General features: G+C 44.1%; 42 protein-coding genes (2 of these 42 running past the window's edge). 15 read left to right on the plus strand and 27 right to left on the minus strand.

The features are described 5' to 3' along the window. From ACUNWA_RS01700 to ACUNWA_RS01715, 4 genes are all read right to left on the minus strand, one after another. Positions 1-36: the start of a DMT family transporter gene (locus ACUNWA_RS01700; RefSeq protein ID WP_445590145.1), read on the minus strand. It extends 408 nt beyond the left edge of the window; only the first 36 of its 444 coding nucleotides appear in the window; its start codon is at positions 34-36; its stop codon lies off the left edge, out of view. An 86-nt stretch (positions 37-122) separates the two neighbouring features. Then, on the minus strand, positions 123-1,058 hold the full coding sequence (locus ACUNWA_RS01705) for a YeiH family protein (RefSeq protein WP_445590146.1): 936 nt from the start codon (positions 1,056-1,058) through the stop codon (positions 123-125). Between the two features lie 273 nt (positions 1,059-1,331). Beyond that, the gene (locus ACUNWA_RS01710; RefSeq protein ID WP_445590147.1) at positions 1,332-2,219 is read right to left on the minus strand and encodes a LysR substrate-binding domain-containing protein; all 888 of its coding nucleotides are present in this window, start codon (positions 2,217-2,219) and stop codon (positions 1,332-1,334) included. A gap of 125 nt (positions 2,220-2,344) precedes the next feature. Next, positions 2,345-4,837: a CoA-disulfide reductase gene (locus tag ACUNWA_RS01715; protein WP_445590148.1), complete on the minus strand. Its 2,493-nt coding sequence runs from the start codon at positions 4,835-4,837 to the stop codon at positions 2,345-2,347. Positions 4,838-5,070: 233 nt separating this feature from the next. Between ACUNWA_RS01715 and ACUNWA_RS01720 the strand changes: the two genes are divergently transcribed. Further along, positions 5,071-5,805, plus strand: coding sequence for a lysophospholipid acyltransferase family protein (locus tag ACUNWA_RS01720; protein ID WP_445590149.1), 735 nt, complete (start codon positions 5,071-5,073; stop codon positions 5,803-5,805). Positions 5,806-5,880: 75 nt separating this feature from the next. Here ACUNWA_RS01720 and ACUNWA_RS01725 read toward each other — a convergent pair whose 3' ends face one another. Together ACUNWA_RS01725 and ACUNWA_RS01730 are read right to left on the minus strand one after the other, a co-directional pair. After that, positions 5,881-7,368, minus strand: a complete 1,488-nt coding sequence (locus tag ACUNWA_RS01725; RefSeq protein WP_445590150.1) for a Gfo/Idh/MocA family protein — start codon at positions 7,366-7,368, stop codon at positions 5,881-5,883. Between the two features lie 195 nt (positions 7,369-7,563). Beyond that, a complete protein-coding gene (locus ACUNWA_RS01730; RefSeq protein ID WP_445590151.1) occupies positions 7,564-9,063 on the minus strand; it encodes a Gfo/Idh/MocA family oxidoreductase in 1,500 nt (499 codons plus the stop codon). A gap of 316 nt (positions 9,064-9,379) precedes the next feature. Here ACUNWA_RS01730 and ACUNWA_RS01735 point away from each other — a divergent pair, with 316 nt between their 5' ends. The 5 genes from ACUNWA_RS01735 to ACUNWA_RS01755 all read left to right on the plus strand — a co-directional run bounded on the left by ACUNWA_RS01735 (position 9,380) and on the right by ACUNWA_RS01755 (position 16,531). Next, positions 9,380-9,913, plus strand: coding sequence for a peroxiredoxin (locus ACUNWA_RS01735; protein ID WP_445590152.1), 534 nt, complete (start codon positions 9,380-9,382; stop codon positions 9,911-9,913). A 366-nt stretch (positions 9,914-10,279) separates the two neighbouring features. Then, entirely contained in the window at positions 10,280-10,729 is a 450-nt protein-coding gene (locus tag ACUNWA_RS01740) for a MarR family winged helix-turn-helix transcriptional regulator (RefSeq protein ID WP_445590153.1), read from the plus strand. Between the two features lie 36 nt (positions 10,730-10,765). Continuing rightward, complete coding sequence (locus ACUNWA_RS01745) at positions 10,766-11,953, plus strand: efflux RND transporter periplasmic adaptor subunit (protein WP_445590154.1); 1,188 nt, start codon at positions 10,766-10,768, stop codon at positions 11,951-11,953. Between the two features lie 14 nt (positions 11,954-11,967). Beyond that, positions 11,968-15,117 carry an efflux RND transporter permease subunit gene (locus ACUNWA_RS01750; protein WP_445590155.1) on the plus strand — a complete coding sequence of 1,050 codons (3,150 nt, stop codon included), beginning with the start codon at positions 11,968-11,970 and terminating at the stop codon, positions 15,115-15,117. A gap of 25 nt (positions 15,118-15,142) precedes the next feature. After that, on the plus strand, positions 15,143-16,531 hold the full coding sequence (locus ACUNWA_RS01755) for a TolC family protein (RefSeq protein ID WP_445590156.1): 1,389 nt from the start codon (positions 15,143-15,145) through the stop codon (positions 16,529-16,531). Between the two features lie 78 nt (positions 16,532-16,609). Here the strand turns inward: ACUNWA_RS01755 and ACUNWA_RS01760 are convergent, their stop codons facing one another. After that, positions 16,610-16,987, minus strand: a complete 378-nt coding sequence (locus ACUNWA_RS01760; RefSeq protein WP_445590157.1) for a DUF423 domain-containing protein — start codon at positions 16,985-16,987, stop codon at positions 16,610-16,612. Between the two features lie 262 nt (positions 16,988-17,249). Here ACUNWA_RS01760 and ACUNWA_RS01765 point away from each other — a divergent pair, with 262 nt between their 5' ends. Then, positions 17,250-17,807: a hypothetical protein gene (locus ACUNWA_RS01765; protein ID WP_445590158.1), complete on the plus strand. Its 558-nt coding sequence runs from the start codon at positions 17,250-17,252 to the stop codon at positions 17,805-17,807. A gap of 13 nt (positions 17,808-17,820) precedes the next feature. Here the strand turns inward: ACUNWA_RS01765 and ACUNWA_RS01770 are convergent, their stop codons facing one another. The 5 genes from ACUNWA_RS01770 to ACUNWA_RS01790 form a co-directional block, all read right to left on the minus strand. Further along, positions 17,821-18,834 carry a YeeE/YedE thiosulfate transporter family protein gene (locus ACUNWA_RS01770; RefSeq protein WP_445590159.1) on the minus strand — a complete coding sequence of 338 codons (1,014 nt, stop codon included), beginning with the start codon at positions 18,832-18,834 and terminating at the stop codon, positions 17,821-17,823. Between the two features lie 207 nt (positions 18,835-19,041). Beyond that, positions 19,042-21,324 carry an NADP-dependent malic enzyme gene (locus ACUNWA_RS01775; RefSeq protein WP_445590160.1) on the minus strand — a complete coding sequence of 761 codons (2,283 nt, stop codon included), beginning with the start codon at positions 21,322-21,324 and terminating at the stop codon, positions 19,042-19,044. Positions 21,325-21,536: 212 nt separating this feature from the next. Then, complete coding sequence (locus ACUNWA_RS01780) at positions 21,537-23,015, minus strand: alpha/beta fold hydrolase (protein ID WP_445590161.1); 1,479 nt, start codon at positions 23,013-23,015, stop codon at positions 21,537-21,539. A 446-nt stretch (positions 23,016-23,461) separates the two neighbouring features. After that, positions 23,462-25,345 (minus strand): mucoidy inhibitor MuiA family protein, encoded by a 1,884-nt coding sequence (locus ACUNWA_RS01785; RefSeq protein ID WP_445590162.1) that lies wholly within the window; start codon positions 25,343-25,345, stop codon positions 23,462-23,464. 1,291 nt (positions 25,346-26,636) lie between these two features. After that, complete coding sequence (locus tag ACUNWA_RS01790) at positions 26,637-27,104, minus strand: GNAT family N-acetyltransferase (protein ID WP_445590163.1); 468 nt, start codon at positions 27,102-27,104, stop codon at positions 26,637-26,639. 243 nt (positions 27,105-27,347) lie between these two features. Between ACUNWA_RS01790 and ACUNWA_RS01795 the strand changes: the two genes are divergently transcribed. From ACUNWA_RS01795 to ACUNWA_RS01805, 3 genes are all read left to right on the plus strand, one after another. Further along, positions 27,348-28,085 carry a polyprenol monophosphomannose synthase gene (locus ACUNWA_RS01795; protein WP_445590164.1) on the plus strand — a complete coding sequence of 246 codons (738 nt, stop codon included), beginning with the start codon at positions 27,348-27,350 and terminating at the stop codon, positions 28,083-28,085. Positions 28,086-28,183: 98 nt separating this feature from the next. Then, complete coding sequence (locus ACUNWA_RS01800; RefSeq protein ID WP_445590165.1) at positions 28,184-28,753, plus strand: class I SAM-dependent methyltransferase; 570 nt, start codon at positions 28,184-28,186, stop codon at positions 28,751-28,753. Positions 28,754-28,981: 228 nt separating this feature from the next. After that, positions 28,982-30,325 carry a dihydroorotase gene (locus ACUNWA_RS01805; RefSeq protein WP_445590166.1) on the plus strand — a complete coding sequence of 448 codons (1,344 nt, stop codon included), beginning with the start codon at positions 28,982-28,984 and terminating at the stop codon, positions 30,323-30,325. 63 nt (positions 30,326-30,388) lie between these two features. Here ACUNWA_RS01805 and ACUNWA_RS01810 read toward each other — a convergent pair whose 3' ends face one another. Together ACUNWA_RS01810 and ACUNWA_RS01815 are read right to left on the minus strand one after the other, a co-directional pair. Beyond that, a complete protein-coding gene (locus ACUNWA_RS01810) occupies positions 30,389-31,258 on the minus strand; it encodes a Cbp1 family collagen-binding glycoprotein adhesin (protein WP_445590167.1) in 870 nt (289 codons plus the stop codon). An 83-nt stretch (positions 31,259-31,341) separates the two neighbouring features. After that, positions 31,342-32,154 (minus strand): patatin-like phospholipase family protein, encoded by an 813-nt coding sequence (locus ACUNWA_RS01815; RefSeq protein ID WP_445590168.1) that lies wholly within the window; start codon positions 32,152-32,154, stop codon positions 31,342-31,344. A 180-nt stretch (positions 32,155-32,334) separates the two neighbouring features. Between ACUNWA_RS01815 and mfd the strand changes: the two genes are divergently transcribed. Continuing rightward, positions 32,335-35,658: a transcription-repair coupling factor gene (gene mfd / locus ACUNWA_RS01820; RefSeq protein ID WP_445590169.1), complete on the plus strand. Its 3,324-nt coding sequence runs from the start codon at positions 32,335-32,337 to the stop codon at positions 35,656-35,658. Positions 35,659-35,759: 101 nt separating this feature from the next. On the opposite strand, the gene ACUNWA_RS01825 is transcribed toward mfd, so the two are convergent. After that, on the minus strand, positions 35,760-36,602 hold the full coding sequence (locus tag ACUNWA_RS01825; protein WP_445590170.1) for an endonuclease/exonuclease/phosphatase family protein: 843 nt from the start codon (positions 36,600-36,602) through the stop codon (positions 35,760-35,762). A 571-nt stretch (positions 36,603-37,173) separates the two neighbouring features. Between ACUNWA_RS01825 and ACUNWA_RS01830 the strand changes: the two genes are divergently transcribed. Further along, positions 37,174-38,160, plus strand: coding sequence for a 3-keto-disaccharide hydrolase (locus tag ACUNWA_RS01830; protein WP_445590171.1), 987 nt, complete (start codon positions 37,174-37,176; stop codon positions 38,158-38,160). 178 nt (positions 38,161-38,338) lie between these two features. Here the strand turns inward: ACUNWA_RS01830 and ACUNWA_RS01835 are convergent, their stop codons facing one another. The 4 genes from ACUNWA_RS01835 to ACUNWA_RS01850 all read right to left on the minus strand — a co-directional run bounded on the left by ACUNWA_RS01835 (position 38,339) and on the right by ACUNWA_RS01850 (position 45,128). Continuing rightward, positions 38,339-39,349 (minus strand): hypothetical protein, encoded by a 1,011-nt coding sequence (locus ACUNWA_RS01835; protein WP_445590172.1) that lies wholly within the window; start codon positions 39,347-39,349, stop codon positions 38,339-38,341. A 79-nt stretch (positions 39,350-39,428) separates the two neighbouring features. Beyond that, on the minus strand, positions 39,429-41,663 hold the full coding sequence (locus ACUNWA_RS01840; protein WP_445590173.1) for a hybrid sensor histidine kinase/response regulator transcription factor: 2,235 nt from the start codon (positions 41,661-41,663) through the stop codon (positions 39,429-39,431). A gap of 201 nt (positions 41,664-41,864) precedes the next feature. Beyond that, a complete protein-coding gene (locus tag ACUNWA_RS01845) occupies positions 41,865-42,821 on the minus strand; it encodes an ester cyclase (protein WP_445590174.1) in 957 nt (318 codons plus the stop codon). Positions 42,822-42,956: 135 nt separating this feature from the next. Further along, positions 42,957-45,128 carry an ATP-binding protein gene (locus tag ACUNWA_RS01850; protein WP_445590175.1) on the minus strand — a complete coding sequence of 724 codons (2,172 nt, stop codon included), beginning with the start codon at positions 45,126-45,128 and terminating at the stop codon, positions 42,957-42,959. Positions 45,129-45,526: 398 nt separating this feature from the next. Between ACUNWA_RS01850 and ACUNWA_RS01855 the strand changes: the two genes are divergently transcribed. From ACUNWA_RS01855 to ACUNWA_RS01865, 3 genes are all read left to right on the plus strand, one after another. Beyond that, entirely contained in the window at positions 45,527-46,522 is a 996-nt protein-coding gene (locus ACUNWA_RS01855) for a hypothetical protein (protein ID WP_445590176.1), read from the plus strand. A 24-nt stretch (positions 46,523-46,546) separates the two neighbouring features. Continuing rightward, positions 46,547-47,800, plus strand: a complete 1,254-nt coding sequence (gene codB, locus ACUNWA_RS01860) for a cytosine permease (RefSeq protein WP_445590177.1) — start codon at positions 46,547-46,549, stop codon at positions 47,798-47,800. 89 nt (positions 47,801-47,889) lie between these two features. Continuing rightward, a complete protein-coding gene (locus ACUNWA_RS01865; protein WP_445590178.1) occupies positions 47,890-48,324 on the plus strand; it encodes a hypothetical protein in 435 nt (144 codons plus the stop codon). Positions 48,325-48,423: 99 nt separating this feature from the next. On the opposite strand, the gene ACUNWA_RS01870 is transcribed toward ACUNWA_RS01865, so the two are convergent. The 8 genes from ACUNWA_RS01870 to nrfD all read right to left on the minus strand — a co-directional run. Next, positions 48,424-49,875 carry a hypothetical protein gene (locus tag ACUNWA_RS01870; protein ID WP_445590179.1) on the minus strand — a complete coding sequence of 484 codons (1,452 nt, stop codon included), beginning with the start codon at positions 49,873-49,875 and terminating at the stop codon, positions 48,424-48,426. A 450-nt stretch (positions 49,876-50,325) separates the two neighbouring features. Further along, the gene (locus ACUNWA_RS01875; protein WP_445590180.1) at positions 50,326-50,517 is read right to left on the minus strand and encodes a cold-shock protein; all 192 of its coding nucleotides are present in this window, start codon (positions 50,515-50,517) and stop codon (positions 50,326-50,328) included. A 137-nt stretch (positions 50,518-50,654) separates the two neighbouring features. Beyond that, a complete protein-coding gene (locus tag ACUNWA_RS01880) occupies positions 50,655-52,208 on the minus strand; it encodes a pyruvate kinase (RefSeq protein ID WP_445590181.1) in 1,554 nt (517 codons plus the stop codon). Between the two features lie 265 nt (positions 52,209-52,473). Continuing rightward, on the minus strand, positions 52,474-53,004 hold the full coding sequence (locus ACUNWA_RS01885; protein ID WP_445590182.1) for an archaemetzincin family Zn-dependent metalloprotease: 531 nt from the start codon (positions 53,002-53,004) through the stop codon (positions 52,474-52,476). A gap of 83 nt (positions 53,005-53,087) precedes the next feature. Next, positions 53,088-54,428 carry a sigma-54-dependent transcriptional regulator gene (locus tag ACUNWA_RS01890; protein WP_445590183.1) on the minus strand — a complete coding sequence of 447 codons (1,341 nt, stop codon included), beginning with the start codon at positions 54,426-54,428 and terminating at the stop codon, positions 53,088-53,090. An 11-nt stretch (positions 54,429-54,439) separates the two neighbouring features. After that, positions 54,440-56,110, minus strand: coding sequence for an ATP-binding protein (locus tag ACUNWA_RS01895; protein WP_445590184.1), 1,671 nt, complete (start codon positions 56,108-56,110; stop codon positions 54,440-54,442). A 204-nt stretch (positions 56,111-56,314) separates the two neighbouring features. Then, entirely contained in the window at positions 56,315-57,025 is a 711-nt protein-coding gene (locus ACUNWA_RS01900; RefSeq protein ID WP_445590185.1) for a glycine cleavage system protein H, read from the minus strand. 41 nt (positions 57,026-57,066) lie between these two features. Continuing rightward, on the minus strand, positions 57,067-57,671 hold the end of the coding sequence (gene nrfD / locus ACUNWA_RS01905; protein WP_445590186.1) for an NrfD/PsrC family molybdoenzyme membrane anchor subunit. It continues 628 nt past the right edge of the window; 605 of the gene's 1,233 nt are visible here — the last part of the coding sequence; its start codon lies beyond the right edge, outside the window — the gene reads right to left on this strand; the stop codon is at positions 57,067-57,069.

Consider the following 57,671-nt stretch of genomic DNA (forward strand, 5'->3'; position numbering starts at 1 on the left):
AATGAGTAGAACAATAAGCGTGTAAACTATTTTCATCGATTTTTATTTTAGCACGCAAAACTAGGGAATGTTTTTATGATGATGAAAATTTAGCCCGTCATAAAAATCAAAGATAACATGGCTTAGATTGCACTGAAGTTATGAATTACGGCCAGGGATAAGCTGGCAATAAAGACCCAAAGCAAGATGCCGAGCACAAAACTGCGCGAGCCTGCCTTTTTCACTTCGCCCAGCGAGATGTTGGAGCCAATCAGAAACAGAGCCATGACCATGCCGCGTTTGCCCAGCCAGTTGAGGTGACTGAAGGTCGCTTGCCATTGAGGGAGCGCATGCGCCAGCACGACGGCCACAACAAAGAGCCCGATAAACCAGGGGATACTGATTTTACCGCGTTTTTCATCTTTGTTGAATAAAGCGATGACAATGGAAAGCGGGATAATCCAAAGGGCACGGGTAAGTTTGACGGCAGTAGCTATTTGCAGCGCCTGAGGACCGTAGGCCGCTCCGGCGCCCACCACCGAGCTGGTGTCGTGAATAGCAATAGCCGACCAAAAGCCAAAGGTTTCCTGACTTAGGTTGAAGTAGTGCCCCAGCAGGGGAAAAAGCAATAAGGCCAGCGCATTGAGCAGGAAGATAACTACCAGCGAAAATGAAATTTGATGGTTCTTGGCATGAATAACCGGGGCGATGGCGGCAATGGCACTGCCTCCGCAAATAGCCGTTCCAGATGCAATGAGCCAACTGATTTTGGAGTCGACACGCAACAGCTTCCCTAGCAGCAAGCCAAAACCAATGGTCAGGATGACCGAGCCGGCGGTGAGCAGTAAGCCCGATTTGCTGGCTTCAATAGCTTGGGTCAGGTTCATGCCGAAGCCCATCAGCACAATGGCCGCTTGTAAAACCCGTCCGGTTTGTTTGTGAATGCTTGCGTGACGCCAGCCCGTGAAGGCAAGCAAAATGCCGGCAACGAGAGCCATTGCAGGCGACACAAAAGGTAGAAGGCAGGCCGTAATGGCGAGGACGTAAATCAACTGGATATTCTTTGACGATTGTTTCATTGCTTCTGTATTTTAATTGAATCAGATTGCAAATGTCGATCTTTAAGATAATGGAATCAAATATCAAATATTTATAGATGATAACAATAGGTTATAGTAATAGGTGGAGGGTATGGGCAATTTTTAGCTCACTGCAATCTTAAGTGCGGCCTTCCGAACTTGTTTCGGAAGCTGCTTAAGAGGCGGAGCTATAGGTCTGGTTTTCTTATGTGTTTTTAGATGCTGAACGATTCCTGCGGTGAAGAGGGGGACTTGCGAATGTGCTTTCCCGCTTTAAAAGGGATATTGAAGCACAAAGTTTCGAAATAATTGTTGAAGGCTGTTCTCGGGGCCTTGCCGGGTGCTCAGACGGAATTTACGGTGAATGCTGAAATCCTTGACAGTCAACTTGACGATGGTTTTTAGCTGAAGTTCTTTGGCAATAGATTTTTCCGAGACCAAGGCGATGCCATCGAAATTGACCAAGAAGTTTTTGATGGCTTCGGTGCTTCCGAGATGAATCAGGATGTTGAGCGTGTCCAATTCAATCTTATGCTTTTTAAGGGCGTGCTGAATAACCTCAAGCGTGCCAGAACCCCGCTCACGAAGCACAAGGGGGAGGTGTTGCAAGTCGGGCAGGGTGAGGGTCTTGCGTTTGCCGTAAACGCTGTCTGCTCCGCTGATCACCACAATCTCGTCGTCCAGGAAGTCGTGGTAGCGGATGTTGGCCTGCGAAGAATCGTTTTCAACCAAGGCCAGATCGATGTCGTTTCGCAGTAGCTTGTGTTCCATGTCTACGGAATTGCCATTGAACAGATCAAGCTTGATTTCGGGAAACCGTTGATGAAAAGCGGCCAGCACGCCGGGAATCAGGTATTGTGCGATAGTGGAGCTGGCACCAATGCGCAGCGACCCCTGATAGGCATCATTCAGGCGACCCAGTTCAAATTGCAGCTCGTGGTATTGCTGCTGGATTTGTTTCAGATGACGATAGGCCAGCTTGCCTGCCTTGGTGAGGTATACCTTGTTGCCTTTTCGCTCGAACAGGGCGCTGTTAAGCTTGCCTTCCAACTCTTTAATATGTTTGGTTACGGCGGGCTGGCTGATAAACAGTGCTTCGGCCGCTTTTGAAAAACTAAGGTTCTCGGCAACAGCTAAAAATACTTCATCGCGGTAATCCATGGGCTTGCTTCTTGTTGTTTGATGTCGAAAGTTATGGAAATTTCAGGAATGACCGGCTTTATAGACTAAAAACGCTGCTCCGATATGTCGGAGCAGCGTTTTTGTATCATGAAAGTTGATTTCTCTTAGATAAACAGGTTGAGGTTCGATTTCTCGGCTTCCTCCAGATAAGTGGCAACACCACCAATTTCCACCCGGTCCAGCAGCTCTTCGGCATTTACGCCCATCACGTCCATCGACATTTGGCAGGCAATCATCCGAATGCCATTGTCGAGTGCCGTGTTGAGCATGTCCTCAATTGAGTCTACCTTCTTAGACAGCATGCGCTTTTTCATCATCAGCGAGCCCATGCCCATCATATTCATTTTTGAAAGTTTCAGCTTGCCTGCGTTTCCTGGCATCATTTTTCCAAACATCTTGCCCATAAAATCTTTTTCGACCTGGGGTTTGTTGGTTTTTTTGATGATATTGAGGCCCCAGAAGGTAAAGAACAGGGTGACTTCTTTGCCCATCGATGCGGCACCGTTGGCAATCACCAGCGAAGCCAGTGCGCGATCCATATCATCGCTAAATACAACCATCGTTTTGTTTTGTGCAAGTTGAGCTGGGGCCGAATTCGTTGACTGGTTGGATGGAAGCTTTCCTTCTCCTTTTTCGATTACAGCTGTGATGATTCCTTCTTTGGACTCCAATTCAATCAGCTTGTTGCCGGTCATGTTACACCACGATTGCACGTCTTTCATGAATCCCGGATCGCTGGCTTTTTGTTGGAGTCGTTCGCCGCGCTTCAGCTTATCTATTTCTGTTTTCAACTTTAATACCGGGCCCGGGCATTGCAATCCGCAGGCATCTACTTCGATGGTCTTAATCAGGTTCATAAGAGAGGGTGATTCTATTGGTTTACCGCGGTAGATGTGATCATCTTTGGCAATGTAACTCGATTCAAAAATATCTTCGTTGCTCTGTTTGCACATGGTGTGTTCGTAAGTTTTGTAACCACCGCTGAGGTTGTACACTTCGCTAAATCCATTTTGCATTAAAATGCGACAGGCAAAGTAACCCCGAATTCCAACGCCACAGTACACAATGATTTTTTTGTCGCGGGGAATTTTATTCAGCCGATTCCGGAGTTGATCCACCTCTACATTTAACGAACCTTCAATGTGTCCTAGCGCGTGTTCCGCAGGGGTGCGCACATCGAGCAGGCAAATTTGAGGCGCATGCAGCTTGCTGACGTCAACCCAGTTGATGTTTTTCATACGTCCGGTGATGATGTTCTCAGCCACATAGCCAGCTTGGTTCACCGGATCTTTAGCCGATGAGTAGGGGGGCGCATACGCATGCTCAATGTCCTGCAAGTCGTATATGCTTCCGTTGTTCAGCAAAACGGTTGCAATCAGATCGATGCGCTTATCGATCCCTTTGTAGCCAATCATTTGGGCACCATACAGTTTCCCTGTTTTGGGGTGAAAGAGAATTTTGAGGGTGTAGGGCAAGGCTCCTGGATAGTAGCCGGCGTGTGACGATCCGTGAATAATGTTTGAAGTGTACTCCAAGCCTTCACGTTTCAGCGCTTTGGCCGACAGGCCTGTAGAGGCTACTGTGAGGTCGAACACTTTGGCAATGGCTGTGGCAATGGCGCCTTTGTATTTCCGCGTATTGCCCAACACGAGGTTGTCAGCAACAATGCGGCCTTGCTTGTTGGCTGGTCCGGCCAGGTAGGTGTTCACCTCGTTTCCGGTGATGGGGTGTGGGAAGGCAATGGCGTCGCCCAAAGCGTAAATGTTGGGGTCGTTGGTTTGAAGGTACTCGTTGACTTTGATGCCTCCGTTTTCGGCCAGTTCGAGTCCGGTTTCCCGAATCAGTTTTGTCTCAGGGCGCACGCCGATGGAAAGAATCACCATTTCAGTTTCAATCTCTCGTCCCGATTGTAGTTGAACAGTCAACGAATCTCCTTTGCGGGTAAAAGCATTGACTCCGTCTTTTAAATAAAACTCAACCTGCTTGGTTTTTAAGTGCTGGTGAACTTCGGCAGCCATCTCATAATCGAGCGGAGCCATCACCTGGGAGGCCATTTCAACAATGGTGACGTTCATACCCAACTGGTGCAGGTTTTCGGCCATTTCGAGGCCAATAAATCCGGCACCAATCACTACGGCACGTTTGGGCTTTTGTGTATCGCAAAACGACTTGATCCGATCGGTGTCGTGTACATTGCGAAGCGTAAAAATGGCTTCATCGTTGATACCCGTGATGGGGGGCTTAACCGGTTCGGCTCCGGGCGATACCACCAGTTTATCGTAACTTTCCGTGTAGCTTTCTTTGGTTTGATGATTTAAAACCTCCACCGTTTGTGCTTCCCGGTTAATCGTGGTCACCTCCTGTAAAACACGAACATCGACATTGAGGCGGGCACGAAAACTTTCGGGTGTTTGAACCAGCAGCTTTTCACGTTCGGTGATGGTCCCACCGATATAGTAAGGCAACCCGCAATTGGCGTAGGAGATATTCTGTCCGCGTTCGAACATGATAATTTCGGCCTTTTCATCCAATCTTCGTAAGCGGGCGGCGGCCGTTGCTCCTCCTGCAACGCCCCCGATAATAACATATTTAGTCATTTCCTATGTTGAAATATTAATGGTTAAAAATCAATTTAAATAGATATGCAAATGTGTGGATATTAAAAATGATAAAGCCTGATTTTTGCCGGAATGATCTGTAGATAATGTATTCTTAACATGGTTCTTCGCTATTTAGAATGGTTCTGAAAAGTGAACTCCGGTGGCTTAAAGCGTGACACAGTTTCCCTTATTTTTTGTTCTTTTGTGTCAATAAAATTCAATATTAAAGCATGAAGCGTCTACTTGGATATTTGCTAAGCCCGGTTTTCCTGTTGGTTTTTGGACTGTTACTTGTGGTATTTCACCCCGTTCAGATGGTTTGTCGGTTGATTGGAGGTTATCCGTTGCGGAAGAAGTCAGTCGATGTCCTTAATTTTTTCTTGGTCTACAGTTTGCTAATTATGGGCTGCCGCATCCGGTTTAGGGGGTTTCATCTGCTGCCACAGGGGCGTCCTTTTATTATTGTGTCCAATCATCAAAATACACACGATATTCCTCCTATTGTTTGGGGTTTCCGAAAACATCATCCGAAATTTGTCTCGAAAAAGGAATTGGGCAAAGGTATTCCCAGCATTTCCTATAATTTGCGGCACGGTGGTTCGGCATTAATCGATCGTAAGAATGGACGTCAGGCTATTGTTGAGATTACCAAGCTGGGTAAGCACATCGAGAAGGAAAAGTATTGTGCCAGCATCTTTCCGGAGGGAACCCGTAGTAAAACGGGCTTGGTGAAAGCGTTTCAGCCGGCGGGAATTGCGTCGCTTTTGCGTGCAGCGCCATCGGCCTTGATCGTTCCTTTTGTAATTGACGGCAACAGCAAACTAATGGAAAAAGGGAAATTCCCTTTAACCTTTGGAACCAAGCTGACCTACACTGTTTTGCCTCCAATTGATCCTGCGGGTCGCGATGTTAAAGAGTTGACACTGGAAGTTGAAAATCAGATCAAAGCTCATTTGAACCAGTAACTTGTTTTTCAAAACGAATCGATCATGTCGGATTCGGCGCTTTGTGAGGTGTTCATTCGAAACCTGAACTTCAAGCTAGATCTGCTCCCAGCCACTCCTGTAGTTGTGTCGAATCCATTCTTCTGCCATCTGTTTCGCCGGGAGGGTGACAAAATCCTTGTTGAAACGTGGATCGCCGTTTACCACTTCAAACTCATCTTTCGACAGGATGCGTAATTGATCGTCGTTAGCGATGTTGGTGAAGCGCATGTTGGGGCCATCCCAGAGGAGCTTGCGTTGCAGGCTTTGCAAGCGAACGGCTAGCACGCCCATCACTACCATCTCATTCAATGGTCCGGCATAGTCGAAGTTGGACGATGCTTCAACGCGGTTTTGAGGCGTTTCTTTGCAGGCCCGGATCCAATCTTGTTCGTGACCGCCTTCCATGGCATTGGGTATGCGTCGAATAATTCTTTTGGGTTGCTCAACTTGAGCCATTTCGCGAGTAGGCAATAGGGTTGGATTGGCCGATGACGCACCACACATTATTTTTCCTTTCGTACCATGAAAAATGCATCCACCTCCTTCATTGCCCATGGCCTCGCCTTCCATCAGTTCATCGGGACGAGGAGGCATCAGGCCACCGTCGTACCAGGTGACTGTTACCGGAGGCATGGCCACTTTTGGGAGGTTGTCGCGAGCCGGAAATTCATAAACCACCATTTCAGCATTTGGGCACGATTCGGTATTGGCCGGAGTTGAACTTCCCTGAATAGAAGAGGGGTATTCCAATTTTAGTGCTTTAAACACCGGATCGAGGATGTGGCAGGCCATGTCGCCCAATGCGCCGGTGCCAAAGTCCCACCAGCCGCGCCAGTTCCACGGTGTATAAATCTCGTTGTACGGGCGGTAAGCTGCTGGTCCTAAAAATAAATTCCAGTCCAGCGTTTTGGGGATGCGCATTTCCTTGCTTGGCCGCTCCAGTCCTTGTGGCCAGATGGGGCGGTTGGTCCAGGAATCAACCCGGGTGATATCGCCAATTTTTCCCGCCCAAATCCATTCGCATATCTGACGGATTCCTTCGTTGGAATTGCCCTGATTTCCCATTTGGGTGGCTACCTGGTAGCGGCGGGCCGTTTCAGTCAGCACGCGACTTTCGTATACCGAATGGGTGAGTGGCTTTTGAAGATAAACATGGATGCCTTGCCGCATGGCCATCAGGGCAGGCAGGGCATGCGAATGGTCGGGCGTGGCGATCATCACCGCATCAATATCTTTTTGCTGTTCAAACATCGCCCGGTAATCTTTGTATTGCGGAGCTGTTGGCCATTCGCGAAAGGAGTTTCGGTTGGCATATTTCCAGTCGACATCGCACAGGGCGACAATATTCTCAGACTCCATGTTTTTCAGGTTGCGGTAACCCATGCCGCCCACACCAATTCCGGCGATATTGAGCTTGTCGCTAGGCGCTTTATGTCCCAGTCCGCCAATTACATGACTTGGGAGTAGCGTTAATCCGGCCAGTGCTCCGGTAGTTGATCCGATAAATTTTCGTCGGCTAATGGCCGTGTTTCTTGGTTTCATAGGGTTTGGCTTATAGAAATATGCGTCGACAATTTAGTAAGAAATGTTGATTTTGTAAAAAATGAAGTCCTACTTCCTATGGAAAAATAGTCTACGCCCCTGGCGAAACAGAAAAGCGGGATAAGATTCAATCTTATCCCGCTTTTCTTGTGGTTCATCGGACGACTTTAGCTTAGCCGATGAACGATTGTATTATTAAGCTGGCATATCAGGCAAGCTCCATGGTGCACGGTAAGTGTGCTTGATCAGTTCAGATGCAAATTCTTTAGCAGGAACAGGATCAGTCCATGTTTTCTTGAATGTTGGGTGACCATCATGAATGGCAAAGCCATCTTTGATGACTGTTCTGATTTCTTCCGTATCATTCAGGTTGGTAAACTGCATGTTTGTTCCATCCCATTCAAGCTCTTTGTTCAAGCTTTGCAAGCGAACAGCTAACACGCCCATGACAACCATTTCGTTGAATGGTCCGGCTTCGCTGAAGTCAGATGCTGTAGCAACGCGATTTTCAGGTGTTTCTTTACAAGCGCGTGCCCAATCCATTTCGTGACTTGTTTCAATGCGACGACGGAATTTAGGCGCGTCGGGCGTACGACCTGACAACAACCAGGGGTTTACTCCGTAGCAACCGCAGATCAGTTTGTCTTTGGTTCCGTGGAAAATAACACCACCACCTGAGTCATTCGGGTTTTTACCGGCTGGCCATCCATCAGGAAGCATTGGCTTGATACCGCCATCATACCAGTTTACTTCCACTTCAGGAAGTTTAATTTTCATTTTTTTCTTCGCTTTCCTTTCAGGGAAAGTTAATTTAACCGATTGTGCCGTTGGAGCACAGTCTTGTAATAATAAGGTTGAGTTACCTTGCGCTTTTGTTGGGTAGCCTAGGTCAAGACCAACAAATACCGGATGCAGGATGTGGCAAGCCATATCGCCTAATGCACCTGTACCGTAGTCCCACCAGCCGCGCCAGTTCCATGGGTGATAAATTTCGTTGTAAGGACGCATTTTTGCTGGTCCAACAAATAAATCCCAATCCAATCCTTCAGGAACCCACTGGCCATTTTCAGGCGTGTTCAGTCCTTGAGGCCAAATTGGGCGGTCAGTGAAAGCTTCTACTTTTGTGATTTCACCAATTTCGCCATTGGCGATCCATTCAGTCGTCAGGTTTACCCCTTCGCCCGATGATCCTTGGTTCCCCATTGACGTGGCTACTTTATATTTGTCAGCCAATTTCGTTAACAAACGAGATTCGTAAACGGTGTGAGTCAACGGCTTTTGCACATATACGTGTTTGCCCATTGAAATGGCATGAGCTGCTGTAATGGCGTGGGTGTGGTCGGCTGTTGCAATCACAACAGCGTCGAAATCTTTACCCATTTCATCATACATTCTACGCCAATCCTTGTACTTTTTAGCTTTAGGATAACGGTCGAAAACTCCATTGCCACCAGTGTAGTTCCAGTCAACATCGCAAAGACCGATGATGTTTTCTGATTCCAGATTTTTTAAGTTAGCGAAACCCATACCGCCGACACCAACACCAACGATATTCAGTTTGTCACTAGGGGCTTTGTGCCCGAGACCCGCAATAACATTGCTAGGAAGAATGGTAATTCCGGCAGCGGCAGTTGCAGCTGTACCCAGAAAGGCCCTTCTTGAAACTTGCTTTGATTCTTTAGAAAGCTTTTTCATAGTTTATTAATTCAAATTGATTCAGGTAAAATACTTTGGTTTCTGAAAGCTTGAAAGCTTTGAAAAACCAGTTAAAGATATAATTCTTCGGGCGTTTGCCCAAACATTTTACTTGATCAATCCGCAAACAGCAAAGGAATTGGACTTCTTGGCTCTAATGTGGTTGCAGTAAGAGGGACGATAACTGGCGGCCTTTATGTATTTGTAAATAGTTTTTGTCTATTCCGATTAAAAAAAATCAATTTGATTGCCAGTCGGACTGCCGTTATATTTGCCACAGAAATTAATGAATAATCAAAAATTAAAATAGAAAACCATGTTGACAATAGGACAAAAATTTCCCGAGTTTAAAAAGACTTCAGTTGTTTCTCTAGAGCCAGGTAAAGAGTTTCAAACCATTACCAATGAAGATCTGAAAGGAAAATGGAGTGTGATATTTTGGTGGCCTAAAGACTTTACGTTTGTATGCCCTACTGAAATTACCGGATTTAATGATCACTTTGCCTCATTTCAGAATCTGAATGCTAACCTGATTGGTGCGTCAACCGACTCTGAGTTTGTACACCTGGCGTGGAGAAATGATCATCCTGGCCTGCGTCAGTTGCAGTTCCCGATGTTGGCCGATACCTCAAAATCATTGGCCGAAGATCTAGGTATCCTGGAAGCGGATGAGAAAATTGCTTACCGGGCGACATTTATCACGGATGAAGAAGGAGTGATTCGTTGGGTAAGTGTAAACGATTTGGCTATTGGTCGTAATGTTCCTGAAGTGCTGCGGGTGTTGGGTGCATTACAAACAGGCGAATTAACTCCATGCGATTGGGAGCCGGGTCAAGCAACATTAGCATAACAAATACGCCATAACTTGTTACGTTAAATTATACTTTTTATCGACCAGCAAAAAGGGTGTCAGCAGACATCCTTTTTTTTATGCTTTTCTGAAGCTCAGCTTGATTTTTTTTGATTTACCTGTTTTACACAAAATTTTAAAGCGGAAAGGAGCTCGTTGGCTCCAATGCTTTCGATTGGTGCACATTTTGGGTTGTTAAGGACTGTTAATTTTGACGGTATTTACTGTTCTCTTAACATTGGATTAATGTGTAATAGTAAGGTTGACAGTTGTTTAATCTTATTTTGAAGGAATAAAGTTTTTTTAACAAAAACTAGTTGACGACGTCAACTAATTCCATGTAGTTTTGCTGGAAATAATTCGACAATGAATACAGAAAAACCATTGGGCTATATCTTAGGACAAACCGTTCATGCCTATAAAGGAGTAATCATGCAAGCGTTCAAAGAACAAGGGGTTGTCCTTAGTTTTGAGAATTTTGCGATTATGATTCAACTGTCTTTGAATAAGAATTTAACCCAGCAAGAACTGGCTGATGAACTTCACAAGGACAAGTCGATCATTCTACGCCAGATTAGTGTTTTGCTGGACAATAATTACGTGGTTCGTACGCAGGATGAGAATGACGGACGCAAAAAGAACCTGATGTTGACACTCAAAGGAGAAGAAGAGCTTAGTAAGGCCAAACAAATTGCGAAATCATTGGGTGCTCAGTTGCTTGCAGGTGTTGATTCGGCAGATTTCCAGGCCTTTAGGCGTGTGGCGGAGATGATTCAGCACAATGCTGGATTTACGCCCACCGATTGCAGGAGCTAATTTTAAAACAGAAGATTTTATACAATAGATTATAACATGAAAACAAGAATGCAATTTAAGAATCTGAATTTTATTTGGTTGATGTTTGTGGCTGTCGCCTGTACACCAACTCAAGGAGAGGTGGCCCCCGGAGCTGCGGGGCAGGCGAAAGAGTATCAGGTCATTTCAATAAAAGAACAGAAAACAACTTTGGATAAAAGCTATCCTGCGGTTTTGGAAGGCCAGCAAACGGTCGAAATACGTCCTCGCGTTGCCGGTTATATTGAGGAGATTTTAGTTGATGAAGGAGCCTTTGTCAAAAAAGGACAAATTTTGTTTCGACTGAATGCGAACGATATCGAAGCCAACGTTCGGTCTGCTGAAGCTCAGGTGAAGGTAGCTGAAGCGCAGGTGGCAACAGCTAAAATTAATGTTGGAAAAACAAAGCCGCTGGTTGATAAAAACATCATCAGCAAGTTTGAGTTGGAGTCGGTGGAGTCGACTTTGAAAGCTGCCGAAGCCCAGCTAGCCCAAGCCCAAGCCAACATGGAAAATGCTAAAGCCAATCTGCAGTACACCAAAATAAGCAGTCCTACTGACGGGATTATTGGGAACTTTCCTTACCGTGTCGGAAGCTTGGTGAGCAGCGCTATTGCTGAGCCCTTGACAACGGTTTCGAATACGACAAGCATGTATGCTTACTTCTCTATGAATGAGAAGGATTTTTTGAAGATGACCAGAGGACTGGAAGGAGCTAACATGCAAGAAAAGTTGAAGAGCATACCGGATGTATCGTTGCTTTTGGCCGATAATACGGCTTTCGAATTTGCGGGGAAAGTGGAAACAGCCAGTGGCTTGGTGGATCAACAAACAGGTTCTATCAATATTCGTGCATCATTCCCTAATCCCGAGCACATGTTGCGTAGCGGTAGTAGTGGGGTGGTTCGTATTTCAGAGCATATGAATTCCGTGATCTTAATTCCGCAAAAAGCATCCTACGAATTGCAGGGCAAGCACTTTGTCTACCTCGTTGGCGAGGACAATAAAGTGCAGAACACCAGTATCGAGGTAATTGCCGGTAATTTGAAAGACACCTACGTGGTTACTTCTGGCTTGAGTGTCGGTGATCAGCTTGTTATTGAGGGGATTAATTCGCTGCGGAATCAAACCCGGATTAAGCCCAAATTAACGGAGTTAAGCACGCTGAATGAAAGCGAGCTTTCTGCTAATTCGAGTCGTAACTAAATTCCCCGTAAAACATGTTCAGAAAATTTATTGAAAGGCCGGTATTATCATCGGTCATATCGATCGTTATTGTAATTGTTGGGCTACTGGGGATCACCAGCTTGCCTATTGAGCAGTATCCGGATATTGCACCGCCAACCATTCGGGTATCGGCCAACTACACTGGAGCTAGTGCCGAAACGGTATTGAAAAGTGTGGTGGTTCCACTCGAAGAGCAGATCAACGGGGTGGAAGACATGACTTACATGACTTCTTCTTCCACAAATACCGGGCGTGCGAATATTGAAGTTTATTTTAAACAAGGGGTTGATCCCGATATGGCTGCGGTAAATGTTCAAAACCGGGTTACCCAAGCTACCAATATGCTTCCGGCCGAGGTGGTCAAAGCCGGGGTGATTACGGCCAAGCGCCAAAGTAGTATTTTGTTGATTACTTCTTTGTTCAGCTCGGATGGGAAGTATGATGAAACGTTTATTCAGAACTATGCCAATATCAACCTGATTCCTCAATTTAAGCGGATTAATGGCGTTGGTGAGGCGATGATTTTTGGAGCCAAAGACTACTCTATGCGTATATGGTTGAAGCCTGATGTGCTGGCCGCTTATAAGCTGGAGCCGCGCGATGTGATGGCTGCCTTGAATGAGCAAAGTTTGGAAGCTGCTCCGGGACGTTTTGGAGAGCTGAACAACCAAACGTACGAGTATATTTTGAAATACAAAGGCAAGCTGTCTCAGCCCGAAGAATTTGAAAATATTATTATTCGGGCCGATCAAGATGGAAATATTCTTCGGTTGAAAGATCTGGCTACTGTTGAGCTGGGGGCTCTTAGCTATTCGGTTACGACAACAGCGATGGGGAAACCCGGTGTTTCTATTGCCATCTTCCAGTCGGCTGGTTCCAATGCCCGGGAAGTGATTTCCGAAGCCAAAGCTACCTTAGCCGAAGCGTCCAAGTCTTTTCCCGAAGGCCTGGACTATACCATACTTAACGACACGAATGAGTTCCTGGATAGCTCGATCAACAAGGTGCTAAAAACCTTGGTTGAAGCTTTGATTCTGGTAATTATTGTGGTGTTTATCTTTTTACAGAATTTCAGGGCAACCTTAATTCCCGCTATTGCTGTGCCGGTATCCATTATTGGTACCTTCTTCTTTTTAAGTTTGTTTGGTTTTACCATCAATATGTTGACCCTGTTTGCCTTGGTGCTGGCCATTGGAATTGTGGTGGATGATGCCATTGTGGTGGTGGAAGCCGTGCATGCCAAGCTTGACGGTGGAGCCAAGAATGGGAAGACTGCGGCCATTTCGGCCATGAATGAAATTTCAGGGGCTATTGTAGCCATTACCTTGGTGATGTCAGCTGTGTTTGTTCCGGTAACCTTTATCTCCGGATCAACCGGAGTTTTTTACAAGCAGTTTGGAATCACGCTGGCTGTTGCCATTATTTTGTCGGCCGTGAACGCGTTGACCTTGAGTCCGGCGCTATGTGCAATCTTTCTGAAGCCCGAGCATGACGATCCATCGAAAAAGAAAAATATGAAAGAGCGAATGTATGCTTCGTTCAATACGGCTTTCGATGCCATGACTGAAAAATATCGTCAAACGACCTTGTTCTTTCTGAAGAAAAAATGGGTCGCTGTTTCGGTCATTCTGGTATTTGTGGGTATTATGGGATACCTCATGAAAACCACGCCAACAGGTTTTGTGCCGGATGAAGACACTGGCAGTATCTTCCTGGATATTAGCATGCCTCCTGCCTCTTCATCGGAAAAAACCATTGCCGTTGCTCAGCATGTCGATTCATTGCTGACGGCGATTCCTGAAATTGCAGGACGTTCAACGGTGGCGGGTTATTCCTTAATTAGCGGAGCGGGAAGTTCCTATGCTTTGGTGATTTGTAAACTGAAACCCTTTGCAGAACGAACCGAAGAAAGCCAAGGGGTCAAGAGTGTGATTGCTCAGATTTACCAAGCGACAGCCGGTATCCGCGATGCTCGGGTTATTGTTTTTGCCCCGCCTATGGTGCCCGGATTTGGTCTCTCCGGTGGTTTTTCCCTTGAGTTGGAAGATAAGACCGGTGGCGATATTAAGAAGTTTGAGCAGATTGGTAATAACTTTCTGATGAAGCTGAACCAGCGCCCGGAGGTGCAATATGCGATCACCTCATTCAGTACTAATTTCCCACAATATGAAGTGGATGTAAATGTTGCTGTTTGTAAGCAGGCTGGTGTTGGTGTTAACTCAGTGCTTGGTGCTCTTCAAGGTTATATTGGTGGGTATTACGCATCTGATTTCAACCGCTTTGGAAAGCAATTCCGGGTGATGGTACAAGCAGATCCGAGCTATCGTGGTAATCCGGAAGATCTTTCAAGTATTAAAGTCAGAACTTCCAATGGAGAAATGGCGCCAATCACACAGTTTGTAAGTCTGAAGCGGGTGTTTGGTCCGGAGACCCTGAAGCGTTTCAATATGTACACTGCGATTTCGGTTACCGGAGCGCCTAACCCCGGGTTCAGTACCGGTGATGCCATTGCGGCAATCCAGGAGGTTGCTGAAGAGGAGCTGCCTATGGGGTATGGGTACGACTTTTCGGGATTGACACGGGAGGAATTGGCATCAGGAGGTTCAACCACCATTATCTTTATTTTGTGTGTGGTTTTTGTTTACTTCTTGCTGGCTGCGCAATATGAGAGTTTCATTTTGCCGCTGTCCATCCTATTCTCTTTGCCCGTAGGGATTGCCGGTTCGTACATTTTTGCCCGGATTATGGGGGTTGAAAATAACATCTACCTGCAAATTTCATTAATCATGTTGATTGGTTTGCTGGCGAAGAATGCCATTCTTATTGTGGAATTTGCTTTGCAGCGGCGTCACGAGGGAATGACCATTGCGCAATCGGCAGTTGAAGGTGCGGTAGCCCGCTTGCGTCCGATCCTGATGACCTCTATTGCCTTTATTGTTGGTTTGCTGCCTTTGATTGTTGGCGGTGGAGTAGGAGCTAACGGAAACCGCTCGATTGGAGTTGGTGCGGTAGGCGGAATGTTAGTCGGCACCTTTGTCGGTATCCTGGTTATTCCTGCCATGTATGTTATTTTCCAAACTCTTCAGGAAAAAGTAAAAAAACCGGAACAAACAGAAATTTCAGAGATGAACAGCCTGGACTAGTCGTTCAGCGCAATTAACACGTATTATGAGAACAAAATCAATTAAGAATATACTCTTTGTTATTGGAATCTCGGGACTGCTGCTTTCTTGCAGTAGCTCCCGTCATTTTCAGAAAGAGGAGGTCGACACGCAAGGGCTGTTTGGCGTGGAAGCGACTGACTCAGTCAGTCTGGCCGAAAAGCCTTGGCAGGAACTTTTTAGCGATCCCTATCTGAAAGCCCTGATTCAGGATGGCCTGGATAATAATTTAGACCTCCAATTAGCTGTTCAGAAAATCGTAGCAGCTGAAGCTTATCTCGGTCAAAGTAAAGCAGCTTTGTTGCCGGGGGTAACGGCTCAAGGATCGGTTGTTCATAGCCGAAATTCGGAATCGACCAATCCTGCTGGTCCCCGCGAACTGGACGTTTACCAGCTCAATGCTCAGGCCAGCTGGGAACTGGATATCTGGGGGAAGTTGCGTAGCTCGAAGCGAGCTGCTTATGCCAACTTGCTGGCCAGCGATGCCGGACACAAAGCGGTGCAAACCCGTTTGATTGCCAATATTGCCACAGCGTACTATAGTTTGGTGGCTTTGGATGCCAAACTGGAAATTACCCGCGAAACCGTGGCGAATAATATCGATCTGGTAGAAACCATGAAGGTATTGAAAGATAATGGCCGGGTAACCGGTGCGGCTATTGTGCAGAGTGAAGCGGCTCGCTATGCGGCTGAAGTAACCCTGCCCGATTTGGAGCATCAGATTCGGGAAACGGAAAATAGGCTGAGTTTGCTTCTGGGCCGCACGCCAGGAACTATTGAGCGTGGGAGCCTGGCTGATCAGGAAGCGGTAGCTTTGCTGCAAACCGGTGTACCTGCCCAGTTGCTGGAAAACCGCCCCGATGTGATGCAAGCCCAGTATGGGGTGATGAGTGCATACGAAATGACCAACAGTGCCAAGGCTTATTTCTTTCCTTCGGTAACACTAACCGCAAACGCTGGTTTTGAAGCGCTGGACCTGGCTGACCTGCTCGATCCTTCTTCGTTTGCGGCCAATGTAGTTGGTGGCTTGGCATCGCCTATTTTTAACCGTAAAGCCAATACAACGCGTTTGAAGGTGGCACGTGCTCAACAGGCAGAAGCTTTGCTGGGCTTGCGTTTGGCTTTGCTGAATGCCGGACAGGAGGTGAATAATGCTTTGGGAGCTTACGATGCTTCAGCAAACAAAATCATTCTTCGGCAGAAACAACTGACGGCCCTCAAAAAATCGGTAGAATATACCAACGAGCTGTTGACTTACGGATCGGCAACGTACACCGAGGTGTTAAATGCCCAGCAAAGTCTGCTGGCGGCACAGCTTAGCAATGTCAACGACCATGTACAGCAACTCAATGCGATCGTTTCGCTTTACCGCTCACTTGGTGGTGGGTGGAAGTAATCCGTTTGTTTTTATTATAAATTCCAAAGGTCGGGTTCGTGTAATCCGGCCTTTTTTTATGCTTTTTTTCGCTTGATATTATTTGGGGAAATGTTTCCAGATAGCTACCAACAGCAGAATCCACCCGGCAATAAAACTCAGCCCGCCAATCGGCGTGATGGCTCCCAGCCATCTGATGCCCGTGATGGCCAGTACGTATAGGCTGCCGGAAAAAATCAGGATGCCTGCCGTGATAAAAATCGCTGACCAGTTGATTAAGGACGAGGGCATTTGCATGGCTAAGACCCCCAACAATAGCAATCCGAGGGCATGGTAGAAATGATATTCAATGCCGGTTTTATAAATCTGCATCATGTGCTGATCCAGTTTGTCTTTCAGACCATGTGCTCCAAAAGCACCCAAAATAACGGCTACCACCAAAAAGCTGGTTCCTGTTAGGAGTATCGTTTTGCTCATACGTGTTGTTTAAGGATGATTTATGGTAAAGTAACAAATTTGATCGGATTTTGTTATGCGACTATTGTGGGCTCGCTTTTATTCTGATATATAAATATAAACATCTTTTGGGCATATAAACTTGCCAATAGTCAACAATATCAGGCGAGTCATGTTTTGTTTAAGGATTGTGACCGGATTGGTAAGCTGGCTTTTCAGGCTTTAAACGTTCCAGTTTCTCCCGGTTTTCAGTTCAAGAGAGATCACCTCAAATGGATAAAAGATGAGTACAAAGTTTGATCTGTTGGTTTGGAAATACATCGTTCCAATGTTTCGTGTCGAGATGTTTCAATGGAAGATTGTTCAACTCCTTGCTGTGGGCTATAGCTTATGCTATTCGTTGCCCCGCCGGTTGATGAGACACTATTTCTTTGGGAAGGGTACACCCATTCAAGTTGATGGGCAGAAGCTGATCAACGATAATCCGCATCTTCTGGCGCTGATTCAAGAGCAAACTCAATGTAAGCCGAAAGGGGTGCTGGCTGTTTCGCAATTGGAACTTACCGACCCCAAATGGAAATATTCGGTGGGGTCGTTCAGCCTTTATTTCAACCGTAAGCCGGGAGGCATGGAGTTACAGCTCAGGTCAAACTACGATTACCAGCAAGCGACTATGCGCTTAACCCAATACTTGCATCAAGCGCTTGCATCATCTGTTAAAACAAAGGGATTTTCGGTATCGAGTCCCACTTTTCTATTAAGCAATACTGCGTTGGAAGGACAGCCGGCATGGAGCGAAATCAAAACAGCCGCTCCTTTTGCCCTCTATCTTTTGGTATAAAAACAGCAGTTGCTTATTTCAGCCCCTTATAAAACAATTTTCCGGTGCCCAGCAAGCCAGCGAAGGCCATAACGGCAAACACCAAGCTGCCAATAGCGACCTGCATTCCTCCGGAAATGGCGTGTCCGCTGGTACAGCCGCCGGCCATACGCGCGCCAAAAATCATGACAAAGCCACCTGCAAAAGCCCAAACCATGCGTTTTACAGATGAGTTACCTTTATACTTCTGCCAGTTTTCGTGAATGAGCGTGAGTTTGAAATCTTTCCGAAGAAGAGAAAGCACCAGGCCTGAGATAAAAGCGCCGCCCAGAAACAGGAGTTGCCAGCTTCCGGAAGGTTCAATTTTTATGAAGTAGGCACTGGATGTTGTGCCGGTCAGTAAATCGGCCAGGTAAGGATACACCGTTGAGGCGCCGATAGGCCGGTTAAAGGTGGCTGTTGAAAAGATAATCACATTGAGCAGGGCGAGGGCGATTCCCGCAACAATCCATTTTGGGTTATTGCTTTTTTCCAGCTTGTGAACACCAAAAGCCGCGGCAATAAAAGCCAGGCCAATCAATACAACAAGCAGGTAGAAAACAGTTGGGTTGTCGCCTGTTAGCGAGTAGAGCGAAATTTTGCCCAGGTTAGCTCCCAACAGCGGTTCAATGGAAGGCAGCACAAGAGTATAAACCAATCCGCCCAGCATTCCGCCAATAATGCCGGTTAAGGCATCGAGCGAACCTTCGCCCAGTGAAATAGCCAGGGTGCCCGGGCAATAGCCCAAAATAGCCATGCCGATACCAAATAGGAGTCCTCCAATCAGGATACCTCCAACCATAAACGGTTTGATATGGTAAGTAGCGAATCCAAGTCCGATTTCAAGGTTTATCAGAATAATACCAACACCGATGGCCAGCGCAATGGCTTTGGCAACGGTCAGGTTTTCGAGTGTGGCCATGCCACTAATAACGTTATACTTGTTAAGGCTGGCGTGTTGAAGAGCTGCGCCAAACAGAAATCCAAAAACGAGAATTAATAGGGTCATGGTTTTGTGTTGTTGGTTTTAGCCGGCAAGTTAAACTTTTTTCAAAAAAGAGACTTTGATATTGATCATTTTTAAGAGGTGAAACCAAGCTGAGGCTGACTCGACCTAACATGAATAACCGGACAGGGTGAATGCTAAAAGCCAACGCCCTGGATTGGTGCTTAAACACTTTCCGGACATTGGCTTTACTCCGCAGGAGTGGCTGTTTTAGTCGGTTTTGTTTTCTACCTCTTGGGCATCAACCACCGCAATGGCAACCAGATTGACAATTTCGCGTACCGAACTTTCCATTTGCAGCACATGAATCGGTTTTTTCATTCCCAACAGGATGGGGCCAATGGCTTTGGCGGTTCCCAGTTCCTGCAAAACCTTGTATAGGATGTTGCCCGAGCTGAGGTTGGGGCAAATCAACACATTGGCATCGTGTTCTCCCAGCTTGGTAAAGGGGAATTTGCGTTTCCGCAAGGCTCCGTTCAAGGCGTAGTTGGCTTGCATTTCGCCATCAACCATCAGGTCTGGATATTTTTCATGCAAAATCTTAACCGCTTCACTTGCGCGTACCGGACTGCCCTTGCCCTTAAAAGCGCCAAAGTTGGAGTAGCTCAGCACGGCAATACGTGGTTCTATTTTAAAGCGCTTCACTTCCTTGGCCACCAATACCGTGGTGTCGGCAATGATCTGCGGCGCAGGGTCCGAATTCACGGTGGTATCGGCCAGGAATAAGGGGCCTTTTTTGGTGAGCATGACATACATGCCGGCCAGGTGGTTAACATCCTCCCGTGTGCCAATCACCTGCAAAGCTGGCCGAATGGTATCGGCATATTTGCGGGAGAAGCCGGAGATGAAGGCATCGGCCTCGCCGGTTTCCACCATGATGCAGCCAAAGTAATCGTGGTTGTAAGTTTTCTCGAAGGCTTCTTCTAGGCTCATGCCTTTGCGTTTCCGCTTTTCATAGAGCACCTGTGCTAACTGATGTCTGCGTGTGTCCGAAATATCTCGCATAATATCAATGATCGGCACATCCGACAAGTCGAGTTGATTGTCTTCCAGAATCTTTTCAATGGCTTTGCGGCTTCCCAGCAAAATGGGGCGGGCAATGCCTTGATCCACAACGAAACGTGCTGCCTTCAGCATTTTTAGGTTGTTGGCATCAGCAAAGATCACACGCTTCGGATGTTTTTTTGCTTTATTACAAATGGTCATGATCAGCTTATTCTCCAAGCCCAGGCGTGCGCTCAGCTCACGTTCGTATTCATCCCAATCGGTGATTGGCTTAGCGGCAACTCCCGATTCCATAGCGGCACGGGCAACGGCTGGCGAAACGGTGGTGATCAGGCGTGGATCCAGTGGCTTGGGAATGATGTAGTCGCGTCCAAACACAATGTTCTCCATGTTATAAGCTTTGGTAACCAGCTCCGGAACATATTTCTTGGCCAGATCAGCCAGGGCTTTTACCGCAGCAATTTTCATTTCTTCGTTGATGGTGCGGGCACGGACATCCAGGGCGCCACGAAAGATAAACGGGAAGCCCAAAACATTGTTAATTTGATTGGGATAGTCACTTCTTCCGGTGGCCATAATCACATCCTTGCGGGCGCTGGTGGCGTCTTCGTACGAAATTTCAGGCGTGGGGTTGGCCATGGCAAAAACAATCGGGTCTTTCGCCATCGACTTGATCATGTCCTTATTTACCACTTTACCCACCGACAGCCCCAGAAAGACATCGGCATCAATCATGGCTTCCTTGAGGGTTTTGATGGTTCGGGAGGTGACAAATTGCTGCTTGGCGGAGTTCAGATCCGTCCGACTTTCAGTTAGCACGCCTTTGCTGTCGAGCATAACCATATTGCCTTTTTTCACTCCCAGACTGGTGTAAAGCTTGGCACAGGAGATGGCCGCAGCTCCGGCTCCGTTGATAACCACCTTGATTTCATCTAGTTCCTTGCCATTCAGTTCCAGGGCATTTAACAAGCCGGCTCCCGAAATAATCGCTGTGCCATGCTGATCGTCGTGAAATACCGGTATATCAAGTGCTTCTTTCAGCTTTTCTTCTATCTCGAAGCACTCGGGCGCTTTAATGTCTTCCAGGTTGATGCCGCCAAAAGTGGGGGCGATGGCCTTTACCACCTCAATCAGTTTTTGCGGGTCTTTCTCGTTCACTTCAATGTCGAACACATCTACATCGGCAAAAATCTTAAACAACATGCCCTTGCCTTCCATCACAGGTTTGCCGGCCAGCGGGCCAATGTCGCCCAGGCCCAACACCGCGGTACCATTCGAGACAACGGCTACCAGGTTGCCTTTCGAGGTGTAGCGGTAAACTTCTTCCGGGTCCTGCTCAATTTCGCGGCAGGGCTGAGCTACCCCCGGCGTATAAGCCAGTGATAGATCGTACTGTGTGTCGTGTGGTTTGGTTGGAATAACTTCGATTTTTCCGGGGCGGCCTTTCTCATGATACCATAAAGCATCTTCGTAAACTGATTTTTTCATGGTCGGCAGATTTTTGTCTTATCAATTTACGAAAATCTGACTTGAAAACCAATGGCTTATCATCGGTGTGAAAATGACAGGCGCAAGCCTGTTTGGAAAGGTTTATTGGGGGAATTAGCAATTCACGACGGCGAAGGCCCTATGCTTTTTATGGGCTTATGCTGTTCTCTTTTAAGGACACCGTTTTTGTTTAGCCATAAGAATGCAATCATTTATTTAAATTCGAGATGATATTCATCGATACAGGAGCTTTCAGGTGCCTTCGAAGGGTCGTTTAAGAATTCAAAAAACATGACAATGGCACATTCCTCGGCAAAATCAACTGGCGAATGAGCTACTCCATCAAACCTGTAGATATAACAGTTATTAAATCTGTTTTTAAATATTGTATCTAATTTTTCAGGAATCACCGGATCATATACTCCATTCAGAACAAGTAACGGAACATCGTAAGGCCCTTGTGGTTCAATGCGTTTTTGATCTATTTTGGGGATGTTAAAAATGGTATCAACAGCCAACAGGAATTCACCTCCTAATCCCATCGCAGTAACTCCTTTTGAAAAGCTTAAATAATTTGGGTCAATCTGTATGTCAGAAAGGGTAAAAGCCGGATACTCGCTTAAAAATATGGAGTACCCTAAAATATCAGCAAACGTACTCATAATGGATTGGTAACCTACGAATTGATTTATAAAAGCATAGTCGCCTGACATGATCTGATCGATTAAAAGCGGAACCTGAGGACTAAAATACGAGTACATCATAATCATACCAGCCAGTCGATGTCCATTGAGCACAAAAATTTGCTCTTCATCTGAGTCGGGAAGATCGATAGGGACAGTTATTGGATGTTTATTTATTGAATCCAGAAAGTTTAGAAATCGATTTTCCAAATTGGGATAAGCGGCTGAACAATCGGGATCGCCTTCGCATTTTTCAAATAGTCTTTTTAGCGAACGAATGCCATCAGGCACCATATCCGAAATTTTAGTCCCAATTGGCACTCCTGCATTCAAGATGGCACAACTTACCCTATCCGGATAATCACGAATAACATGTTGAGCAAGAAAGGTCCCCGCAGAAGAACCGAACAGACTAAATTGCTTATAACCCAGATTGGTCATAATCATTGCGATATCTGCTGCTGTTTCAATATTGTTGAATGCTGATAGGTTTACTCCCTCCTTATTGAAGCGATCACGAGTTTCTTCAAGAGCTTTTAGTTGAATGGCAAGCATTTCATCATAGCTAAGGTCTTTATTCATCATGTCATATCTGGCCTTCGTTAACTCGTCCGATATCAGGTTTGGCCTGGCATATCGTAAGCCTCGCAACTCAATAATAACTGCATCTCGGTGGGGTAGAACTAGTTCACCTAATCTGCCGCTATGTTTTATTGCTAGCGGAGGTATGAAATTGTCCATGTTGGATTCACCGGGGCCACCAGTATTAAGCACCAGAGGGGGGCCCGGGGTGTTGCTCGTACTTGGGAAAATAGCAACAGCTACTTCAATGGTTTTTCCATTTGGGTTATTATGGAACTCAGGTACTGTAACATAACCGAATCGGAAGTTTTCACCTAATTCCAATCCTTCTGGCAGGTCAAAAGGGCAAGGAGCATCCCTGAATTGACCAAGTTCCGGGTTTGTATTTTGCTTACATCCTGTAAAAAATACACTCAATAATAACAATATGCATAATCTTAAACTGAGTCTTTTGTATGTCATAATTGCCTCTTATTATTCGTGAAAAGATCGTCTCAAAATTCTAATTAGATCGTTACAGAAGGGCGATTAGGTGTTGCGCGGGGGCGAAATCCTTTCGTTTTCCCGAGTGCTCGCGACACTCCGCCAGTTTGCTTATTCTTGTTTTCTTTTTTACGCCAATCTTGCGGCAGGGTTGAGTTCCCCCCGGCGTATTGGGCAGCAATAAGTCGTAATGGATGTCGTGTGGTTGGAATAACTTCGATAAAATCAGCGGTTTACTGACGGTGTGAAGACGACAGGTGCAAGTCTGGTTGGGGAGGGATTCTTATTGCTCGGATTGTTTAGAAATCATCCGATCAATATCCGGTTCGCGTCAAGATAGGGTTCGGCGCTGGCTGCGGATAAATGCTTAATTAGTATGTAGTGTTTTTTTATTCAATGATTAAATTTTTATACTTTGGATATTTTACCGAATATTTCAAATCAAACTCTTTCTTTTCCATAGGTTTTAATGAAAATTCCCATTTTACTTCTCCATTTTCTTTGTTTTGATTTCCCTCGGATAGATTTTGTATGACGACCTCAATTTCCTCACGCTTTGAGACGGGAACCTGATCGTAAATTATCATATTAATTTCTTGACTTTTATTATTTTTTACAGTTATATGCCATGATTTAATCTCTTCTTTTTTGGAGCCAATAAATTGCCGGGTTGTATAGTCTTTTTGATTTTCGCGACTTACATTTACATTTTTATCTTTTCCCAACGATATTTGTAATGTGTCAGTGGCAAATCTGACATCTATTAATGATTTTCCGATATAAGTATCCTCAAAAAAAATGTTCGCTTCTCCTTCCAACAAACTGTACTTTTCCCAATTTGTGAAATTTGCGATTAAGAATGCATCTCTGCTGATTTTTGGAACAGAATAATACTGATAAAGAGCCGGAACTTGATAGACAGCCATATCAACAGAGTAACTTTTATTATCTGATTTTATAGAATATGGAGTTTTTATCTCAAAATCAACACTGGTTTGATTTTCTGTTTTTTGAAATGGCACTGCAATGCTTTCTGAATCTCTACTTCTCATTTTTGAATCAGTTCTAACCGAAACTCCAGCAGCTCTTCCGCTTAGGGCATTATCTGCATTTCCCTGAATTCCATAAGCAACAGTAACGACTTCCTCTAATGCTAAAACGTCTTCCTCCATTTTTACATTTATAACGGAACCTGTTATTGGTATTGTCCGCGTTCTAAAGCCAATAAAGGAAAAGCTTAAATAGTCTGAATTTGTTGGTACGGTTATGGAATAATTTCCATTAATATCCGTCACAGCTCCAATTGTTGTTTCCGGAACCATTACGGTTGCTCCTGGTAATGGTTGACTGTCCTGATCAGTAACTTGGCCGTTAACCGAGTTTATTGATTTATTATAGACGGGAGGATAATTGTTGTAGTCAAGGTAGTATGTTTTTAATTCAGGAGCAGTGCCAGATGAGTTGGGATTAGATGAAGAGAATTTCAGCTTAACATTTTCCCAATCCGTTTTTGTGTCTTGCCTGACATTCGCTTTATATATTATTTCAACAGGATCATTAATGGATTTAGCTCGAATATCATATGATGGATACCACCCCGTATTTTCTACCAAATAAGAAATTTCGATTGAAGCAGAAGTTTTTGTCTCTGCTTGAACTTTTACTAAAATTTCGCCCATTGGAAAATCCTTTTTGCTTGAGATTGTGCTTAGTTGATGTTCAAGGTTCGCTAGTTGTTTGTTTAATTCCTCTATTGTTTTATTTCGTTCATTTTTTTTAAACATTAAATTGGAAAGTTGAGTCCTGTAATATTCGGAAGTTTCTTTAAAATTCACCACACTTAACCCATTGTTTTTGCCTCCAATAACTCTGTTGTCTTTTAGGAATATAAATTCTTCGTCTAGAATAGATAGGTGAGTTTTCTCTAACTCTATTTGAGCGGTTATATCTTTTATTTTTGATTCAATAGTTTTAACCTCGGCTGTTTTTTCAAGTTCTTCCAGGAAATTTTGTTGATGATTAACAGATAGAATTGTAACATCTCCATTTGCCTTAGCTTGAATGCTTTTAGCATCAATAAAAGGGGAAAGGTTATTAAATTTCAGTACTGTTGTTCCTTGAGGAAGTTCTATCGTTTTTTTTCTTGTAATTTGAGCTCCTTCTATAAAAACTGTTACTTCTGAAACATTTGTTTCGATTTCTTTTTCGTCAATTTTAGGTGCAAATAAATTGTTTAATATTATGCTTAAACATAGAATGCTTATTGTTTTCATCGTATTTGGTTTAATTCAGGATGCGAAAAATTTATTAAATTCATAAATGCGCTTCAATAATTAGTTTAGCGTTTGTGGATATATGACTGATAAGTCTTCCGTTGATGAAATTATATTTTCATTTCCGAAGAGCAAGTTAGCAAAACAAAATGATAAACTGGATTATGTTTTTTGTGCTGTAGAGCCGTTGAGGTTAACCTCAGAACTAGTCTTTGGGGTTGCTCGGAATGCTCCGGTTAGTTGCCGGAGTTCATCTTTTTTACTGCTACCTTCATTTCTTCGCCTCTGTCACGGGTAAGGATTTGTATCCGTGTCACCGCTGAAAACAATGCTATTTTTTAATAATAACATCCAGCGTTTCGTCTTAATCTACATTGTGAATTATACCTCTGTATAACTAATTTTTTGCCTTAAAATCCTAGCCGGCTTCAACCGGGCTGTGGTCAAAAGTGTCAGTACCTAAATCGCTCCGTTCCAAGCCCGGTTATTCCACATTTTTTCTACATTAATTCAAGGTATCTTCTGTGTTTTTATATACAGAAGATATACAGAATATACCCAGAAGTAAGGCAGAAGATTCGGAGTTGAACCGAAGATGATTTTGTCCGGAAAAAAGCAATAGAAGAAACGAGGACACGAGGATACAAACGTACGAAGGCATGAGGTCACGAACGCACGAATGAGGACACGCATCGATTACCAGCAATACCTAAGTCCTCTACTTCACCGGAAGGTGAAAAGCTTGGGCTATGAGGGTTTTGAAGCAGAAAACAAGGGAGGGAATCCGCGTGGGCACTCGCTAAGAAAACCCTGTTTGACGACCAGCGGGAGGAGTTGGTTTTCGGGGAGAGACTGATCCGCGGTTTTCTTTCAAAAGCATCGTTAGCCTTGATCTTTTCGTTCTTTTGGATTAAGCCAAAAGGACAAGTTTGTTTCATCGGAAAAGAAATGAAAAGCGTCGATCGATGAAGCATGAGCAATAACAAACCACCTCGACACCGATTAATCGGTGCCACTCCTCTTTGAAAAAAAGGAGGAGAAAAGAGTGTATCTGTAACCGGTAGCCCAAAACCTGACAGCGTCCGAAGGTCCTGTCAGCGTTTAATGGCAAAGCCGCAGGTCAAAGCTATTTGGAAAAACCATAACCGAAGGTACGAGCTTACGAACGTAAGAAGGCACGAGGTCACGAACCGATTAGCAGCAAGACCTACTTCCCTCTGCACAACACGGGGTACACACCCGCGCCAGAGGGGGCCGTGCTTATTAAAATATTTGCTGAATCGGAATTGTCTTAAAGAATTTTTTCCCAGAAAAACATGCGTTCGTAGCAGTCATCGTAGCCGGCTTTGCGGTAAAGTTTTTGCGCGTTGAAGTTGTCGTGCCGTACTTCGAGGTTGATGCGGCAATAGCCTTGTTGCTTTACAAATTCGGCAATGGAATCGAGCAGGAATTGGCCAACTCCTTTTCCTCTGAAATCGGGGTGCACCACAAAGTCATGAATATTGAGCAAGGGTTTGGCCTGAAAGGTGGAAAAGTTTTTATTGCAGTTGGCCAGCGCGGCATATTGTCCATCAACTACGGCGAAAAATCCCAGGTAGCCTTGGTAATTTCGCAGGCCTTCCAGAATTTTTTGGGCCTGTCCTTCGGGCATAGGAGCGCTATCGCCCATTTCATCTTGCATGTAAAGATCTAATAATCGGATTAATTCCGTGCAGTGCTGCTCGTTGTCGAGCTGGATGGGTACAAATGAATAGTCCATTGTTTTTTTTGCTAAATGTAACGAAAATGCAAAAAAGGACTGGAATCACGCCGTCATTTTTCGGCTGTTTCTCATGAAAAAGGGGTACCACATGGTGCTGCCAAATACTGTGTTTTTGCGGAGGGCAACGCAAGTCGTCTGATTGCCAGGGCGTCCGGGAATTGCGTCATTCTGAACAAATATTGGTGAACACTGGCTTAAAATCCTTATTTTCGTAGCTATAACTAATGCCATGACAGCACTATGAAGAATTTGGTAATTATACCAACCTATAACGAAAAGGAAAATGTTGAGGAGATGGTTCGAACGGTGTTTTCACTCCAAACACCTTTTCAAATTTTAATTATTGAAGACGGTTCACCAGATGGGACGGGTGCGATTGTCAAACGCTTACAGACCGAATTTGAGGGCAAGCTGCATCTTGTTGAGCGTAAGGGCAAACTAGGTTTGGGAACAGCCTATCTCACCGGCTTTAAATGGGCTTTGGAGAAGGGTTATGATTATATTTTCGAAATGGATTGTGATTTCTCGCATCCCCCCGAAGACCTGGAAAACCTATTCAAAGCGTGTAATGAAGAGGGGGCCGACATGGCTATAGGATCGCGCTACATCAAAGGAATCAATGTGATTAACTGGCCGTTGGGGCGGGTGTTGATGTCGTATTTTGCATCGGTCTATGTACGGCTGGTTACTGGCATGAAGATCATGGACACAACCGCTGGCTTCAAATGCTATTCGCGTCGGGTGCTGGAAACCATCGATCTGGATGGTATTCGTTTAAAGGGTTATGGCTTTCAGATTGAAATGAAATTTACAGCCTGGAAACATGGTTTTAAGTTGGTTGAGGTGCCCATTATTTTTACTGAACGCCAGGAAGGAACCTCCAAAATGAGTGGTGGTATTTTTAATGAGGCGTTGTGGGGTATCCTGAAAATGAAAATCAGAAGCTGGTTTAAAAAATATCCCGGTTATAAGTCTTAAACTGGATTTATACCAGACAAACACAAGGTTGATTGGAGAACAAATAACGCCGTTGTGGTGTATTAAACCAGAACATGATACCTTAGATTTTGTAAGACATGAATGACAATTATTATAAGACAAAAGAATCGGTTGAAGAATATATCCGATTAGCCAAAGATGTAAATGGTGGACAATTGATTCGAAAATTAAATGATTACTTGCCTCAGAATTCTTTATTGCTTGAGATAGGTTCTGGACCTGGAACTGATTTTCAACTATTGAAGAAAGGTTATAGAGTTGTTGGGTCGGATTACTCAACAGAATTTCTGAGTCGATTAATTAGTAGCAACATAAAAGACGAATTTTTAAATTTAGATGCAGTAACATTAAAAACTGACAAGAAATTTGATGGGATATATTCAAATAAAGTCCTACAACATTTAACAGACGAAGAATTAAGGAAATCCATTTTAAGACAAGTTGATTTATTGAATTCTAATGGAATAATATGCCATTCATTTTGGAAAGGTGAAGGAGAGGAAGTATTCAAAGGATTACTTGTTAATTCCCAGACAGATGAAAGCCTAAGAATTTTATTTGAGGACAATTTTGAAATTCTGCTGCTTGAAGAATATAATGAGTTTGAAGACGGAGATTCATTGTTATTAATTGGAAGAAAAAAATAACGACAGCACAATAATATGCGTAAGGCATACCGCCGCTGCTGAGTAATCTAAAGAAAAGAAAAAGTAAATTTGAAGTTATTGAAATCACATAAAACTGTTGAACACAATGCGGTATGCATTATATTCAAGCCGTTAACTAATTTGTATAAGGATTTTAGGGCTGCAGGGATGTAGCCTTTTCAATTTTTGTTTCGTAATTTATACCGAGAATTTTAAAGCACTGAAAGCATGAAAACCATCATTCACAAGGCGACGATTATTAATGAAGGGACCCGGTTTGAGGGAAGTGTATTGATTGAAGATGAGTTTATTAAACGGATTTTTAAGGACGAAGAGGTTCCTGAATCGCTGTTGAACGAAGCAACAGTTATTGATGGTAGCGGGAAGTTATTAATTCCGGGAGCGATTGATGATCAGGTACATTTTCGTGAGCCCGGCCTGACACATAAAGGCGAAATTGCTACGGAGTCGCGAGCTGCTTTAGCTGGCGGTATCACTTCGTATATGGAAATGCCAAACACCAAACCACAGGCCACCACGCAGGCCGAGCTGGCTAAAAAGTATGCGCGGGCAGCTGAAGTTTCGGCGGTCAACTACTCGTTTTACATGGGAGCCACCAACGATAACCTGGATGAAGTGCTGAAAACTGATCCGCGTCAGGTGTGTGGTATTAAAGTGTTTATGGGCTCGTCAACCGGGAATATGCTGGTGGATGACGAAGAGACCTTATCCGAAATTTTCAAGCAGGCTCCCACCTTAATTGCCACCCACTGCGAAGACGAAGAAATTATTCAGCGTAACACCGAGATCTACCGCCAAAAGTATGGCGAAATCGTTCCAATATCGCGGCACCCTAGAATCCGGAGTGCCGAGGCCTGCTACAAGTCATCGTCCAAGGCGGTAGAGCTGGCCCGGAAATTTGGTACGCGCCTGCATGTCCTTCATATTTCGACGGCTAAGGAAATGGAGCTGTTTGATGCCGGCCCGGTGAAGGATAAAAAAGTTACAGCTGAAGTGTGTGTGCACCACCTATGGTTTGAAGAAAAAGATTACATCGCCTATGGAACACGAATTAAGTGGAATCCGGCCGTTAAATCGGCCGAAGATCGGCAAGCCCTTTGGGAAGCCTTGCTGGCCGACAAAATTGATGTGATTGCCACCGATCATGCGCCCCACACACTGGATGAAAAATCGCACGCGTATTTCCAGGCGCCCTCGGGTGGCCCCTTAGTACAGCATGCTTTGGTAGCCATGCTCGAATTTGTGAAGCAGGAGAAACTAACGGTGGAAAAGGTGGTGGAAAAGATGTGCCATGCACCGGCCGACCTGTTCCGTATTGATCGCCGCGGTTACATTCGCGAAGGCTATTATGCTGACTTGGTTTTAGTGAATCCGGATAAAAAATGGAAGGTTTGTCCTGAAAATATTTTCTATAAATGTGGCTGGTCTCCCTTTGAAGGTATTGAGTTCAGTCACCAGGTTTCCAAAACTTTTGTGAATGGGCAGCTGGCCTACGACCGGGGCGAAATACGAAAGGACGTTCGGGGAAAACGCCTGGAGTTTAAAATATAAGGCCGAATCCTGACGAGAAATTAGTGTATTAAAAAAGGAGCTTATTCAGCTCCTTTTTCTATTTTAGTTTACAACGATGACCAGGTATTTGTTGGTTTCCCAGAACAGATCGGGGTCGGAGATCACCAATTTTTCAACGACATCTTCTCCGGTTAGTTCATAACTGGCTGCGGGATGAGTGGTGATTACTTTTGCTTTTTTCGAGTTAAGGGCTATTTCATCAACTTCGCGAATATTGATTTCTGTAAACAGATCCGGATTAAAATCTTTGCGAAACTTCAGGCTGCGACCAATGCCCAGAAACCCACCTTCTTTTTCAATAATACCATTTTCAATCAGTTCCTTAGCTGTTCCAAATACATAGTAGGCCGTGTTTAGTGCTGACACTTTTTGGTCGATGGTTGATGTTTTTTCTTCCAGCAATTTTTCTTGCTCCTGCGTGCGTTGCTGGGCAGCCATCAAATCCTGGTTTAAGTCCGAAATATTAAGCTGTAACTTTTCAAGTTCAGCCTGAAGAGTAACAATCTCGGTATCTTTCGACTCCAGCTGGTTGCTCATTAGATTGAGCATCTCCTGCATTTCCTTCATTTTGTAAGTGGAGTAATTCATCTTTTTTTGCTGCGACAAAACCAGTTCCCTGTTTTTTTGAAGAAGTTCGTTAATCAGGGCGATGTCCCGAAGCATTTTTTGACGTTTAGTTGCTTGCGGTTCAGTGTTACTTTTCGATTGAATATCGACGATCTCTTGCAGTGCCTTAATGGAATCGAGGTTGGATTGAATTTCATTCATCGTTCCAATGAAGTCGCTAATGGCCGAATCTTTGGTTTCAGCTACTTGTTGCAAGCTGTCCTGTACCGCTTGCATCCGGTCTAATTTTTTCTGGTTACAGGAAACGAGAAGAACAATGGCGGAAAGAATAAGTAATTTCTTCATGATCAGATTATTTTAGTTAAAGTTAAGGCCTTTTTTGCGCATTCTCATCATGCATTATTTATAATACGGACAGGTTTGAATAATTATTTTCCCGTAAGCCTCTTTTTCTTCTCTTCCATTACTTTGTTCAGATCGAGCTGTTCGAAAAAGTCCAGAATCCGGTTTTCGGTTTCCTCAAAACCGATGGCATAAATCTCGTTGGCTTTTGAAAAGTCGAATGTGCTGTATTTACGGATTTTGGGTGGATCGATGACAAAGTCGCAAAGCCCGAATTTTTCGTTTGCATTTTTGGTAATGGCCAGTCGGAAGCTTCGCTCTGCAATGGCCTTTATCCCGCTAACTTCTTTCAGCTCTTCGTTGTGGTTGACATGTACTCCGATAATGATGTCTGCCTGGTCAACGAGTGGTTCAACGGGCAGGTTGTTCAGCAAGCCGCCATCTACATAAGTTTGCCCCCTAATGATTCGTGGTTCAAAAACAATCGGGATGGAGGCTGAGGCTAATACGTAATCGATTAATTTCCCCTTGGAAATAAGTTCAAACTTACCCGTGTTTAAATTGGTTACAGCACAGTAAAATTTTTTGTTTAGGGCCGAGAAATCATCTTCGGGGATATTTGTTCGCAGCAGGTGCTCTACTTTATCCAGATCCAGTAGTCCGCCGGCAGGGAAAGCCCAGCTAATGATCTGGTGTATCTTGCTGGCATTAATCAGTTCCAGTATCGCTTCCGGCTTTAATCCGGAGGCATACAAGACACCAACCAAGGCACCCATACTGGTTCCGGAGATTAACTCGGGATGAATGCCATACTTCTCCAATGCAGCCAACACGCCAATGTGTGCAATTCCACGTGCGCCGCCTCCGCTGAGAGAAATGCCTATTTTCGTTTTCATCATCGTTTGCTTTTTTTCAAAGGTACGGCCCTGATCCGGTAATCACCAGTTTTTTGATTTGTTTGTGAGCTTAAGCAGCGGTAGAAAACGTCTTCATTGGGCTGGTGCACATTCGAATAATTGACCGATTGCTGAAGCCAGACGCAAACTATTGCGTATCTTTACCGGAAATTTTTAGGAGGTTTGGAATTACAGAAATTTAAAAAGGTATTTGAAGAGCAAGAAGTTATTCAACCTTTGCTAAAAACGATGAATACCCCGGGTGAAAAAATTTACCTGTCGGGTCTTGTTGGGTCTTCCCAAACGGTATTGGCGTCTATTTTGGCTGGAAAACACAGCCAGCCCTTGGTTTTTATCTTGAATGATAAGGAAGAAGCCGCTTATTTTTATGATGACTTGGTGAATTTGCAAACAGCGTCACCGCTGTTTTTCTTTCCTGGATCGTATAAACGTCCCGGGCATTTGGATTCGCTGGAACAAGAAAATATTATCCTGCGTACCGAAGTGCTGAATCAGCTGCACGAGAATAACCAGATCAGCATTGTGACCTATCCCGATGCCTTGATTGAAAAGGTAATCTCTGGCGAAGGACTGGAATCGAACAGTTTTCAGGTTCATAAAAAAGACAAGCTGTCTATTGAGTTTTTAAACGATGTGCTCTATGAATATGGTTTCGAGCGGGTGGACTTTGTGGTCGAGCCGGGGCAATATTCAATTCGTGGAAGTTTGGTTGATATTTATTCTTTCTCGCATGAAGATCCTTACCGACTCGACTTTTTTGGCGATGAGGTGGATAGTATTCGTAGTTTCGATATTGAAAACCAGATCTCTAAGATTCAGCTTGAGAAAATTGTCATCATCCCCAACATTCAGGATGGACTTGAGGAAGAGAAACGAGACAATTTTTTCAACTTTATTTCATCCAAAAGCAGTATCTACATTCGCGATATTTCGCTGGTTTCAGATTTGATCGAAGGGACTTTTCAACAAGCTCTTGATAAAGAAGATTTGCCGGATAATCGGTTTATCACAGGTAATGATTTTTTGGCCGCCCTGGCGAATTTTACTTGTCTGGAATCGGGAACCACCAACTATTTTAAAACCACAACGCATTACGAGTTTAATACTTCGGCGCAGCCGGTATTCAATAAAAACTTTGAACTACTGGCTAAAAATCTGCAAGAGAATGTCGCTCAGGGGTACACCAATTTTATCCTTTCGTCCAACGAAAAGCAGATTGAGCGTTTGCATGCCATCTTTAAGGATCAAAATCTGAATGTGGAGTTTACCGATCTGAATTTCACTTTACATGAAGGGTTTATCGATCACCAGCTGCGGGTGTGTTGCTATACCGATCATCAGATTTTTGAGCGCTACCACCGGTTTAAACTCAAAACCCGGAAGCCACAAAAGGAAAACATCACGCTACGTGAGCTAAACAAGCTGCACCAAGGCGATTATGTGGTGCATATTGACCATGGTATTGGGAAGTTTGCCGGCCTGGTGAAAACGGAAGTCAACGGTAAAATTCAGGAAGCCATTCGCTTGGTTTACCGCGATAATGATGTGTTGTTTGTGAGCATTCAGTCGCTGCACCGCATTTCAAAATACAAAGGCAAAGAAGGTATTGAGCCCAAAATAAACAAGCTGGGGACGGGTGCTTGGCAAAAGATGAAAGATCGCACCAAGAAAAAGGTGAAAGATATTGCCAAAGATCTGATTGCCCTTTATGCCGAACGAAAAAAGGAGCGGGGATTTGCCTTTTCGCCCGATTCGTATTTGCAAACCGAGCTTGAAGCCTCGTTTATTTACGAAGATACACCCGACCAGGTGAAGGCCACGCAAGCGGTGAAAGAAGACATGGAGCGTGAAATGCCCATGGACCGTCTGGTTTGCGGTGATGTAGGTTTTGGAAAAACGGAAATTGCTATTCGGGGAGCTTTCAAGTCGGTGGCCGATAGCAAGCAAGTGGCTGTTTTGGTGCCTACCACCATTTTAGCCTTGCAGCATTTCAAGACCTTCTCTGAACGCTTGAAGGATTTTCCAGTTAAAATTGAATACATCAGCCGGTTGCGCCCGGCAGGTGAAGTGCGGAAGATTCTGAAAGAAGTGGAAGCCGGAACGGTTGACATTCTGATTGGCACACACCGACTGGTGGGTAAGGATGTCAAGTTTAAAGACCTCGGGCTGTTGATTGTAGATGAAGAACAAAAGTTTGGGGTGTCGGTGAAAGAAAAGCTAAAACAGCTTAAAGTGAATGTTGATACCATGACGCTGACTGCAACTCCGATTCCTCGTACTTTGCAGTTTTCGCTGATGGGGGCCCGCGATTTATCCATTATTCAAACGCCACCTCCCAACCGCTATCCAATTATTACGGAGCTGCACGGGTTTAATGAAGAGGTGATTCGCGAAGCAATCAATTACGAGATGGCGCGCAACGGACAAGTGTTCTTCATTCATAACCGCGTACAAAACATTCACGAAGTGGAAGCGGTGATCAAGCGGATTGTGCCGGGGGTAAAAACCGTGGTGGGGCATGGGCAGATGGAAGGGCCGAAGCTTGAAAAAATTATGCTTGATTTCATCAACGGGGAGCACGATGTGTTGATTGCAACAACCATTATTGAGTCGGGCTTGGATATTCCCAACGCCAACACCATTCTGATTAATCATGCAGAAAACTTCGGGCTGAGCGACTTACATCAGCTGCGCGGACGTGTGGGACGATCGAACAAAAAAGCTTTTTGCTATTTGATGGCTCCTCCACTTTCGACCTTGAGTCCGGAAGCACGACGTCGCCTGCGTGCCATTGAGGAGTTTTCGGAATTGGGCAGTGGCTTCAACATTGCCATGCGCGATTTGGATATTCGTGGAGCCGGTAACTTGCTGGGGGCCGAGCAAAGCGGATTTATTGCCGATATTGGATACGAAACCTATCACCGTATTCTGAATGAAGCCATGCAGGAACTGAAGCAAGGCGAATATAAAGAGCTTTTTCAGGACGAACAGCAGGCTGCGGGCAACGTATTTTTACAAACCCAATTTGTTAGCGACTGCCAGATCGATACTGACATGGAACTGTTGTTTCCCGATAGCTATATCCAGAGTATTTCGGAGCGCATGCTGCTTTATCGTCAGCTCGACAACCTGGAAACGGAAGAAAGTTTGCAGCAGTTTGAGCTGGAGTTGATTGACCGTTTTGGGAAATTGCCGGCTGCCAGTAAAGAGCTTCTGGAAGTGGTTCGATTGCGTTGGCTGGCCATTAGCCTGGGGGTTGAACGCGTTATCTTGAAGAACAAAAAAATGGTTTGTTACTTCATTGCTGACCAAAAATCAGAATATTACCAGTCGCCCATCTTTTCAAAAGTATTGCATTATCTGCAACACAATCCTGACAAATGCCGGATGAAAGAGAAGAAAGATAAATTGAGTTTAAGTTTCGATCACATCAAAACCATCTCTGCAGCCAAAACCATATTGGTAGAAATTGCGGCGGACCAGTAAAGTAGAGCAGTTCGATTTTTTTTAAAGGAAAAATAAAAAGGCCATCTCCAAACTCACGCTGCAAAAGCGGTCTGGAGATGGCCTTACTAATTTTTGATTGACTAATCTACGATAACCAGATCAACCCAATAGGGGAGGTGGTCGGACGCTTTTTGAGCTAACTCATCATCAATCACTTCCTCCGATTTTAGCTGAAATGCTTTTTTGGGGGTGTACAAGATGTGATCAATCTTGCGATTGGGCTTAGCTGTTGGAATGGTTGGGGCAAATTCTTTGCTGGCATCGGTAAATACCTGGCGCAACAGCTTCATGGGCTTGGAGTCTGTCCTTGCATTAAAATCGCCTCCAATAATGATTGGCGCCTCCAGTTTACTAGCCACTTGATTGGTGATTTCGGCCTCAAGTAGCTGGTTCTCCTCATGCTTGTAATCCCAGTGCGTAGAGGCAAAATAAATTTTCTTGCCTTTAGGAAGCTTAACATGTACCAAGCCTAATACCCGGTCTTCAACATTTTTGTCAGCATGTTCCGGCAGTTTAATCGTTTGCGCCTTGCTGATGGGGAAGCGTGACAAGATTCCGACACCATAAGCTCCATCTCCTAACGGTATGGCGCGGAAGAAGTGGAAGTTCATGTCCAGCTTTTGAGCCAGAATTTCCAGTTGAAACTCGTTGTTCCCACGTTCGGTCATGCTGTCTAATTCCTGCACGGCCACGATGTCAGCGTTCGATTGGCGAATGACTTCTGCAATGGCATCCAAGTCAATAACTCCGTTTTCTGCCGGCGGATTGCCGTGGTGGATATTGTAAGTCATTACCCGGATGGATTGTTCGGCGGCGACTGTTTTGGTTGAATCTGCCGCTTGAGATGAATTGTTTGGGCCGCAAGATGAAAGTCCTAGAGTAAGAGCTAAAAGGACAATAAAAAGATAACTTCTGTTTTTCATGGATTACAGGTTGAATTCTATGGGTTAAAAAAGAAACGATAAAACCAGCTTCGTGGTCGATAAAGATAAAAAGTTTATGGATTGAAAAAGAATTGTGAGTCCAGTCATTTCTGCAATTGTTGATTTGGGTAACTGTTGGGTTTTTAGCGGATTCAAATTCAATGCAGATTGCTTGTGAAACCTTCAGATGAAGTCGTAGCCAGAGGCTAAATGCGATATCTGTATTATTCAGCCTCGTATGCCCTGGAAGGCGGATTGGGAAAGCGGAGACAGGTTTCAACGTGTGGTGAGGGAGCTGAAGATCTGCGATTTGCATGAGGTAGAGAAGAATCCTTTCTACCTTTTTTGCCAAGAATTCATGCGTGTTGGTAATCATGGATCCAGAGGCTTTGTCGAAGTCGGACGTAATTTAATTTCGATTAGCAGTTTTACGGACCAAGGTAGATCAATTGACAGAACGCCTTTCCAAATACGCACTTGATTAGTATATTGGGATTTAATCTGAAGTAGTTTTTAATTAGATTTGTACGGAAACGAAAAATTTGCATTTATTAATCGAACAAACATTATCATGAAAAAACTAAAAGCATTCCTATTATTATTTGTATTTACTTTGATTGGTTTCCTTCCAGGTCAGGCGCAACGCGTTGATAGTGACTCGGATGTGATTGGCAAATGGGATCTTACGATCACCATGGAGAAAGACCAATTAGAGAATCTTGGAATTTTCAGACACGGGTTGATGGCCTCAGATGGTTTCCCCGGATGGTTGGAAATTAAATTATCAGGTTTCTCAACGCTTGTAGGATACTATGTAGGATACGAAGGAAGTGCAAGACCAATTGCCGAAATACACTATTCAGCTAGTGAAGATAAATATCATTTTACCATTCCTCCGCAGTGGATGGATATTGATGATATCTATTTTGAATTCACGATAAAAGATGATGTGCTGACCGGATATAAAGTGCTTGATGGCAATAAATTGAAATGGACCGGTGTTCGTGCGCCTTCGTTGGAAAGAACAGAGCCAGCGATTTGGGGAAATCCGATCAACCTGCTCACGGACAACATGGACAAATGGATCATTCCGGCGAACAATAAATTTCAGATGGTTGATGGTGTCATGGTGAACACGGAAAAAGGTGGCAACCTGGTTACCAATCAAAAATTTGACGATTTCAAACTAAGCATTGAATTCCGGTACCCGGAAGGAAGTAACAGTGGAATTTATCTTCGGGGCCGTTACGAGCTCCAAATTGAAGATTCAAAAGGAAGAGCTGATGCGGTAAGTATTGGTGGTATTTACGGATTTATTGCTCCTTCAGTTAACGCAGCTAAAAAACCGGGCGAATGGCAGACTTACGAAGTGACGCTTGTTGGTCGCCATGTAACAGTTGTTCATAATGGCATTGAAACTGTTTCAAATCGTCCAATTCCCGGAATTACAGGAGGTTCGCTTGATAGTAAAGAAGGAGAACCAGGTCCCATCATGGTGCAGGGTGATCACGGTCCTATCGAGTTCCGCAAATTTGTGATTACACCCGCTGTCAACTAAGTGACATCGTAAGATTAGTTTTCTTGAAAGGTGGAGCTCGCGCAAGTGCCTGTAAGTTAACATTTTTGGAGAGGTGGAAAAGGCCGGAATCATTTCCGGCCTTTTTTTATTGAATATAGCTAATTTTCATTCCTCTTTTAGCTTCTTTCAGAAATACGATAAGAGTTGTCTCTTTGTGCTAGTCATTAACTTTGTACTTCGGTACTTTAATAAGCTCAAATTCAACATCCGGAAAGATGTCCGTTGGCGGAGCAATATCAAAATGAGAATTTACGAAATAGAGATGATCCCCAAATTGGGAAGCGGTAGTTGGAATTCCAAAACTGTCATGCTGTATTGTGCCAACAATTTCTCCTTTGAGATATTCATGAAATAGCTTAACTATTGCAACCTGATTAAGCATATTTTGTACTACATATAAAATATCACCATCCAGCAGAATGCCATCAGCAAAGGGGAGTAAGGCTCCATTTAGATCGATTAATATTGCTTCTCCGGAATATGGATCAACACGATATATCTCACCTCGGCCGGTGTTTGCCAGAATCAGTTGCTTGCCATTTTCGGTGGCATCAATACCGTTTGAAAATGCGCCCAGCTGTGGGATCATTGGATTTGGATTCATATTGAAATCTCCGGATAGAGGAAGGGCAATGACCTGAACAGGATCAGGCAATTGTCCATTTTTTGTTAATGGTACTTTGTACAGAGTAGGGGTTAAGGAGGCGGTAAAGAATGCTGCATCTGAAGTGACAACAACATCATTAATTAAATCAGTCATAGGAGATGCCAGTGGAATAGATTGAATAATATCTCCGGTTTTTGAATTGTAGACTGCTCCCATCCCTGAAAAGCCTTTCGCACCATACAAATAACCGCTCCTTTTGTCGAAAGATAAACCCACTAATTGGTCAGGAACTGTTGGTATTGCAAGTAGTTCTCCTTTGCCAGTTCTCAAATTACCTTTATAGATTTGTCCGCTGCTTAAAGAACCTACATAAAACGTCTGGTTGGTTCCAATTGCAATTCCTTCAGGCTGAAAGCCTGCCGTTAGTTCAATTACTTCAGGAAAAGCCTGAATAACTGCTGACTTCTCAATTGGCTGTGCTTCATTGTCCTGAAAAAGATTGTCGTTTTCGCAGGCTATAACGACCATCAAAATTGTAATTAATAAAAATATTCGTTTCATGGCTTTAAATTTTGGGTTTAGAGAAAAAGTTAGATAATTTCTTATGAAAGCACTTGCATTAATGTTGCAAAGGATTGGACTAATGTTGATGGTTTCTCCAATATGAGGGTGGTGCTCCAAATTCATCGGTAAACACCCGTGAAAAATATGCAGGATCTTTAAAGCCCACTTCATAGGCAATTTCCGAAATGGTAAGATTGGTTTCTTGAATTCTGTTTTTTGCAACGGACAACCGATAGAAACGAATAAATTGAGTGGCTGACAAACCGGTTAAAGCCTTTAGTTTTCTGAATAATTGCGAACGGCTCATTGCAAGCAGGCTCGAAAGCTTAACGACACTGAAGCTATCATCACTAAAGTAATCATCAATAATTTTTTTAGTTTTTAGAAGGAATTGCTCATCCGGATCTTGAATATTTTCATTAGGTGCGTCGGAGAACAGTGCCAATGTTTTATATTTAGCCTTCAAATTTTCACGGACTTCTATTAGTTTTTGCAGGCGTACGGATAGTTCCTGCTGATCGAATGGCATGGTAATATAGGCATCAGCTCCATGTTTGTAACCCAAAACTTGAGATGGTTTATCTACCTTTGCACTTAAAATGATAATGGGAATATGACTGGTTCGAAAATCATTTTTTAAAGTTTCACAAACCTTGAGTTCATTTTTTTCGGGCATCAGTACATCTAAAATAATGACATCAGGTATTGTTTTTAGTGCCATTTCGATGCCCTGTGTTCCATGCTCGGCCCTTATTATCCTGAAGTTTTTTATTGTAATGAATTTTAAATAGTTTACGATGTCGTTATTGTCTTCAATTATAAGTAAAAGAGGAAGTTCTTTTTTGTCGTAAGTCAGGTCAGTATCTATTTCGTTTTTTGTTAACTTATTTTTTTTGACATGTTCTTTGGAGTCAAAGGGGTTTGAGATTGCAATTTTATCTGAAATGGGTAGAAGTACTGTAATTTCTGTTCCTATATTCGGCTTACTCGAAACAAACAAGTTTCCATCCAGCAAGTCAACTAATTCCTTAACAATAAACAGTCCAATGCCAGCTCCGTAGGATTGGTGCCTGTTGTTGCTTTCCCCCTGATAAAACCGATTAAAAATTAGAGGTAATTCACTTTCAGTTATTCCAACGCCACCATCTTTCACTGTTATCTTTAAATGACGCTGGTTATTGTTTTCTCTTTCAGGAAAAACACAATACCCAAATTGTTGCTTTCTATATGACTGAAGTGTAGAGACTACGATGTAAACATCCGTATTCTCAGGTGAATATTTTATAGCATTCGAGATCAGATTGCTTAAAAGCGAATCAATTTTGTCAGGATCAAAATCTATCTTTAATTCCTTTAATGGCGATTGGTAGTGCAATTTTATGCTTTTTCCTTTCGCCATGTGTTTGATGATGTCAACAAGCTGTCGGATGTAGGATAGAATATCTGATTGAATGAAATTCAATTGCATGGCATTTGCCTCAAGGCGGGAGAGGTTCAGCATCTTATCGACCAGGTGAAGTAATCGAATCCCATTTTTATGAATAATTGAAATTTTCTGCTGAAAATCGGAGATTGACAGTTTAGCAGCCGGATTTGAGTATCCTAAAATGATGGTAAGTGGGGTGCGAAATTCGCGGGTTACTTGGGTATAAAAGTCGGTTTTAATTGTATCAATTTCTTTTAGGTGTTCAACTTCTTTTGTTTTTAGTAACATGCTTTGTTTTATGAAAAAGTTTAGCCAACTCTTAAAAACGATAGCTATTACAAACAAATGAAGCACAAAAAGAATCAGGTTAGCTGTGGGAGTAATTTCGGGGAGTTTTACTAAATGAGGTTGCAGTATAGCCTCTGTAATTACGGTGATAATATACACCATAAAAAGAATGTGAATTTGAGATGGCTTTAGGAAATACAAGGAATGGAGCACGCCCGCCAACCCAACCAGCACCACCCCTCCGGAATACATAATTCCTCCGAAGTACAAGACTGCGGCAAAAGAAAACAGGACGTAGAAAAATTGGTTAGTTACAACAAATATGTTTACATGTTTACGATGAAGAATAAGGCTGACAAATAGCACAAGTTCGAATAATGCAAATAGATTCATAACAATTGAAACATGAGTAAGCCCAGTTATCCAGAGTATTAATCCGGTCAAAATCAGAAATGGAATACCAGCGATGAGATATCGAGTGAATCTAATTTTTAATGCTTTTGTTTCCGGAGAATCGGCTGGGGTCTCCAAGTGAATATCAAGCCATGATGAAACAGCATTTTTAAGTTTGTTTATAGTCAGAATGATACGTTGCATGAAGAGTGTTGTGAGTAACTTAACTTACGCAGAGGGAAAAAATAAGTTGTTAGGGATGAAGAAGGCGTATAATTGAACTTTCGATATATCTATGTTGTGTTCTAAAACGAAAATTTGAGAACTTAGTATACATCTTCCCTCTGTTTGACAAGCTAAAAAAGGCCGGAAGCGATTCCGGCCTTTTTATTGATCAGGGCCAGTTTAGAGACTAACCCCGATTAATTGCATAAAAGTGTTCCAGTCCCAGTAATCTTTGTTCCAGATTATTTTACCGTTTTCAACTTCCATGACAGAAGCTCCGGGCATTTCAAAATACTTTCCGGTGGGCGGAATGCCCATTGCTGGCCAGCCAACGGTGTTGGTTCCTTTCCAAATCCATTCAACTACAGCAAATCGTTCATTGGCCACAATGGAAATGATATCAAATCCAGTGTCCGGTATTCCGGCAATTGTGGTATTGGCATATATGGCGAGTGCATCTTTGTCGGTATAGGCACTGCCTGTTGTTACTGCCGTGTAGGTAAATTCATCAGCGAATAGGGAGGTTAGCATGTCGGCATCATGCTTATCCCACGCTTCAATAAATGATCCGGCAATGGATTCATTTTGCGCTACCGTTGCATTTTCGCCGTTATGACTGCTCCCAACATTTGAGATCAGACCTTCAACTTGCATATACATTGTTGTAATGTTCATGGGATCATCGGCATAACCGGTAAATTCCATAGTACCTTGCGCCTGACAAAAACGGCCGGTGCCGCCATCAAAAACAGCTTGTCCTGTTATCTGATTATCTGGAATGCTAAATTCCCCAGTAAGCGTGTATTTCAGAAAATCGCCGTTGGCTGCACAAACCGATCCAAACATTTCCCACGAAATGGTCCAGGTTTGCTCATTCATTTCCACGGAAATGCTATACCAGGTGCTTTTATCGGTGATCAGCTTCCCTAAATGTGAAATATTCCCGGATAGATTCCCAATTACAGGAATATCATTTAGAGTTTCAGTTACATGCGATTGCATCTCGCCTTTGATTGGAATCATTTTCATCTCGGCTGATTTTAAGTTTTTGTCGATCTCGGGCGATATTGAATCGTTCACATCACAGCCCGCAAAAAGTAGGCTTATGCTCCATAATAAGACAATCATTTTATTCATCTTTTTTGAATTTAAAAGGTTTAGAATGTAGATGCGTATAGCTGGGAACGTACAATTAAAGTTACGACAAAGCAGAAGCTTGTGCTTTGGTAATTGTCTCAGATGTTTTGGCGTTTGTCTCGAATGTTGGTTGTGCTAGCGAAGAAGCTTATTTGGGGAGAAGCCAAACTCCTCGTGAAAGCAGGTGCTGAAGTGCGATAGATTTTTGAAGCCGGTTTCAAAAGCTGTTTCTGTAACGTTTTTGTCCTGTTTCTCCAGCAGTTCTTTGGCTTTGTGCAAGCGAAACGACCGAAGGTACCGACCAATAGAGCTATTGGTGATTGCACTGAATTTTCGATAAAGTTGAGCCCGGCTCATGTTCATTGAAAAACAAATGTCATTGATTCCGAAGTCTTCGTTTCCCATTTCTTTTTCAATCAGTGTATTAATTCGTTTTATGAATTGGCCTTCCGGTTCAAACTTGGTGTTTTCATCCTGGGATTGAAAAGGGAGTGTGCCAAAGTGTTTTTGCATTTTCCTTCTTAGTTGCAACAGGTTGCCCAGTTTTAACCGAAGTTCTTTTTCGTTGAAGGGTTTAACCAGGTAGTGATCGGCTCCAATTGAGAGTCCGGCGAGTTTCGAATCGAAATCACCGCGGGCGGTTAGGATCACAACCGGAATATGGTCGGTCCGAATATCAGCTTTCAGCTTTTCGAGCATCTCAAAACCGTCCATCAGAGGCATCATTACATCCGAAAGAATAATATCCGGGATGATTTCCAGGGCTTTTTCAAAACCGGACTTTCCGTTGGGGGCAAGTTCTAAATTGTATTCCTTTTGTAGGATTGCCTGAAGGTATTCGACCACATCTTTGTTGTCTTCTACAATGAGTAGAACCGGTTTCTCCGCCTGCTCATTATCTGGCTCATCTGTTTTTTTATCGATCTTGGGTTTTGTAATTTCCGTATGAACCGTCTCTGAGCTTATTATGGATACGTCATGATCTGCGATTTTTTTTGTCGTTTTCGAAATGGGAAGCAGAACGGTAAATTCCGAACCTTGACCTTCCCGGCTTTCTACACTGATCATCCCATTCATCAACTTAATCAGTTCATAGGTAACTGCAAGACCGAGCCCGGTTCCCGGAGTTTGGTCGTGTTTGTCGGGGACCTGGTAAAAACGCTCAAAAATTCTACTTACTGAAGCTTCGGGAATTCCTCGCCCGGTGTCTCGCACTGAAATAAGAACGGATTCCTTGTTTTTTTCAAACGTCCTTGAAACATCAAGGCTTACAATTCCTCCGGGAGGCGTGAACTTAATGGCATTGGATAACAGGTTGGAAATAACATGCATCAGTTTGTCGGGGTCGTAGTCGGTATAAATTGGGTTTTCCTGTTGGTTCAGAATAAGTTCAACCCTCACATTTTCTGCCAGGCTTTGAAAAGTAGCTGCAACATAGCGGATAAACCTGCAGATGTCTCCATGAATTAGCTCCAGGTGCATTTCATCGGCTTCAATTTTGGCAATGTTCAACATCTGGTTTACAAGGTGAAGAAGAAGCTGGCTTTGTGCTTTGATCTTTTCGGGGCCACTTAGCATCCATTTTTCAGGATGTTGTTCCATCTGGTCCACTATTCCTTGTATGACTGTTAGTGGTGTTCTGAATTCATGGGAAACGTTGGTAAAAAGTTTGGTTTTTGCCTCATCAATTTTCCGTAGTTTCTCTGCTTCCGACTTTTCATAACGACTTTTGTCTTTCATAAATAAAATGACAATCAGTAAAATGCAGGCGTTAATCCAAACGGAAAGTCCGACAAAGGATATGGTATTAACACGCGGAGTAATGTATGCGGGTGTGGTGAGCGAAGACTGGAAAAGTCCGAGGATGATAATGGTAATGCAGTAAGTTACAAACATCCCAATGGTCCAGCGCAGGTTTCCGGCCAGCATTGATCCCATGGCACAGTTCATCCCGATGAAAATAAAACCCAGGGAAGTGGTTATTCCTCCGGATTGTAACATGGCGAACAGTGCCGCGACAATATAGATGGAAAATAGAATGTTGATCACCAGATCGAAGCGTTTCATCCTTCGGTACAAGGGAAAACCGATTGAATAGCCGGCCCAGAATACGATGGCGAACCACCAGATAGGCCAAAGTTTCAGCACAACGAGTTCAACGAAGGAAGAGATAATGACGAACACACAAGTAACAACCATCCAAATCCATGCCCAACGTTTTCGGAGTTGTGTTTCGGAGTCAAGACGCGGATCTGCCAGGTAGCGGTCAATCCAGGCGATAATCTCTTTGCTGGAAATGCCTTTCATGGTTTATGGGCCTTTCTTTAGACTGGTAACGGTTTTGCGTGTTTAATTGAAGGCTGCCGAGAACAATACGTTGGGCGAATTGGCAGAGTTTCACTTCAAGCCCATTACCAGGCTGAAGGGTTGGGAGCGTACCCCCGAATTTTATGATTCAACTTGCAACTTTCGGGATTCAGTGGAGTCAAGTTCATTCCGAAATACTTGCATTTTTGTCTTCTTGTTAATAAAAGGAAAAGAGATGGTTTTTAATGGCTGTTTTAAGAACTTCAATTTTTGATTTTAAATTTATAAAAGGCATTTTTGTAGTCCGGTATTTGGAGGGTAATTCTGAATACGCGGGGCACTCTTCGAGACTATTCTGATCTCCTGTTTCTCCCGATTAAATATTAAATGTTTTAGAAATGCTGAATAGAATTTCAAAGAAAAATAATTCTTCAATATATAGAATTGAAGAAGAGGGGAAGGTAAGTGTCAATCGGTTGATTGTATCCAGCGCCGAAACGCGTGCAATTTGCAATGATACAACCGTTATGGGCGTTGATTATACGCAGAAGTTAGGCCGGGCATGTTCCTTGGCGCTAAAAGGTATGCAAGAAGAACAAGTTATCAACCTGCAAGAGCGAAAGACCATTGTTTTTAATATTTTGAGGGGTGGATTAAACTTTGGTTTGCGTCAGGCTATTGCCGATGCTTTTGGCTGGAACTTACATGGATCTTCGTTCATCAGTGCTCAGCGGGCGCGCAGAAATCCGGAGTCGGAAGAATGGCATATTATTGAAAGCGATTACCAAAAAGTTTACATGCCACCATCGGCACAAATTGTAATTGGAGATGTTGTTGCTACAGGTACAAGCTTAGAATTTGGCTTAGAAGCTTTGGTGCAACAAGCCGAAATGAATAACATCAATATTGAATCGATTTTGTTTTTCACGTTTGGAGGAAAACGAACGGAAGAAATTCTGGAAAAAGTAGATGCGCTGTGTCGGGAAAAGTTTGAAGGATATCAGTCAACCACGCTGTGTTACATCGAAGGACGCTTTACTGTTCCAACCATTTCATCTCCATTAACGATAAAACTGACAGGTACCGATTTGGTAAAACGCGAAGCTTTAATGGCTCCGGAGTTTATCGAAAGTCAGTATGAGGCTCCTGCGTATGCTATTGAGCGCTGTGTGATTTACGATGCTGGTTCGCGAGCTTTTTGGCTTCCTGAGTACCTGGAAGATGTAATCGAATATTGGGAACAGGTGCATACCATGGCCCGAAGGGGACGAACTTTTGAGCAGTTGCTTAGCGAACGTTTCCCTGAGCTTGATGCCAGCCGGTTCTCTGAAGTTAGTTTGCAGGAAGTAGCAAGCTGTCACTTGGATAAGTTGAAAGCCATTGCAAATTCATAATCAATTCAAACGATAATATTAAGAATGGAAAAGACGACGCATTTTGATCACGACTTTTCACTGTCGCCTGTTGATGAAAAAAGTAAAAAAGGATTTTGGCCCATGCTGGTTGTTATGTTGGGTTTCACTTTTTTTTCGGCCAGTATGTGGGCTGGTGGAAACTTAGGAGCGGGACTAACGGCTGCTAATTTTATTACTGCCGTATTGTTTGGTAATCTTATTCTCGGAATTTACACTGGCTTACTTGCCTTTATTGCCGCCAAAACCAATTTATCAACCCACTTGCTGGCGCGTTATTCTTTTGGCGAGCGTGGATCCATATTGCCCTCCTTTTTGCTGGGATTTACGCAAATTGGGTGGTTTGGTGTTGGCGTGGCTATGTTTGCTATTCCGGTGCAAAAAGTAACCGGATTAAATATATACATGCTGGTTATTCTTTCGGGCTTGATTATGACGGCGACAGCCTGGTTCGGAATAAAAGCCTTGACGATACTTAGTTTTATTGCTGTTCCTTCCATTACGGTTTTGGGTTTAATGTCGGTAGGAAAGGCTTTTAACGATTTTGGTGGAACAGAAGCCTGGTTCGATATTGTTCCGTCAAACCCACTTACGCTTTATGCTGCCATTGGTATTTGTGTGGCTTCGTTTATTAGTGGAGGAACACTAACCCCCGACTTCACCCGTTTTTCGAAAAACAGTAAAATTGCTTTGTCTACGACTCTGATTGCTTTTTTTGTGGGTAACTCGCTGATGTTTTTGTTTGGTGCTATTGGTTCTGCCTTTTATCAACAGTCTGATATTAGTGATGTTTTAATGCAGCAGGGAATGATTGTTTGGGCCATGATAATTCTTGGGTTAAATATCTGGACGACAAATGACAATGCGCTTTATGCTTCAGGACTTGGGTTTTCGAATATTACCCGTCTTCCTAAAAAAGTGATGGTGATTGTAAATGGTATTGTAGGAACGTTACTTGCCCTCTATTTATACAATAATTTTGTAGGTTTCCTTAATGTGTTGAACACCATGTTACCGTCCATTGGCGGGGTGCTCATAGCCGATTTCTACCTGGTTCATAAAATGAAATATGTGGGATTAGCAGAGAGGACGATCAGTCGATTTCGCTGGTCAGCCGTTGCGGCCTGGGGGGCGGGTGTTTTAGCAGCTACTTTTTTGCCAGGTGTTGCTCCGGTAAATAGCGTGCTTACATCCATCATTGTTTATGTGTTAATTGAAAAGGTGATTCTAAAAACGAAAACGCTAGCTGACAAGGGGTAGTGTCCAGCAAAGTCAGCATGTTTCTTTGTCAATTTCAATCGACGAGTTCATAGAACGTGTTTGCTTTATAAATTAAAAATGAATTTGAAATGCATATAGTAATTTGTTCAAGCATCGATTTTACGCCACAAATAGCTTTGGTTGCCCAAGGGTTAAGCCAGCTGGGGCATACGGTGGATATTCCTTTAACTAGCCGGCAAATTATAGCCGGGCAACTCACACTGGAGGAATATTTGGCAGAAAAGACAAATGCCGGAGAAAGTGCTCAGCGTAAAATTGAGCATGATGTAATCCGGAATTATTTTGAGAAGATCAAAAAGGCAGATGCCATTCTGGTTTTAAATTTCGATAAAAAAGGAGTCACAAATTATATTGGGGGAAATACCTTTCTGGAAATGGGATTTGCCCATGTTCTGAATAAACGCATTTTTCTGTATCACCGGGTTCCAGAGATGATTTACTCGGATGAGTTACTGGCTTTTAATCCTGAAGTTGTCCATGAGAATCTTTCCTTGATACGATAAAAAATAGAAATTTAATTGGGCTGCAAGGCTTGATTTTAGAGGGACTAAAAAAGCCGATTCAGAGATGGATCGGCTTTTTTGCTTTTAGCTTTTTGTGTTTTAGCGGCGTCCGGACCTTCCATTGGAAGAACTCCGTGACTGGCTGCTTTTATTTGATATTTTTGAATTTCGGCTGCTTGAACGACTTCTTTTGACAGTCGATTTGGGCTGGCTCGATGAACGTTTTGAGCTCAACGACCTGGACGAGGTTTTCGGCTTGAAGGTCGACTTTTTTGAAACAGCAGTTGATGATCGCTTGGGGGCGCTGCTATTGGGTTTTGAATAGGACGATCGTGTTGTTCTGCTACTTCTTACTGTTGTTGACTTAGGCGATTGGCTACTTCTTTTATTTACAGAAGAACTTGTGCTAGTTCTGTAGGTCGAATTACCTGTTGAGCCTGACCGACGCGATACATTCGTGCTGCGTCCCGAAGAAGGATTTGTAGCCGATCTTTTGGGCTGAATCGTTGTTGACTTACGTGTAACTCCGGTTCCCCGATTGATGGACGAGTTTGTACCCGTGCGAGTTGAGCTGTTTGAAACTGAGCGTCTTTGAGAGGCTGAACTGTTTCGATTGGTTGACCGGCTCGTTACTGATGGCGAGCTGGATGTTCTATTTCTGGTTCTTGAATAGCTTTCGCGCGTCCTTTGGTTCTTGCGGGTTGTTTTGTTATAAAGTGCGTCACCTCTTCTTCTCAGGTCAGGCCGCGAATAGGTTTTTTTATAGTGCCCATCTTTTATTCTGGCCGACACTCTGGGCGAATAGGTCCGAACGCGACTGTAATAGAAGTCCTTGTAACGATTGTATCGATGGTGATTCCAGTGGCGGTAGTGCCCATAGTAATGATTGTGATAGTGCGTGTGGTAACCGTAGTACGTATGCCAGTAATAGGGGCGCCATGGATTCCAGTATGAAGGGTAATAGCCCCATCGCCAGGATGAGTGCCAGCTTACGTAGCTGGGGCGATAGATAAACTGAATGACGGGCCAACTGGCTACTTCGTAGGTCGTGACTGCGACTACTGTAGGACGTTTTGTCACGGTTGAGTTTCCGATGTAACCCGGATTGGGAGTCTCCTGGCTGTCAGCATAAATGGGCTCAACGATGTAGTTTGGGCCATAAAGTGCTTCATCGCCAATAAGCTGAACGCGTGCTGATCCATCGTTGAAACGTTGAACGGTGAAGACGGCTACATCCTGTGTTTCGTCTCGGTTTAGTGCAGCCCGTAAAACGATGGTGTGTCCATTGCCATCAGCATAGTCTATGACCATGAGGTAATCGACCAGGTTGTCGCCGTTCAGGTCGAGGTTGTTGATGCGTGAGTTTTCATCATTCAGGCTTCGTTCAAAACCTTCAAGGGTTTCAGACTCCTGAAAGAGTTTCATGGTAGCGTAGAGGTTTAGGTTGTCTCCTGGCAGACCCAGATATTCGTCCGGGTAATTTTTTGCCTGAATGGTGCTCGTTGCTGCTGTAAGCAGAGCGAGGATGGATATGATGATAAACTTTTTCATGACGTTAAATATTAAGTGAAAGATCTCTTGTTAGCAAGAATGACAAAACTCGTACCATTAATTCATTGCCCACGAAGAAGCTCGGGCTGTTAACCTGGTGTTTTTTTCAGAATAGATTGAATTTGTATTATGTAAGTGTTTTTTAATTAGTGATATATTGAGATCGGTTAGTTGTGGGCAGCGAGCGTTTCTTTTTATAAATCTAGCGGAGAGATGGCGTAGATATTAACAATTGGACTCAATTTGTTGAAAACGATCAAATGCTTGTAGATGCCAATCCAGGAAATTAGTTCTCATGAGGACATCATTAAATTTCCATGGAAAAGAGGAATGTCGTTGTACCTGATGAAGACAATTTCAGGCAGATAGTTTCTCTTCAGAGAAGAAGGCATAAAAAAAGTCCCATAAAATATGGGACTTAAGATCTTTAAATGGTGAGTTTATTTTAAACTAAGCTAGTTTAACATTGACTGCATTTAATCCTTTTTTGCCTTCTTGCAAATCAAAGGTTACTTCGTCATTTTCACCGACATTATCGATTAATCCGGATGAATGCACAAAATATTCTTTCGATGAATTTGCATCTTTGATGAATCCAAAACCTTTAGATTCGTTGAAAAATTTTACTGTTCCTTTGTTCATGATATTAATAGATTTATTGCTTGCAAGTTAAGGCTAATTTTTGGGATAATTGCATGATTCTCAAAAAAAGCCTGTAGGTTTTACTTTCGTAGCACTTCTTTATCACGCATGCTACTTCCCGGATTGGATTGTTAACGTTACATTTTCTGCTGCTCAAGAAAGCCCTCGGCCACGCGTAGGGCGCGCAAAGTTCCCTTCTTTTTATATTGATGTGCTTCCATCCGATGCAGGATGTTGGACAAAATCTGCACGGTCTCCAGCATGTTGTCTCCTTTGTTAAGCATAACACATTCGGAGCGGGCTGCCATGGAGGCATCGGTAATTTCGGCCCGGGTAGCCACGCCTTCTTTCGATAGTTTTTCCAGTACCTGGGTGGCCCAAATGTTTGGAATGAATGCAGCTTCGCACAGCCATAAAATTTGTTCCTGAACTTCGGATATTCGCTCAGCACCAAGCTCAACGGCCAGGTCTCCACGGGCAATCATCACCCCAATGTTGGGATTGCGCATGGCAGTAATTAGCAGCTCGGGGAGGTTTTCAAAGGCATCGCGATTCTCAACTTTCAGAACCAGCCCGATGTCCGAACGTCCGTAGGCTTCCAGTTGTTCTTGCAGTGCAATGACATCGGCGGCTTGGCGTACAAACGAATAACCGATGATGTCGGCCTGTTTGGTCAGGAAAGGTAAAAAGCTCAGATCGTCGGGAGAGAGCGAGGGTAGGTTCAGCTTCGAGTCCGGTAGGTTGATGCCCTTTTCGGCGCGCAGCTTACTTCCTTTTTCCATGTTGGCCCGTACGATCTCCACATCCAGGTATTCATCGGTGATGCTGGTGATGATGCCCCCAATTTTGCCATCGTCGAACCAAATATGCTCCCCTTCTTTTAAATCGGTAAACTGTATGGGGGATGCGATGGAGATTTTGGCAGGAGCAATCAGCTCACCGTCTTTCGTATATTGGGCATCGTGTCCCAAAACTTCTTCCCGATACACCTGTAAGTGATCGCCTTTATGTAGCGTCACATAGTCGACTTGCTTTTTCTTTTTTTTCTTCTTTCTCAGTTTTACAGGGCCCGTGCGCATTTTGGGCCCGGGCAAATCCATATAGATCCTACATTCTTGTCCCGTTTCCTGGCAAGCCTGGCGGATATGAGCAATCATTTTCTCCCAATCTTCCTGCGTATCGTGGCTGCAATTTACTCGTGCTACCTCAACGCCTTGGTCAATCATCCGTTTCACAAGTTCGTAGTTGCTTGCGGCTTCCGATGGTAAGGTAACCATAATGCGGGTGTTGAGAGACTGGTTGCTCCTGCCTAAAAGTCGGGTGGTGTTGCTTTCCAGCACATCGTTGCTCCGAAAATAATTGACCGGGTGTTCCCCTAAGTCGTAGTTTCCCCGAAACTTTTCCCCTTGGTACAAGTGTAAAAAGTAGAGAATGTTTTCGATGTTGGCTAAAACATAACGTTCCGAGTGACCGATGGAAGACAGTCCCATTGCCGACAATTCTTCCTGAATCTGGCGAAGCTCAAAGGTGCGCAGTTTCAGGTAACGAATAAAATTACGTACGCTGTATCGGTAGTTGGGATGTACCGATTGAATCATTGGCTCATAGCTTTTTTCGCACGAGAGAATCGCTTCCCTGATTGTCATCAACCGAAAGATTAACTTATCAACATCAATTGGCTTCATAGTCATGGGGCTTAATTTTTTAGTTGGACGAGTTGGTGACCGTTCATCCTTTCGCAAATAAAACATAAAGATAAGAATACTTTCATGTCTTGCTATCACTGCTTTTTTCTTTTTGATGTGCTTAGCGAGCTATTTTTTTCGAACCTAGCACTAATCTACTGGTGGTCGCGTGGGGGATTCAATAACCAGGCTCGTTAAATCTTACAGTTTTTTAAATTCCAAAAACGAACGCAGGTAATTGTTATCATTATTGAGTATCGAACATTGAGCCTCAAACTCCCAGTTGTTTTCTGCATTTAGGGCAGAAAGACCAGCTTTTTTGGTCAATATCCTCGACGTAGGTGCTTGACCGCATCACACAAGTGGGCGTGATGCAATGGATGAGCCCAAAGGCATGCCCCAGCTCATGGATGACTTCTTTTCGCAGCCGATCGACAAAAATGCGCTCATCGGCCTCAATGCCATAGCGCTCGTTTCGCAGCCGGTAGGCCGAGGCGATGCCGCAGCGTCCGTTTAAAAAAGCTTGCCCGAAAATGAAAGTGAGGATGGGGATGTACAAATCAACATTGAAAACGGCGAGTGTTTTGGCTTGATCCGAAGCAAATTGCAGGTCAATATCCTGCAGCAGGCGGTTGCCGTTGTATTGCCGGCGTGTGGGATCAAAATAAAGACTTAAATCGAGATGACCTTTACGAACGATGACCGGGATACGAAATTCGCGTTCGACATCATACATGATTTCACCGAGAAAACGTTTCTCGAAATATCCGAATGAAATTAGTGTGATGTTTTCCGGCTTCATGCATCAGGCGGTTTTAGCGGCAATTGGTAGTTTTAGCTTGAACTTTGAATGAGTCAAATTTCCCATTCCTGCCAATTGACAAGCTATTTGCTTTGCTTGAGTTGATACTTTTTGATTTTGTTGTATAAAGTTACCCGATCCACTTTCAGCGCTTTGGCCGAGGCCGAAATGTTCCAGTTGTATTTATTTAGAATTTGAAGGACATGATGTTTTTCAATGTCATTCAGACTTTCAAAAGAAGGTGTAGATTCCGGCCGGTCGATCGGTAGATCTTTCAAGGTGATCTTCTTGCCATTTCCCACCACAATGGCTCGTTCGATCATGTTTTCCAGCTCACGGATGTTGCCCGGGAAAGGAAATTCCTCCAGTCGTTTTAAGGCGGCCGGATCGATGGTCATGATGGCCCGGTTCATGGTTGTGCAATATTTTTTGATGAAATAATCGACTAGGCGGGGAATGTCATCGGTGCGCTCGCGTAGGGGCGGTACGTTAATGTTGACTACGTTGAGGCGGTAGAAGAGGTCTTCGCGGAAGACACCATTATCTACCATGGTTTTCAGGTCGCGGTTAGTGGCGCAAATCACCCTGAAGTCAGACTTGATTTCTTTGTTTCCGCCCACGCGCATAAAGCTTTTACTTTCGAGTACCCGCAGTAGCTCAACCTGCATTTTCGGAGAGATTGTCGCAATCTCATCCAGGAAGATGGTGCCGCTGTCGGCCATTTCAAAACGCCCTTTCCGGTTGTAAACCGCTCCGGTGAAAGCACCTTTCTCATGCCCAAAGAGTTCACTTTCCAGCAAACTTTCGGATAAGGCACCGCAATGAACGCTGACTAGCGGAAAGTACCGCCGGGGTGAATTGGCATGAATGGCGCGGGCTACCAGCTCTTTGCCGGTGCCACTTTCGCCTGTGATGATGACCGAGGCATTGGATTGTGCCACACTTTCAATCTCGCGCAGTACTTGTGTCATGGCTTCACTTTCACCAATCAGATCTTCCACATTTTCCAATGAAACAACTTTATCTTTCAGCACCTCATTTTCTTCCATCAGCGTGATTTGTTTCGACGCATTGCGGATGAGGTGCGACAGGTCGTCGGGGTCGAAGGGCTTGGTTACGTAGTCGAAAGCTCCGTCTTTAAGAGCCTGAACAGCTGTTTCAACGGTGGCAAAGGCAGTCATCATAATCACGATGGCATCCTGTTGAATGGTTTTGATGCGTTTGAGCATTTCCAGTCCGTCCATGCCCGGCATTTTTATATCGGCCAGCACAATGTCAAAGCTTTCGGATTCCAGCCTGTTCAGCGCCACTTTGGCATTTTCGGCACAGGCCACATGATAGCCGTCTTCAATAAACCAATTGTATAAGGAATCTCTTACAGAGCTTTCATCGTCGACGACAAGTATGGCGATTTTTTTGGTCATGGTTGTTTTGCTTAAGTCTTTAGTAATGGCAGGGTAATAGCTATGATTGTTTCTTTTCCTGGTTCTGATTTGGCTTCTGTTTCTCCTTTGTGATTTTGAATGATTCCATGAACGATGGATAAGCCCAGTCCGATGCCGCTGGCTTTTTCCTTGGTCGAAAAGAAGGGTTCGAACACATAAGGCAGGTCGGCTTCGGCAATGCCAACGCCATTGTCAATGACCTCAATCCGGATGTGATTAGGATCGGGGTTCAGCGTGCGAAGAGTAATCTCTCCGTTTTCTCCAACCGCCTCGGAGGCGTTCACCAGGATGGCCATGCAGGCTTGTTTAATTTGATTGGGGCTGCAAAAGATCAAGTCATTTTTTGCCGATAAGTCAGCCAAAAAGTGAATATTGGCTATTTTCATGGGGTGGTGCATCAGTTCAACGGTATCGTTTAAGATGCCATGCAGGTGTTTGGCTTCAAAGCCTTCCTGGTCTTTTTTAGAGAAGTCGAGCAGGCCTTTCACAATGTCGCCACAGCGCTTGGTCTCGCTTTCAATTAGTTTCAGGTTCTTGAGCATGGTGTTTACCTTCGCCGGATCGAGGTTCGGGTTGCTCAGCTGTTTGTGGATAAGCTTGGTGTAAATCAGGATGCCGGAAAGCGGGTTGTTAATTTCGTGCGCCACCGACAGGGAGAGCTTGCCCAGCGAGGCGATGCGTTCAATGTTAATCAGTTCATTTTGGGCTTGCCCCAGTTCTTCTGATTTTTTCTGCACCTTATATTCCAGTTGCTGCGACCAGTTCTGTAGTTCGGTGTTGGCCGTGTGCAGGTTGTCCAGCATTTCGTTGAAGGCGTAGGAAACCATGCGCATGTCGGATAACGAATTGGGTTTAATTCGTAGTCGGGTGCTCTTATCGCCTTTGGCGACCTTTTCGGCGGCACGAATAATCTCATTCAGCGGATTTTTAATTTTTTTAGTCGTGAATAGGATTAAAAACAGAATGAGCAGGATGGTCATCAGGGCAGCCATCAGAAAGAAATCGGTGGTTGACTCTTCGAGCGCACTGTCCAGTTTCGCCAAGGGCATTTTAATCATCAGCGAGCCCAGCACTTTTTCATCGGCGCTGTGGGCATGACAGGCTGCAGTGTGGCAGGAAGGATTGTTTAGGATGGGCGATTTGATCATTAGGTTCCGGATGCTGTCGTTGTCCGGATTCATGATACACTCGCTTTTGGCTTCAATGATCCGGTAGGATTTTTCTTCGGTCGAAAACATCTGACCAAAATCCTGGTGACAGCTGATGCAGTCGGGGTCGCTGTGGTTGGCCGAGTTGTTCGAAATTGACGTGTACACCAAGTTGTTGTTTGTGTCGTACATGCTCACATTGTCGATGCCCGACATGTCGTTTATCAGGTCAAGCGTCCGCTGAAGCGAGGCCTGGTCATTTTTCAGCATGGCATCATACAAGGCTCCTTCTACCAGAAACCCGATGTTGTTGCCGTTCTCGCTGATCACCGATTTCATGTAGTTTTCATTCACCGAACGGAAAATAACACCAAAGGATACAAACAGAAAGAAGGACGAGATAGCGATGATAAAAACGACCCGTCCGTAGATGGAGGACCGGAACTTGACATACCCATTTACCAAGGGGCTGCCAACGCGTTGTTTTTGTTCTATTTTTTTTAACCAGGGCATGGGTGCAGGCTAAAGTTAGTAATTAGGACGAAGTTAGTCGAAAATTGAAACCGGAGTCTATTCTTCATTTTGTTTTATAACATCTAATTGCGATAGCCAGTCATTTAAATCGTCAAAACGGCTGAAGCGATGTGGCTTGCACACCGCCTCAAAACCGTTTCTTTTCATGAAGCACCAGGCTTCAAGCGTATTAGATTGAGCTGATTAAGACAGGAATGTCTCCTGGAAGTCCTGCCATACTTCCGGAGGCAATTCGGCCAGTGGTTGATCGACAAGCTCGCCTCCATCTTGCAGCACCACTTGAGTGGGATCGGCCAGGTGTTTCGTTACCGAGACCGAGAGAAAGTCCTTAAAGCGATTTAGTTCCTGAGCGGCCCAGTTGCTGGCATCTTCGGCCAGAAAGTGCGTGTTTGTATCTGCTTTCCAGTTCGATGGTTTAATGGCGTACATCCAGCCCTGCCGATACGGATCCTCTTTCATCAGACCGGGCTCGTCGGCCAGCATCTCGTTGGTTTGTTGAATCTCACCCGAAATAGGTGAGAAAATACGAAGGCTTTTCCCGTCTTGGTTGATCTGGGTTAACAGCTCGCCTTTATGGATTCTGTCGCCCGGTTCTTTCAGGTGTGTAATGTTTACTTCGCCGGTCAGATGTAGCAGCAGGTCGTCAAGCCCAACTCTGGCTACTCCGCTTTTTTCGAGGTAAGCCCAGCTGTGAAACTTGCTGAAGAAGATTCCGTGAGGAATACGCAGCGTGGCAGCGGTGATCAGTCTGCCAGCCAGTTGCATTTGGCTGGCAGACTTCGACTTTCTTGTCAGTAGCATCCAGAAAGGAATCATTAAGAGGAAAAAGCCAATGATAGCCAGGTACTCGATTCCTTTGGTTGCAAAGATATTGGTGTATGAAAATCCGTCCATGATCTTATATTTTAGGTTGTTGAATCAAACTCAGCAACGGGTTAATGATTGTTATTTTTTGCCCACTTCGGCGGTTCGTCAAGCACAGGCATTCTACTAATGACCCAGCGGAAAATCCAAATCTGAATGAGAATGATGGTAATGCTGACGACAATTTCCATCCACGAGGGAACATAGTGTACCGCGGCGTCCCAGCGGAAGGCGATGATGGATACGTTGAGCCGGTTCAGAATAATTCCGAGGATGGTGATGATAGCGGCTACCCGGCTCAGCAAGATGCTGGATGTGCGAGAAGCGTAGAAAAATAAGGCCATCGGAATAAGCACAAAACCAATCATCTCGAGTAAGAACCAATAGCCCATAGGTGTATTGAGTAGATCCCAATGCTGCCCATGTATGAAGACCAGAAATTGCATGGCCAGATAGGCGAACATGGAAAAAGCACAGATTTTGGACAGACTTTGTACCATGTTGTTGCGAGCCTCACGGTTCTTTTTGCTAATCTTTCTGAAAAATACCCGCTGACTGATGGAGCCTTCAAAAATAACCATGGAGAGGCCGGCAAAGACACTGGATACCAGAAATAGAATGGGGATGAACTCGTTGTACCACAGCGGGTGAATCTTTTGGCTGGCCATCAGAAACA

Source organism: Sunxiuqinia sp. sy24, assembly GCF_052677165.1.

Excerpts from the sequence above, each read along its gene's own strand:
- ACUNWA_RS01705 (WP_445590146.1), bottom strand. The coding sequence starts at position 1,058 with ATGAAACAATCGTCAAAGAATATCCAGTTGATTTACGTCCTCGCCATT.
- ACUNWA_RS01710 (WP_445590147.1), bottom strand. The coding sequence starts at position 2,219 with ATGGATTACCGCGATGAAGTATTTTTAGCTGTTGCCGAGAACCTTAGT.
- ACUNWA_RS01715 (WP_445590148.1), bottom strand. The coding sequence starts at position 4,837 with ATGACTAAATATGTTATTATCGGGGGCGTTGCAGGAGGAGCAACGGCC.
- ACUNWA_RS01720 (WP_445590149.1), top strand. The coding sequence starts at position 5,071 with ATGAAGCGTCTACTTGGATATTTGCTAAGCCCGGTTTTCCTGTTGGTT.
- ACUNWA_RS01725 (WP_445590150.1), bottom strand. The coding sequence starts at position 7,368 with ATGAAACCAAGAAACACGGCCATTAGCCGACGAAAATTTATCGGATCA.
- ACUNWA_RS01730 (WP_445590151.1), bottom strand. The coding sequence starts at position 9,063 with ATGAAAAAGCTTTCTAAAGAATCAAAGCAAGTTTCAAGAAGGGCCTTT.
- ACUNWA_RS01735 (WP_445590152.1), top strand. The coding sequence starts at position 9,380 with ATGTTGACAATAGGACAAAAATTTCCCGAGTTTAAAAAGACTTCAGTT.
- ACUNWA_RS01740 (WP_445590153.1), top strand. The coding sequence starts at position 10,280 with ATGAATACAGAAAAACCATTGGGCTATATCTTAGGACAAACCGTTCAT.
- ACUNWA_RS01745 (WP_445590154.1), top strand. The coding sequence starts at position 10,766 with ATGAAAACAAGAATGCAATTTAAGAATCTGAATTTTATTTGGTTGATG.
- ACUNWA_RS01750 (WP_445590155.1), top strand. The coding sequence starts at position 11,968 with ATGTTCAGAAAATTTATTGAAAGGCCGGTATTATCATCGGTCATATCG.
- ACUNWA_RS01755 (WP_445590156.1), top strand. The coding sequence starts at position 15,143 with ATGAGAACAAAATCAATTAAGAATATACTCTTTGTTATTGGAATCTCG.
- ACUNWA_RS01760 (WP_445590157.1), bottom strand. The coding sequence starts at position 16,987 with ATGAGCAAAACGATACTCCTAACAGGAACCAGCTTTTTGGTGGTAGCC.
- ACUNWA_RS01765 (WP_445590158.1), top strand. The coding sequence starts at position 17,250 with ATGAGTACAAAGTTTGATCTGTTGGTTTGGAAATACATCGTTCCAATG.
- ACUNWA_RS01770 (WP_445590159.1), bottom strand. The coding sequence starts at position 18,834 with ATGACCCTATTAATTCTCGTTTTTGGATTTCTGTTTGGCGCAGCTCTT.
- ACUNWA_RS01775 (WP_445590160.1), bottom strand. The coding sequence starts at position 21,324 with ATGAAAAAATCAGTTTACGAAGATGCTTTATGGTATCATGAGAAAGGC.
- ACUNWA_RS01785 (WP_445590162.1), bottom strand. The coding sequence starts at position 25,345 with ATGAAAACAATAAGCATTCTATGTTTAAGCATAATATTAAACAATTTA.
- ACUNWA_RS01790 (WP_445590163.1), bottom strand. The coding sequence starts at position 27,104 with ATGGACTATTCATTTGTACCCATCCAGCTCGACAACGAGCAGCACTGC.
- ACUNWA_RS01795 (WP_445590164.1), top strand. The coding sequence starts at position 27,348 with ATGAAGAATTTGGTAATTATACCAACCTATAACGAAAAGGAAAATGTT.
- ACUNWA_RS01800 (WP_445590165.1), top strand. The coding sequence starts at position 28,184 with ATGAATGACAATTATTATAAGACAAAAGAATCGGTTGAAGAATATATC.
- ACUNWA_RS01805 (WP_445590166.1), top strand. The coding sequence starts at position 28,982 with ATGAAAACCATCATTCACAAGGCGACGATTATTAATGAAGGGACCCGG.
- ACUNWA_RS01810 (WP_445590167.1), bottom strand. The coding sequence starts at position 31,258 with ATGAAGAAATTACTTATTCTTTCCGCCATTGTTCTTCTCGTTTCCTGT.
- ACUNWA_RS01815 (WP_445590168.1), bottom strand. The coding sequence starts at position 32,154 with ATGATGAAAACGAAAATAGGCATTTCTCTCAGCGGAGGCGGCGCACGT.
- ACUNWA_RS01825 (WP_445590170.1), bottom strand. The coding sequence starts at position 36,602 with ATGAAAAACAGAAGTTATCTTTTTATTGTCCTTTTAGCTCTTACTCTA.
- ACUNWA_RS01830 (WP_445590171.1), top strand. The coding sequence starts at position 37,174 with ATGAAAAAACTAAAAGCATTCCTATTATTATTTGTATTTACTTTGATT.
- ACUNWA_RS01835 (WP_445590172.1), bottom strand. The coding sequence starts at position 39,349 with ATGAAACGAATATTTTTATTAATTACAATTTTGATGGTCGTTATAGCC.
- ACUNWA_RS01840 (WP_445590173.1), bottom strand. The coding sequence starts at position 41,663 with ATGCAACGTATCATTCTGACTATAAACAAACTTAAAAATGCTGTTTCA.
- ACUNWA_RS01845 (WP_445590174.1), bottom strand. The coding sequence starts at position 42,821 with ATGAATAAAATGATTGTCTTATTATGGAGCATAAGCCTACTTTTTGCG.
- ACUNWA_RS01850 (WP_445590175.1), bottom strand. The coding sequence starts at position 45,128 with ATGAAAGGCATTTCCAGCAAAGAGATTATCGCCTGGATTGACCGCTAC.
- ACUNWA_RS01855 (WP_445590176.1), top strand. The coding sequence starts at position 45,527 with ATGCTGAATAGAATTTCAAAGAAAAATAATTCTTCAATATATAGAATT.
- codB (WP_445590177.1), top strand. The coding sequence starts at position 46,547 with ATGGAAAAGACGACGCATTTTGATCACGACTTTTCACTGTCGCCTGTT.
- ACUNWA_RS01865 (WP_445590178.1), top strand. The coding sequence starts at position 47,890 with ATGCATATAGTAATTTGTTCAAGCATCGATTTTACGCCACAAATAGCT.
- ACUNWA_RS01870 (WP_445590179.1), bottom strand. The coding sequence starts at position 49,875 with ATGAAAAAGTTTATCATCATATCCATCCTCGCTCTGCTTACAGCAGCA.
- ACUNWA_RS01875 (WP_445590180.1), bottom strand. The coding sequence starts at position 50,517 with ATGAACAAAGGAACAGTAAAATTTTTCAACGAATCTAAAGGTTTTGGA.
- ACUNWA_RS01880 (WP_445590181.1), bottom strand. The coding sequence starts at position 52,208 with ATGACTATGAAGCCAATTGATGTTGATAAGTTAATCTTTCGGTTGATG.
- ACUNWA_RS01885 (WP_445590182.1), bottom strand. The coding sequence starts at position 53,004 with ATGAAGCCGGAAAACATCACACTAATTTCATTCGGATATTTCGAGAAA.
- ACUNWA_RS01890 (WP_445590183.1), bottom strand. The coding sequence starts at position 54,428 with ATGACCAAAAAAATCGCCATACTTGTCGTCGACGATGAAAGCTCTGTA.
- ACUNWA_RS01895 (WP_445590184.1), bottom strand. The coding sequence starts at position 56,110 with ATGCCCTGGTTAAAAAAAATAGAACAAAAACAACGCGTTGGCAGCCCC.
- ACUNWA_RS01900 (WP_445590185.1), bottom strand. The coding sequence starts at position 57,025 with ATGGACGGATTTTCATACACCAATATCTTTGCAACCAAAGGAATCGAG.